This window comes from Streptomyces millisiae (genome assembly GCF_031845425.1).
In the GTDB taxonomy this organism is placed as follows: domain Bacteria; phylum Actinomycetota; class Actinomycetes; order Streptomycetales; family Streptomycetaceae; genus Streptomyces; species Streptomyces millisiae.
This window is the reverse complement of sequence record NZ_JAVREM010000007.1, coordinates 1-54,830: the sequence shown is the minus strand read 5'-3', so window position 1 is coordinate 54,830 and position 54,830 is coordinate 1. Positions and strand designations below refer to the sequence as shown.

Sequence of the window (54,830 nt, the reverse complement as noted above, 5' to 3'; positions counted from 1 at the left end):
GGCCGCGGGAGCGGCGGCGGGCGATGCGCGGTGGTGGTGAGGTCATGGGCACGGCTCCGGTCGGGCGAGCGGTTCTAGTCCTTCGCCTATAGAGACCGGATTGGGGGCCAGTTTTGGACAACAGCCTCTCAAGATCTTTTCATCGCCGTCGTCCGCTACCCCCTCTCAGGGCAGGTGGGCAGCCCGGGCGCCGCCCCCCTTCCGCCCGTAAAGCTCTGGCCGTCACCCCCTCAAGCGAGCCCCAGACCACCCTCCGTCAGGGTTACTCCACAATCGTCCACGGCTCGACTCACCGCTGGCAGGAGCAGGCAGGGTAAAGGGCCCTCAGAGTCCCCCAGCGCGATCACATCGGGCCAAGAAACTCTTACAGATCGCTTAAATGTGCAGGTCAGAGGCCCTCGGGATCAACTCGTGCTCCGGTGTTGATTCCACTGTTAAGAGGGCGTCCGGAAATCTCAGGGCCGGGCTCCTGTAAGAGTTTCTTAATAGGTGACGGGATGGCACTGCTTGAGCTCCATCTCTCTCGTTGTCGTCTTCTTGTCGGTTTCTTGTTGCGGAGGTGGATTGCTTGAGGGCGTCGTTTTTCTTCCTCGTGTGAAGGAGGCGCCCGATGACGAGAACGAGTCAGACAGTCGCCGCCCAGGTGAAGGCTGCTCGGGGTCCGCTGGAGGTCGCCCGGGAGTGCTTCGTCTGGCTGGTGACTGGGCCCAAGCCGCTGTCGGTGAACGGCCGGATGATCTCCGGCCTACCCAACCGGTTGATTCCGCTGGATGAGTTGCGAGACCGGCTGATGCATCGCCGCTGCCCGCAGACGGCTAGGGACGCGGCGTGGGCGGAACTGGTGCGTCGCTCCCGGCGGCAGGGAGCCACCTGGACGCTGGCGTGCGTGGGGATGGCGCTGCCGGCATTGACCTCGGCCGCGGGGTGGCTTGCGGCCCGTTACCCGGATCAAGACGCTTTCGATGTCCAGGCCGAGGTGCTCACCGGCTACCTCAACGCGCTGCCCACGATCGATGTTGAGCGGCCGCAGCTGCCGGTGCGGCTGCGGTGGGCGGCCTTCCGTGCCGGGCTGGCCGCGCTGTCCGGCGCGCTGAATGCGCCGATGCCGGTTCCGCCGGGGTTTCGGTCCGCCGCACCGCGTCCGCCGTGGGGTCACCCGGACCTGGTCCTGGCCCGGGCGGTCCGCGAGCGGGTCCTGACCCGGACCGAGGCTGATCTGATCGGCGCCACGCGTCTGGAGGATGTTCCCGTCGACAGGTGGGCGATGGAGCACCAGTCCTCCGTGCAGTCCGCCTACAAGGCGCGCGGCCGTGCCGAGCGGCGGCTTGCCGACTACCTGGCCAAGGGCTCCGGCAGCGTGGACCCCAGCGACCCGGTCGCCACCCACGTCGCCGACCGACTCACCCAGCGGGAGAGTCCGTCTGGCACCCGGTCACGGCCTGGCGGACTGTCACGGTCAGTAGCTGCGGCCACAGATGCCGCTGAGGTGGCCTGTGCGGACGAAAACAAAAAAGTTCAGGGCCTGTTGTCCAAAAACGGCCCAAAATCCGGGCTCTCTATACGCGGGAGGAGAACGCCCGCGAGCCCGGAAACTCCCCCATCTTCGGAGGTGCCGCGATGCGCCTGATACCCGGACACCGCCCCCACCGTTCCAACCCACGCTCGGCCCGGACGACCGCCCCGTGCCCGCCGGCCATTCACCGCCCCGGCCACGACGTGCAGCACAGGCGCTTGCCTGTGACCGTCACCGTCGCGGCGATCGGCATGTGCGCTTTGATCGCTTCCCCCGCGCATGCTCGAGCGTCGGCTGAGGCACTGGCCGCGGAGGACTCCCTCGACGCCGTGTTGGACAACATCCGTAACTGGATCATGGGCATCGCCGCCGCCCTGGCCACGGTGATGCTGTCGGTCGGCGGCGTGATCCGCATGCTGGCCGGCGGTGACCCAGGCGAGATCGAACGCTCCAACCGTGCCTTCAAGGCCGCGGCATGGGGCTACGGGATCGTCGCTCTCGCGCCGCTGGTGGTGGAGATCCTCCAGGGGATCGTGGGCGGCGAGTAGCCGATGTCCGTCCGGCTGCCGCACCCCGCCTGGCCCCGCCCGGCGCGCCCCCAACGAGGAGGGGCGACCGGGCGGTGCCGGCGCCGCCCACGGCTGCCGCAGCTGCTGGGTGCGGCAGCCGTGACGCTGTTCGCCCTGTCCGGCGCAGCCCACGCCGCACCCGAGCCCGCCCCACCCACGATGCCAGCTACCACAGCGGCGGTGGCCGCGCCGGCGGATGAGCATGATGAGCCGTCCTGCGACCCGGTCGAGGACTGGGACTGCATCCCGCAGCCGGACCCCAACCCGCCCGGCGGCGACACCCTCGAGCCGGACGACGGCGCCGACGAGGAGATGGAGGACCTCGACGACGGCGGGCCCGGCGGGTTCGCCGGGTGGGTCTTCGACGGGATCACCTCGGCGATCAACGCGTTCTTCACCGGGCTGGCCACCGCCGCGCTCAACCCCCTGCTGGAACTGCTGGGCAACACCTTGCTGACCACGCCCACACCCGACCAGCTCCCCCATGTGGACGCGCTGTGGTCGCGGTCCTGGCAGATCGTGCTGGCCTCCTACTCCGTGCTGGTGATGGCCGCCGGGATCATCGTCATGGGCTATCAGACCGTCCAGACCCAGTACTCCGCCCGCGAGATCGCGCCCCGGCTGATCCTCGGCTTCCTAGCCTCGGCCCTGAGTTTGTTCTTCGCGACCCGGATGATCGTCATCGCCAACGCGTTGACCGGTGCGTTCCTGGACCCCGGGATCGCCCCGGAGGCGCCCCGTGTCGCCTTGACCGATCTCATTTTGAGCTCCATGGACAGCAGCAACATGTTCATGGTCTTCCTGGCCCTGGCAGTTGCCGGATTCCTCGTCGCGGTCCTGGTCACCTACGTGGTGCGGGTCGCGCTGACCACCATCCTGCTCGCTGCCGCACCGCTGGCCCTGATGTGCCACGCCCTGCCCCAGACCGACGCCATCGCCCGCTGGTGGTGGCGCGCGTTCTCCGGCCTGCTGGCCATCCAGGTCGCCCAGTCCCTGACCCTGGTCACCGCGCTGAACGTGTTCCTCTCCAGCGACGGGTTCACGTTCCTCGGCACGACCCCCGGCACCGGGACGATCAACATGATCGTCTCCCTGGGGCTGATGTACATCCTGTTCAAGATCCCCTTCTGGATCATGGCCGCTACCCGGCTCACCAGCGGCCGCCCCTCCTTGGCCGGCCGCCTCGTGCGCGCCTACCTCACCTACAAGACCTTCGGCCTGCTGCGCGGCGGCGTGACCGCCACTCGCGCGGCCCACTCCGCCGGGTCGATGGCGCCCACCCGCCGTCCACCTTCGGGAGGTCCCCCGACCATGCCCGCTCGCCGCCCAGGCCCGCGACGCCCGCCCGGCCAGCCGCTGTTCCTGGCACCCAACCAGCGGCCCGCGCCCCGCCCCTTCCACACCCCCACCGCTCCCGGGCTGCCCACCTTCCAAGCACCCGGCGGACCTGCGCATCCAGGATTCCTCCGGGCCAGCGCACCGTCCGGTCAGCCGACCTTCCACGGCCCTCACTCCGGAGCTCCTCGCCCTCACCCCAACCGGACGAGCGCACCGCCCGGTCCGCCGGTCTTCCTCGCGCCCCAGGCCGGCCGCAGCACACCGCCCCCGCGGGGACGGCCCACGGCACCGGTTCCTGGCCGGCCACTGTTCCAACAGTCCGGCACCCCGGCCACCTCCGGGCCGCCGAGCCATGCCCCCCAGGCACCGGCCGCGCCTACCTTCCGCTCCCCCGGCTCTCTGGGCGGAGGGAACGTTCCGCTACCGCCCCGCGGCCGGGCACCAGCCCCGACGACGTTCACCTCCGCGCCCCCGACGCCGCGCACCTCGAAGAAGAGCTAGGAGGACGCAATCGTGAGTACTCCGGTGCGGATACCGGCGGATGTCGAGCGGGAGGACACCGTGCTGGCCGGGCTGACCGCCCGCCAACTGCTGCTCCTCTCCGGCGCCGGCATCCTCTTGTACGCCTTCTACACCGCTACCCGGACCGTCGTTCCGCTCGTCGTGTTCCTGGTCGCCGCAGTGCCTTTGGGCGGGGCGGCGGTGCTGTTGGCGCTCGGCCGGCGCGACGGTGTTCCCCTGGACCAGTTGCTGCGGGCCGCGATCCGGCAGAACATCGCGCCGCGCTACCGCATCGCCGCCCCCGAAGGCATCCAGCCCGCGCCCGGGTGGCTCGCGGCCCGCGCCGTCCCCGCTGACGACCCCGAACAGGCGCCCGGGAAGGTGGCACCGGCGCCGCTGCGGCTGCCCGCCGAGGCCGTGGCTGAGACCGGGGTCATCGATCTGGGCCGGGACGGCATGGCCATCGTGGCGGTCTGCTCGACGGTGAACTTCGCCTTGCGCACCCCGGCCGAACAGGAGTCGCTGACCGCGGCGTTCGGACGCTACCTGCACTCCCTGACCGCTCCCGTCCAGATCCTGGTGCGCGCCGAACGCCTCGATGTCTCCGCCCAGATCACGGAGTTGCAGACCTACGCCCCGCATCTGCCACACCCCGCGTTGGAGCACGCCGCCCTCGAACACGCCGAGTACCTCACGCAACTGCGGGAATCCAGCAACCTGCTGCGGCGCCAAGTCTTACTCATCGCCCGCGAACCCCTACGCACGGCAGGCCCTGCCGACCCTTACACCGCCGGTCCCAAGGCAGCGCTGAGGCGCCGCGCCGGGAAGCGGCAGACCGACCCAGACGACGCGGCACGGCGGTCGGCCGAAGCCCGGCTCATGCGCCGGATCGAGGAAGCAGTCGAGCTGCTCGGGCCGGTGGGGATCACCGTCACGCCACTGGACGCCGGGCAGGCCACCGCTGTGCTGGCCGCCGCGTGCAACCCCGACAGCCTCCTCCCACCCTCCTCTCACCTGGCAGGCACCCACGACGTCATCACCACCACCCCACCGGACGAGGACGACACCGCGATGGACTCCTTCCAGACGACGCACTGGGGTGAGGAGTCATGACCCGACGCCCGTTGTTCCGCCCTCGTCCCGCGCCGGTGGCCCGGCAGCAGGGTGGGGAGAGTGGCGCGTTCGCCCCGGACGCACTGGCGGTCGGTGCCCGGCACCTGGAAGTCGGCGGCGAGCACGTAGCGTCCTTCGCAGTCGTCGGGTACCCGCGGGAGGTCCACCCGGGATGGCTGCAGCCGCTGCTGACCTACCCCGGCCGCATCGACGTTTCCGTGCACATCGACCCCATCGACCCGGTCACCGCCTCGAACCGCCTCAAGCGCCAGTTGGCCCGGTTCGAGTCCGGCCGCAGGTCCAACGACGAGCACGGCCGCCTGCCCGACCCCCACGTCGAAGCCGCCACCGAAGACGCCTACGACCTTTCCGCCCGCGTCGCCCGTGGTGAAGGCCGCCTGTTCCGCCTCGGCCTGTACCTGACCGTCCACGCCGCCAGCCGCGAAGAGCTCGGCTCGGAAGTCGGCGCCGTCCGGGCACTGGCCGCAAGCCTGCTCCTGGACGCCAAGCCCGCCACCTACCGCTCCCTGCAGGGCTGGGTGACCTGCCTGCCGATGGGCCTGGACCTGCTGTCGATGCGCCGCACCTTCGACACCCAGGCCCTCGCCGCGGCCTTCCCCTTCACCTCCCCCGACCTGCCGCCGGCCGACCCTACCTCGGTCGCCGCGCCCACCGGTGTGCTCTACGGCTACAACATCGGCTCCCAAGGACTGGTCCACTGGGACCGCTTCGCCTTGGACAACCACAACAGCGTCATCCTGGGGCGCTCCGGAGCCGGCAAGTCCTATCTCGTCAAGCTCGAACTCCTGCGCAGCCTGTATCGGGGGATCGAGATCTGCGTCATCGACCCCGAAGACGAGTACGCCCGCCTCGCCCACGCGGTCGGCGGCACCTACGTCCACCTCGGCGCCGAAGGAGTGCGGCTCAACCCGCTCGACCTGCCGATCCATGTGCGGCCCGACGGGCGCCGCACCGCGCCCCGTGACGCACTCATCAGGCGGTCGCTGTTCCTGCACACCGTCCTCGGGGTGCTGCTCGACACCGCGCTTACCCCGGGCGAGCGGGCCACCTTGGACCGAGCAATCACCGCCACCTACCAGCATGCCGGCATCACCGCCGACCCGCGCACCTGGACCCGCCAAGCTCCCCTGCTCGCCGACCTCGCCCACGCTCTCCGACAAGCAGATGACGCCGAAGCCTCCGGGCTGGCCGCCCGACTGCACCCATACGTGGATGGCGCGTTCTCCGGCTTGTTCAGCGGACCCACCTCCACTCACCCCGATGGCCACCTCGTTGTCTTCTCCCTGCGCGACCTGCCAGACGAGCTCAAGCCCATCGGCACCCTGCTCACCCTCGACGCGGTATGGCGCCGGGTGTCCAACCCGGCCATCCGCCGACCACGCCTGGTTGTCGTCGATGAAGCCTGGCTTCTCATGAAGGACCCAGCCGGCGCGGACTTCCTCTTCCGCATGGCCAAGGCGTCCCGCAAGCAATGGGCCGGACTGACCATCGCCACCCAGGACACCGCCGATGTCCTGACCACCGACCTGGGCAAAGCCGTTGTCGCCAACGCGGCCACGCAGATCCTGCTGCGCCAGGCATCCCAGGCCATAGACGAGATCACCGCCGCCTTCAACCTGAGCGACGGCGAGCGCCAGTTTCTCCTCTCAGCCGCCCAGGGCCAAGGCCTCCTCTCGGCCGGCACGCAGCGGGTGGCGTTCGAGGCCATCGCCTCACCGGCCGAGCACCAGCTGATCACGACCAACCCCGCCGAACTCGCCGCCTACGACGACGAAACAGGAGCTACCCCTGCGGCTGACGACGGCCGGGACCCGTTCGTCGACCTGGGCCCCGCCGAAGACATCCCAGCGAGCTGACCCCGTCATCTTCAGCATGCCGCGAGCGCTCGGCCGCGGCCTGACCGTATCCCCGTGATGTGAAGGGCGATCCTCTGTGCCTTCCGCCGAACCTCATCCACCCCCGGCCGGCGCTCGTCCGGCGCGGCTGCTGACCCAGAACCGCGAGATGCGGGCGATCGGGGTCTGGAACTGGACCCTGCCCGCCTGGGCCGGCCGCCTGCCCGACGGCCGTACCTACAACACCTGCCCCTCCGCCGGAGTCTGCGCCCGGGTCTGCTACGCCCGTCACGGCACCTACACCTGGCCCCAGGTCAGGGCCAAGCATCACGCGAACCTGCAGTTCGTGCTCGATGACCTGCCGGGCTGGGAGCGCGCGATGACCGCCGAGCTGGGGGCACGCCGATTCCGTGGCACCTGGATCAGGGTTCACGACTCCGGAGACTTCTTCTCCGACGCCTACCTGGGCAGCTGGCTGCGGATCATCCGCGCCCGGTGGGCGGTCAACTTCTATGCGTACACGAAGGAGATCGCGCGTTTCAGGGCCATGGTCGAGCCTGACCCGCCGGACAACTTCCTGTGGGTCTACAGCTACGGCGGCACCCAGGACAGCGACCTCGACCCGGCCGTCGACCGCGTCGCCGACGTCTTCCCCGACGAGGACGCCATCGCCGCGGCAGGCTGGCATTCCCAGGAGGCGAACGATCTCCTCGCGGTCCTCGGGCCGCGTTTGGTCGGCATACCGGCCAACCGTATCCCGCACTTTCTCAAGCGCCTCGCCGGCCGCACCTTCCGCACCTGGCAGCAGGAGGTCGACGCCGAACGCACCACCCGAGCCAAGGCCTCCGGCCACCGCCGCGGGCTGCGGCTGCTACCCGGCGGCAACACCACCGCCCACCCAATGCCCGATGGGCAGGCGGCCGATCGGCAGGACCAGGCTGCGTAGATCGCCAACTGCCGGAAGGGAGGAAGTGATGTCGCGTCGTCTCGCCCGCGCGTTGTCCGGGCTCCCAGGCTCCCGGGCAGAACCCACCACGCCATTGGAGGAATACCTGCGCGACCCGGCCGGCGTCCTCGAGCACCTCGTGGATGGCGTGCGGCAGTGGGCCGCCGCCTGGGGCCTCCTGGCCGGTGTCCTCACCGCCGCCGCCATCGCAGCGCTGACTGGGGGGTGGGTGTGGTGGCGGCGCCGGTGCCGTCAGCGCATCGCCGCTGACGCCCGAGTGGTGCGCGTGTTCCCGCCTCCAGAGGTGGACGCGGACGGGGCCGCGGCGATGTGGGCCAACCTCGTCGGGCTGCTGCGTCCGGCCTGGCACAGGCACTTCACTGGACAGCCCCACGTGGTGTGGGAGTACGTCGCCGATCGAGAAACCGTCCACATCCAGCTGTGGGTCCCCGGTCTGGTTCCCCCTGGCATGGTCGAGCGCGCCGTTGAAACGGCCTGGCCCGGCTCCCACACCCGCACCGCCCCCGCCACCGCCCCAGTCCCCGTCACGGTGCCAGACGGACACAGGCTCCAAGTGGCCGCCGGCCAGCTGCGGCTCGGCCGCACCGAGGCCCTGCCCATCCGCACCGACTTCGCCACCGACCCGATCCGCGCCCTGCTCGGTACGCCCGCCGGACTGGGCCAAGGTGAGCGAGCAGTGGTGCAAATCCTGGCCAGGCCGGTCGCCGGGCGACGCGTCCGCGTCGCCCGCCGCGCGGCGCGGCGCCTGCGCGCGGGGCGCTCACCGCACATAGTCAGCGGTCTGCTGGATCTGCTGCTGCCCGGCCCTTCTCGTTCCTCGCGTTCTCGCCGGACGACGACCGTCCAGGACCGTCAGATGGCGCTGGAGACAGCCGCCGAGGACCGGGCGATCGTCGCTAAGGGGCGCGGCGCGAAGTACGAGACGTTGGTCCGTTACGCCATCACCTGTCCCGTTCCGGCGGCCACTGACAGGCCCGCCGGCCCACAGGTGGCGGAGCGGTTGCGGGGGCGAGCCCATGCGCTGGCGGCAGCATTCGCCGTTTTCAGCGAGCACAACTACTACCGCCGCGCCCGGCTGCGTCGGCGCCGGACACTCCCCTGGCTGGATGAGCGGCGGCTGGACCGCGGCGATCTGCTCTCCGTCGAGGAACTCGCGGTGCTGGCGCACCTGCCGTGGGACGCGGATGTCCCACAGCTGGAGCGGGCCGGGGCCCGCGCTATCGCACCACCGCCCGGCGTTCCTGCGGGCGGGGCGGGGGTCAAGCTGATCGGGAGGGCGGATGCCGGCCGGGACCGGCCGGTGGGCCTGCGCGTGGCCGACGCCCGCCACCACCTGCATGTCCTCGGCGCCACCGGATCCGGCAAGAGCGAGCTACTCGCGCGCATGATCCTGGACGACGCCGATGCGGGGCGGGGTGTCGTGGCCGTCGATCCCAAGGGCGACTTGATCACCGATGTACTGGCACGGCTGCCAGAGGACCTCGGCGAGAAGGTGGTGCTGTTCGACGCCGACAGCAACGCCCGTCCACCCGTTCTCAATCCACTGGAAGGTGCGGATGCCCCGCGCGTCGTCGACAACCTCGTCAGCATCTTCTCCCGCGTCTACGCGTCCTCCTGGGGTCCGCGGACCGATGACATCTTGCGGGCCGGCCTGCTGACCCTGCACGCGCTGCCGGGTGTCCCAAAACTGTCTGACCTACCGAAACTCCTCACCATCCCCGCCTTCCGAGAACGCGCCATGGCCCTGGTCGACGACGACCTCCTCAAAGGGTTCTGGACCTGGTACGAGGAGTTGTCCGCCCCGGCGCGAGCCCAGATCATCGCACCGCTGATGAACAAGCTCCGCGGCTTCCTGCTGCGGCCGTTCGTCCGCGCCGCCCTGGCCGGCGGCACCTCCACCGTCGACATGGACCAGGTGCTCAACGCAGGGGGCATCTGCCTGGTCCGTATCGCACGGGACGCCCTGGGCGCGGAAACCTCCAACCTCGTCGGCTCTCTCATCGTGGCCCGCACCTGGCAGGCCACCGCGGCCCGCGCCCACCTGCCCCAAAGCCAGCGGCCCGACGCCAGCCTGTACCTGGACGAGGCCCACAACTTCCTCAACCTGCCCTACCCACTTCAGGACATGCTCGCCGAGGCCCGCGGCTACCGGCTGTCCATCACCCTGGCCCACCAGTACCTCCGGCAACTCCCCAAAGAACTCGAAGAGGGCATCTCCACCAACGCCCGCACCAAGATCTTCTTCAACTCCAGCCCCGAGGATGCCAGGCTCCTGGCCCGCCACACCGCCCCCCGCCTCGCCGAGCACGACCTCGCGCACCTCGGCGCGTTCACCATCGCCGTCCGACCCGTCCTCCACGGAGCCGACGCACCGGCATTCACCGCGGTCACCGAGCAACTCCCGCCCGCGATCCGCGGCCGCTCCCGCGCTATCCGCGCCGCCGCTCGTCACAACGCCCAGCCCCGATCCGCTACCGCCCCGCTGGCCAAGGCGCCCCGGGCTACGACGGTCGACCCGCGCCGCATCACCTGACCCCAACCAACACGGCCGTTCGCACCGACCCGTACCGCTATCCCGATGTGAGGTTGCCCGTGATCACCAACCCACCCCAGCAGCGTGCCCTGCGCGGCCACCGCCCCGCCCGGCCCACCCCGCGTCTTGCCGCCAGCGGCGCCCACCTGGCCCGCCTGGCCGGCAACCTCACCCCCCGCGACCGGTGGCTGGCCCGCATGCTCTACACCTACCGCGTCTTCACCACCCACCAGATCGTCCAACTCGCCTGGCCCACCGCCCGGGCGGCCAACCTGCGCCTGCTCCAGCTCTTCAAGTGGCGGGTCATCGACCGCTTCCAACCGTTCATCACCACCGGCTCCGCCCCCATGCACTATGTCCTCGATGTCGCCGGAGCGGCAATCCTGGCCCGCGAGGACGGCCTGGAGCCCAACGCGCTGGCCTACCGGCACGACCGCGCCATCGGCATCGCACACTCCCTGCGCCTGACCCACACCGTCGGCACCAACAGCCTGTTCACCAGCCTCGTCCACCGCGCCCGCCAGTCCGCCAGTACCGAACAGCTCACCGCTTGGTGGCCGGAGACGCGCTGCGCGCAGCACTTCGGCGACATCGTCCGCCCCGACGGCTACGGGCGCTGGCATGACCGCAACACCGGATCCATCGAGTGGTTCGTGGAGTACGACGCTGGCACCGAGCCACTGGCGAAACTCGCCGGGAAGCTCCTGGACTACCACCGGCTCGCGCTCACCTCCGGGATCACCACCCCGGTGCTGATCTGGCTTCCGACCGCTCGTCGAGAAGCGAATGCCCGCACCGCGCTCGCCGGCATGCAGGCCAGCCTGGAGGATCCCGCGCTCGTCCCCGTCGCCACCACCAGCGCCGACTACGTCCCCGGGGGCCAGAAGGACTTCGCCTCCGCCCGCTGGCTCCCTCTGGAATCCCGCCGCATCGCCGTCCGCCTGCCCCTGGCCGAACTCGGCCATGTCTGGACCCATCTCCCGCCCCTGCCGCACTCCTCGCACACACCCGCAGCCCAGGGCACGACAGGACTACGCCCGCCAAGCCCGCACCCACCCACCACGGGTAGTTCACGTAATTGCCCGCGTCAGATTGACAGGACCCCCGCTCCAGAGAGATCCAGAGCGGGGGTTCGTTGCTGTAGGCGAGGGGTGCGGCCTGGGGTAGGTGATGACCTATCCGCGTGTCTGCTATGCGTCTTTTTATCCGATTGATGGGGCTGCTCGGAGGCTGCTCGATCGCCGCGTGGGAGGGGTGCTGCCCGGTTTCTGGGCAGGGCGGGGCCATCGCGTGGTGCAGGGGGGATGTGGGGCGCTTACGGGCGCGTCAGCTCGGTGGTGTGCCGGCGAGTGTGGTGAGGGTGGCGGTCCGGCGGCGGGCTCGGGTGCGTTTGGCCGTGGCGGGAGCCGGTTGGGGTTCGTCGAGGTGGGTGGCCCAGGGGTCGGGGCGGCGGCGTTTGGCGTGCCAGTCGCGGAGGAGGACGTGGTTGAGTCCGGCGAGGGCGAAGGCGATCAGGACGCGGTTCTTGGTGGTGCCCATGACGCGGGTGAAGCCGCGGTCGAGGTGGAGGCGGTGGGTCTTGGCTTCGGCGTTGCCGGATTCGATGGCGGCGCGGCGGCCGTAGTCGGCGGCCCAGGCGGTGGTGCCCCACAGGGCACGCTGGCGGGTCCAGGGCATCGTGTTCGGCGGCAGGGTGAGGGTTTTGCCGCAGGCGCAGTCGGTGCCGGGGGCGCAGGTGGTGGTGGGGCGGGTGTGGGGTAGCCGCATGGAGGGCGGGTGGTTCGGGCAGCGGAGTTTCCCGGCGCGGGCAGGCCCCTTCAGCCGCTGGTAGCCGTCACGGTCGGGGCGACTGTGAGGAGTGAAGGCGTAGGCGGCGCGAGCGTCGTACCGAGCCCGTAGGGCCTGCTTCTTGTCGGTCGGCATGCCGATGGGGAAGCCGGGCAGGTCGCGCCAGGTGGTGGGGAGGGCGTCGGTGAACAGGGCGCCGTCGAGGATGATCGTGCCGGGGATCGGGCCGGGGTGGGTGCCGCGCTGGTTGGTGTGGAGGTCGATGACCGGTTCGATGCCGCGGGCCCGTACGGGGTAGGCCCACCGCTCGGGGGTGCAGTAGGAGTAGCCGCGGTCGGCGATCACTTCGGCCAGGTCCGGCTGGTGGGCGCGGACTTGGTCGATGAGGGCGATGCCGGCGTCGCCTTTGTGGGAACCGGCGGGGGGTAGGTGCATGCCGGTGAAGGCGAAGGGCACCTCGGGGCCGCCCAGGGCGCGGGCGTTGACCGTCAGGTGGAGGTCGTAGCCGCAGAAGACGCCTCCACGGGCGCCGTTGCTGCCGGAGCGGTAGCCTTCGCGGGCGTCCGGGTCGAGGGTGTGCTGGGCGCGGCCGTCGTGCCCGGTGCGTGGCCAGCCGAGCTGGTTCGGCGGCGGCTTGGCCTTCTTCGCCTCCCGCCGTTCTTCCGCGTCCGCGGGCAGGTGGTCGGGGTCGACGTCGGGTGTGCGGGCCCAGGAGCGGCGGCGGGCCCAGGTCTCGTAGTCGGTGGAGTCGATGGCCACCGCCCCGGTCAGCTGAAGGCTCTCGGGCAGGGAGGCGCGCAGGAGCCGGCCGGTGAACGTGCTCAGGGTGATGGGCTGGTGAGGGCAGTCGTCGGGGCAGGGCAGCACTTCGCCGGTGGCGGTGTCGGCCTCGGGATGGTTGTGCGGGATGGCCAGTGCCCCGGCCTGAAGTGCGGCGACGAGGCGGGTGAAGGCGTGCCAGAGCATTCGGTAGGTGTCTACGTCGTGGGGCAGGCCGAGTTCACGGCGCGCGGAGGGCGGGAGTTCGCCGAGGGTGTGGAGGACCTTGGTCAGGTGCATCTCGCCTTGCCGCAGCCCGTGGGTGGCCAGGCCCACCAGCAGCGCGCGGGCGGTGAACTCCCTGGGCGCCCCGGTGGCGGCGTGGAGGTGGGCTTCGACGGCGGGCAGGAGTCCGGAGCGTTCCACCAGCAGCTTCGCGCGGCGGTATGCCTGAGCGAGGGTGAAGGGCCGCACCCCGGTGCGGTGCAGCGGCAACAGCGGCTCCCCGCCAGCATCCTGGTTCACCCGGTGGCCTCCGGTGGGTCGGTCAGCGCGCGGGCGATGGTGCGCGCCGCTTCCGGTTCCGGCAGGCGGGGCAGGTGGGGGACGAGGTCGATCAGGGTGCCGGTGCTGACCAGGCCGGCGGCGGCCAGGATCTCCGGCAGGGGTACGCGGGCGGCCAGCAGGGTGACCAGCCAGGTGGTGCGCAGCCGGGGGGAGACCAGCGGCGGCAGCCAGGCGGGGACCTCGATCCGGCTGGTGAGCTGGTTGAGGCGGTTCTTGCTGGTGTCGCTGGCGGTGCCAATCAGCGGCTGGTCGGGGTAGCGGGCGGCCAGGGTGCGCATCAGGGGCGCGTAGGCGTCCAGCACGGGGATCTCGCGTGGGCGCTGTCCGCCGACGGCGAGCACCGTGACTCCGTCGCGTTGGGTGACGGCGGAGCCGGTGATGGTCAGGTGCTCGCCGGGCCACAGACCGGCGCCGAGTCCGCCGGCCAGCAGTCCCCAGGCCGCACGGGTACGGGCTGGGGTGGGCTGTGTGCCAGCGATCTGAAGGAAGCCGGCGACCTCGGCGTCACTGTAGGGAGGGGCGAGCCGGTTGCGGGCCAGCGCCGGTGGGTGCGGTGGCTAGGGGGCGCGGCGGGTGATCGCGCGGCCGACGGCAGTGAGCTGGGAGCGGTGGGTGCGCCGGGAGGAGTCCTTCAGCTCGGGCAGCCCGACCGCCACGAAGTGCTCGACCCGATCCGGGGTGAACAGCGTCTCGACATCCAGCGGCAAGCCCTGTTCGAGGGCCCACACGCACAGCCGCGCGACGGGGCCCAGGTGTTGGACGGCCGCCCAGGGCGAGATGGGGCCGAAGTCGGTAACGGCCTTGCGGGCGAACGGCGCCACCTCCTGCCACGCCTCGATGGGCAGGGCGCGGGGTTCGTACAGGGCGATGGCGGTCGGCACGTCGGTCACGACGACCCCGCCCATGACGAGCGGACGCGGCACGGAATGCTCCCCCACACCAGAAGTGGTCTTATAAGACCTGGTCTTGTAAGACCATTCTGGCATGTTCGAACGCTGTTCGCATCAAAATCCGGTACCGGAAATGCGGTCATCGGCCTGGGGGCGGATACCGTGAAGGAATGCCGCGCAGTCACGGAGACGCTGCCCCCGCCAGCTACCTGGCCCACGGCCGGTGGCCGGACGGGCGGCTGCGCGCCGACGCCCCCATCAGCGCGGTCTACGCCCAGGCGTTCGCCCGCCGGCTGCGCGAGGTGATAGACGAGCGCGGGCTGAACCCGTTCGCGGTCGAGCGGGTCACCGGCGTCAACCGGCGCACCATCGAGCGCACCCTGAAAGGCCAGGTGTTGCCGGACTTTGGTGCGATAGCGCGCCTGGAAGCGGCGTTGGATGTGGATCTGTGGCCTGGCCGGCAGCGTGAAGACGCCGACGAGGGTGCGGAAGAGCGTAGCCAAGCGTTGTGAACCGCCCAACGCCCAAGGGAAAGGGCACACGTTCGGGTGACGGGTCACACTGGGCGGCGAGCGGATGGCGAGTGTGCTGTTACGCTCTCAGACGCGCGGCTGGACCCGTTGAAGATGACCATTGATCGGTGACGTCGTGCACTTCTGGCACCTCCGGGGCCTCATCCCGGAGGTGCCGGCTTTTGTGCGGCTATCCGCTCCCCGGCGCCGCTTCTCGTGCTCCTGGGGCCAGTTGATAATGAACGGACTTTCGGCCGGGATCTTTGTGCTTCACCAACTCCCCGCGGGCCACCATGTTGTTCAGAGCGATACGCAGCCTGCGGTGGCTGGGCACTCCGATGGCGTCACACAGTTCCATCGCTGACCACATCTCCTTCGGCGATTGACGCATCACCGCCAAGACCCTTTGCCGCTGTGTGCCCTGCACAGGCCCGGCTGGGACATCGCTGGAAGCCGCCGGCGTGGACGGTGCGGCTGGTGGCTGAGGTGGTCGGCCGTCCTCCGCTGTGTCGTAGGCCACGAGCGTCTGACCAGCCCGAACGGCCAAGGCCAGGGCCTTCCGCCCGGCAGAGTCGGGCGCCTGGGGGGACGGGAGGACGGGCTGGTCGTCCTGTCGTCCATCCGCTGCGGGGGCCGGGCGGATATCGCTGCCGGGTGAGCGCGGTCCGGGGATAGTGAGCCGCTGCAACAGTGCTTCGCTACTGGCGAGCTGTTCCAGCGTGATAATCACCTCGCCCAGATCTCGGGCGTGTTCCTCGGCTCCAGCCTTCTGCTGGCGCGCCATCGCCAGGAGGTCATCCACGGAATGCCGGGTAAGGAGCTGCATCCACGAGGTCATAGAAGCCACGGGAAGGACCCTAACCGTGATAGGAAGCCACCTTCCAGCCCGCGCCCATACGATCACCTGCGAGAGTGAAGGGAGGGAGCTTCCTAACGGGATAGACGGCCCAAAGGTTTTGAGGAGAAAGTCGTCCCGCATTGCGATTATTGGACGGTCCCCATGGTTGATAGCGAGGGCCGGAAGCTGCTGGCAGTCTGCCGGTCGTGAATCCACGGCCAGGTGACAGGTAGCGCTCTGCGACTGAGGCCGTGGCAGGTGGTCGGTATGAGACAGCGGTAGCAGGGCTGCGACCGGCTGGGTTCTCCGGTCACAGCCCCGTCGCCGCCCTCGCCAGCCCGGTCCCCGGGCTGGCGGCAGGCGACGCCATGCCGTCGCCGTGTGAGCGTGTGGAGAGGGGCGGCCCCCCGCACGTCACGGCGAGCGGGCCGCGCGTTCGTGTCAGGGGCGGGTGGCGATGATGGCTTCGGTGCGGATGATCTCCTCGAAGCGGCCCTCGGGGTTGAAGTCGAGCAGGGCTGCGCGCAGGTTGTGTTCGAAGGCGTCCTTGGCGTCGCCGAGTTGGGCGGGGCTGGAGTAGGAGAGGCTGAAGACGTAGCCGATCACGTCGTCGGTCGTGCGGATCAGGGTGCGGTCCCAGTGCGTGGTCTCGATACGGGAGAACGGTGAGCGGGCCAGGATGTCTTGGTGGCGTTCCCTCGGGTGGGTGTAGGTGCTGGAGCCGGCCCGCCGCTGGGGGCCGAGGTAGCGGGTGCGGACGTCGGCGACGACGTCGAGCCAGGGGGCGGGTTGGATGTCGCCGGGGGCGCCGCCGGAGGCGAGGACGACCCCGCCCTCTGGGGCGATGATCCGGTCGAGGTCGCGCAGGACCTGGTCGCGGTCCATCCAGTGGAAGGCGGCGCCCATCACGGTCAGCAGGACTTCGCCGATGTCCATCCCGGGGAGGGTGGTGGAGTCGCCGTGGCGCCACGCGATGTTGGTGACGCCGCGTTCCGCGGCGAGTTTGCGGCCCTCGTCCAGCATGCCGGGTTCGGGATCGACGGCGATCACCTCAGCGGCGAGTGCGGCGAGGGGGAGGGCGAGGACGCCGGTGCCGGTGCCTAGGTCGAGGATGCGCTGCGTGCCATCGAGGGCGAAGCGTTCGGCGAGCAGGTCGTAGAGGGCGGGGTCGTAGCCGGGCCGGTGGCGGGCGTAGTAGGGGGCGGTGGAGGCGAACAGTTCGGCGGGCGTGTAGGTGGGCATGGGTCCAGTGTTTCGTGTGGCGGTGGTGGCGGGCTGTGCTTCGGCGTCAGGAATGGGCCGGGGTGGCGGTCAGGTGGTTCCACCAGTCGCGCAGCGGCTTGGCGCCGTTGCCTTCCTGGGTGACGGAGCCGTCGGGGTTGCGGTCCGGGGCACCCAAGAGTTGGCGTTCGACGTCGCGGAGTTCTTCGCGTTGGAGGAGGTCGGGTGCGGGGTCGTCGAGGGGAGCCAGCCAGCGGTAGCCGTATTGCATCATGATCGCCAGGCGGGGGTGATCGGAGGTGTTCAGGCCGCCGGCGTGCCAGGTGCGGTTTTCGAACAGCACCGTGTCGCAGGGGCCGATGTCGGGGGTGAGAGCGTCGGGTGGGTCGATGGCGCCTTCGGGGACGGTGACGGGGCCGGTGCGGGTGTGGCTGCCGGGGACGAACATGGTGATGCCGGCGTCGGGGGCGGGGTCGCTGAGGAAGTAGGCGGCTTTGATCGACAGCCGGGGGATCGTCTCGCTGCCCAGGTCGCGGGTGGCTGCGGACATGTCGCGGTGCCAGCCGTGGCGGGTGGGGATGCGGATGGTGCGCTGGCCGCCGGGCGGGATGGAGGGCAGGTGGATCAGGTTGCTGGACATCAGGTGGAGGTCGGTGCTGAGGAGGGCGACGAGGGTCGGCAGCACGGCGGGGTTGGCCACGAGCGGGAGGAAGGTGTCGTCCATGGCGACGATGCCGCGGAATCCGTCCTTCCCGTCGGCGCTGCGGTCCCGCCCGGCGGTGCGGCCGGAGTCCAGCAGGCGCATGGCCGCGCCTGCGGCCTGTTCGCGCCAGCGCGGGGTGATGGCGTCGCGGAGGATGACGTAGCCGTCGCGTTCGAACGCGGCCAGGGTGTCCGGTTCGGGCGGGGACGCCGCGTCGAGTGTGGTGGGTGTCATCGGCCGTGCTCCTTGAGCATGTGGGTGGCCTGGGCTGAGAGGGCCGGTGCCGACAGACGGCAGTGTTCGAGCAGGCCGGCCGGGGTGGTGGGGCGGCCGGGGTCCCGGTAGCCGACGACAGTGAACCGGTCGGCCTGGCCGCGGGCGGCCAGCAACGCGCGGACGGCTGCCGGGTAGGTGGGGACGGCCAGCAGGACGGGGGTAGCGGTGCCGAACAGGCGGGCGAAGGTCTGCTCCCGCAGGCCGTAAGGCCACTGGGGCGCTGGGCCGAGGACGGCCAGGTCGTTGATGTGCACGTAGCGGAATGTCACGTCAGGCCGTGTGGTGCGCAGGGTCTGTGCGGCGGCGGTGAGTTCGCGGGCGGGGATGTCTCCGGCGGAGGCCAGGACCAGGTCGGGACGGCCTCGGTCGGTGAGCTGGGGCCAGATCGCGGCACCGTCGGTGAGCTCGTCACGGAAGGGGCCGGGCGGGAACGCCGGGCCGGGGTGTTTGTCGGTGATCAGGAAGTTGACGCGGTCGCGGCCGGTGAGCATGGCGGCCAGGACGGCGGCGGCCCTGGGGGCGTCGGCGGGGGTATAGACGTGGACGAAGCTGTCTTCGAGTTCCAGCATGGCCGAGGCGAGGCCGGGGTTTTGGTGGGTGTAGGTGTTGCGCCAGCCCAGCGAGGTGATCAGGTAGTTGATGCTGGGCAGGCCGCCGGTGCCGGTGCGATAGGCCAGGCGGCGGTGCTTGAGGTGCTGGGCCAGCAGGCTGGTGTTGATGGGGGCGAACGCCTCGTAGGTGGCCAGCAGCGCGTCCCGGCCGGTCTCGGTGTAGCCCTGGAGCCATGCGTGGCAGATCTCCTCGTTGAGGATCTCGACCGCCCAGGGCGGCAGCGCGCCGTCGTCGGCCAGGTTCAGGCGGTTGGAGGCGATCTCGTCCGGGCTGAACAGCCGGAACTCTCCGGCGGCGGCGCGTTCGCGTATCACCGCGCTGACCCGGTGCCAGGGCTGCCCACCCATGGCCGGCGCCGGCTTCGCGGCGGCGGGAGCCTGCTGTCGCGGGCTGGGCAGAGCCTGGCGGATGAGGTCGCTGGGGCGCCCCTGGGCGGTGAACAGCTCGGCGGGCCGGTAGGAGGCCAGCCACTGGGCCAGCGCTGTGAACTCCGCGTCGCTGCGGCGGGGATCTTTCAGCGGGGTCTTGTGGACGGCTGGGGTGCCGGCAATCCGGCGTCCGGCGACCTCGTTGGGGCCGGTGTGACCCTTGGGCATGGTCAGCACGATCACCGGCTGCCGCCCGGGCTCGCCGAGCGGCCTCAGCCGGGCGAAGGCGGCGGCCAGCAGCCGGCGGAAGCCCGCCAGGTCGGTGCCGTCGTGGATCAGCGGCTCATAGCCCAGGCCGGTGAAGTAGCCGCGCACATCTTCCCCGCTCATGCCGGCCAGCAGGGAAGGGCCGCCCATGCGCAGGCCGTTGGCCAGCACCACCGGCAGCACCGCCCCGTGATCCCCGCGTGCGAGGGCCCGGCGGGCGAGCCAGGCCGCGGCCATCGCGCCGGTCTCCAGTTCCCCGTCACCGATCAGGGGGACGACCAGCCGGTGCGGGGCATCGAGCACCATGCCCTGCGCGACGGCCAGGGCCGGGCCGAGCTGCCCGCCGGTGTGCCGGATACCGGGGATGAGGGGAGTGATCTCTCCGCCGAACCGTTCGGGGTGCGGGAAGCCTGCGGTCAGGGCCCGCAGGGCGGGCATCGACCAGCCCGGAGTGCCGACGGCCTGATCCAGGGCGCCGGTCAGGTAGGCGTGGGCGAGCGCTGACGGGCCGGCGTGCCCGGCGCCGTGGAGGACCACCAGCTCGGCGCCGGGCGGGCGGCATGCGGCCAGCGGGCCGAGGTTGGCCAGCATCCAGTTCACCGGCGGGCAGACTCCCCAGTGCCCGCGCGGTGTCTCCTTCACGTCCTCCCGGCGCAGGGGCCGGGCCAGGCGGGGATTGTCGGCCAGGTAGAGCTGGGCGGCCGACAGGTAGTTCAACGCCCGCCAGCAGGCGCCTACGGCCTCGGTGGGGACGCGGGCGGCGGCCTGGGCGGCCGTCTGTTCCCAGTCGGGGAAGACGGTGGCAGCGCCGGCCCGGTCGGTGGCGGGCAGGGACAGGGTCATCGCTGGCTCCTGGTGCGGGTGGCGATCGCGTCAACAGCGGCGGTGATGCGGGCGGTGCGGATGGCCTCGGTGGCCGATTCGGTGATCAGGTGAAGCATCTGGGCCTGTTCGTGTGCGGGCAGCACCGCCCAGGCCAGGCCCGCCCGCTCAAGGGAGGCGGCCAGGTCACCGGGGACGCCGCGCAGCGTGGGCGGGCGGATGGCCCGCAGCGCCAGCGGGAGCGGCCCGGCCGGGGGTGAGACGGCGGGGACGGCGGCCTGCCCGTTCAGGGAGACCACGACCTCGGTCTTCGCGCCCAGGTCGGGGTAGGTGACGCGGAAGCGCCGCCCGCGCAGGCCCGTAGGGCCCGCGCAGGGCAGCAGCAGCGCTGTCCGCCCGGCCAACGGGGCGGGGCGGGCCAGCACGTGCAGCGTCTCCTCACCGGCCGGCAGGGGCAGCAGCGTCCGAGACACGTCCCCGGCCGCTGGGGCCGGCGGCTCGGTGACGGCGATCGTGCCGCCCCGGCCGCCCTCCTGCCGGCGGGCGGCCTTGTGGGCGAACAGACAGCGGTCCACCGCCGCCAGCAGCCGGTCGGTGAAGGTGTGCTTCCACCCGTTGCCTTCCCGCTCGACGGGCAGGTGCCCGTCGGCAGTGACGGCCAGCGCGAAGGACACACCGGTGGGCAGCGCGGCGGCCAGCCGGTTGCGCAGATCGGCGACGGCGCGATGGAAGGCGGCCGGGTCATCGATCGCGGCGGCGATGATCACCTCGTCCCCGCCGAAGGTGGCCGCGCAGCCGGCCTCGAAGTGCTGCTGGTGGAACCACTCCCGGGTCACCGCCCCGAGCCGGGCCATGACCTTGTTGCCCGCCAGGTGCCCGTAGGAGCCGGGCTCGGTGGCGTTCGCCCGCTCGACGTGCTGCTTGAGCCCGTCGACATCGCCGATCGCCAGCGCGGCCATGCCGCCTGCGGCCAGGGTGGCGGCCAGTTCACGCGGCAGGCTGCTGTGGAAGTCCGGGAAGGCGATCAGGCCGGTCAGCGGGTCTTCGCGGCTGCCCGCGCACCAGGACTTCAGCGGGAGCCGGGTGGGGTCGAACAGCGGCACCGAAGCGGACAAGGACTCCATGGACTGAGCGCTGGGGTCCATCACGGCCGATCTCCTTCTTCCGTGGAAGCCGTCTGCCGGGCGGGGTGTGCGGGCAGCAGGGTGGGCAAGGCGGCCAGCGTGCGAATCAGCACGGCCGCCTCAGGGACCGGCCCGGTGGGACCGGTCGTGGTGGGGCGGCTGAGAAAGGCCGCGTGCCAGCCGGCCGCCAGGGCGCCTGCCGCGTCCGCCCGGAGCGAGTCCCCGACGTGCAGCAGCTCGTGTCCGGGCAGGCCGGAGACCTTCTCGATGGCGGCGAACGCCGCCCGCTCGGGCTTGATCGCCCCGCAGTCCGCCGAATAGACCACCGCGTCCAGCAGCCGCTGGTAGGCCGGGGGCTGGTCGGGGATGGAGGAGCCCAGGGAGTTGGTCAGGGCGAACAGCGCGAACCCGCGCTGCCGCAGCAGCGTCAAGGTGCCTTCGGTCTCCTCGAACAGCTCCGGGTCCACCGCCCGTTCCCGGGCCTCGCGCAGCACCGCGGCCAGCCGGCCGGCCAGAGCCGGGCGGCGGAAGGTGGTGGCCAGGTCGTGGGCGAGCTGGTCGGGAGCGATCCGGCGGCGCTTCGCGCCGTCTTCCATCACCGTCCTGGCGGCCGTCAGGGAGATGCCCAGCAGCGCGGCGACCTGCCCGGTCGTCGGCAGGGTGTCGGGACGCACCAGGGTGCCACCCAGGTCGAAGCAGACCCCTCTCACCCCGGTGAAGCACGTCAGGCAGCGGCTCCGGGCCGCGGTCGCGGTCACGCGCCGGTCACCTCCCACACCGGCCCGGCGTCCACCCGCGCCAGCGGCCCGGCCAGGCCGAGCGTGGTACGAACCGGCAGGTGGCCGGCCGTGACGGCGAGGGGAGTGGTGTAGATCTGCTGCCGCAGCGGCTCAACGGTCAGGTGGTATTCGACCGCCGGGACCATGTCCCGGCAGCAGACGGCGGCCAGCGCCAGCGCGGCCGGCAGATGGGCGCCGTGCGGGAGGGTGGGGATGCCCAGCGAGCGGGCCAGGTCGGTGGTGTGCAGCGACCTGGCCAGCCCGCCGGACCAGCCCGGGTCGGTCTGCCAGACATCGACGGCCTCCCGCGCCAGCAGCCGCACCTGCTCGGCCTCGTCCACCGCGTGCTCGCCCGCGGCCATCGGCACCGGCCAGTGTGCGGCCCGCAGCCGGTGCCAGCCCCACGACCCCGGCGCCACCAGCTCCTCGGCGAAGGCGACCTGAAGCTCGGCGAGCACCGGCAGCAGCCGCATCGCCTCATCCAGCCGGGCCCGGCCCAGCCCGTCCACCATGAACCGGCTCTCGCCAGATGCTTCCCGTAACGCCCCCAGCAGCCGGGCAACCGCCTTGGGCCCGGCGTCGATCAACTCCTTGGTCAGCGGCCACTTCTGGCCCCAGAACCCGGCCTCCGCGATCCAGGAGGCCGCCGCCGGGGCCGCCGGGTGTCCGGGGTCAAGGCCGAGCGCGGAGGCGTAGGCCGGGACGCGGGAGCGCACCCGGCCGCCCAGCAGATCCACCACCGCCCGGCCCGACGCCGTCGAGGCCAGGTCCCAGCAGGCCAGCTCGACGGCCGAGGCCGCCGCCCGCGCGTGCGCCCCGGACCGGTGACGCCCCGTGGCCGGGCGATGCACCAAGCGGCGCGGCGCGCCGGCGTCGTGCCCGATCAGCCCCGCGGCCAAGTCGTCGGCGATCACCTGCCAGACGGGGCCGGAGAGCGGGGCGTGCCAGCCGGAAGCGCCCTCGCCCACCAGCTCCAGCGCGAACCTCTCCCGGTGCTCGGCCCACGCCGGGCCCGCCGGGGCCACCGCCGCGGCGGCGATCTCCTGCGGCAGACCGCCCGGCAGCCCTTCCCGCTGGGCCGGAAGCCGCCAGGCCCGCACCGCCCGGACCATGGAAGCGGAGGTCTGGGCGGCGCGCGTGCCGGCCGTGACCGGGCCGGTCATCACACACGCTCCCCGGTCAGGTCCTCACCAGCGAAGGTGAAGCACCAGGGGCTGCGGTAGTTCTGCCACCACGCCGGCCGCAACCCGGTGTCCTCGAAGAGTCCTTCGAGGCTGCGGCGCATGGTCAGGTGCCACTCGATGGTCTCCGACCCCGGTGTGCGGTAGATGTCCATGAACGCGTTGTGGGCCTGGTAGGTCTGGAACCGCGGGAACGTGGTGGTGACGGGGACGAACCGCTTCAGGTGCTCGATCGCCTCCTCGATCGGGTCCAGGCCGACGATGTAAGTGAAGTCCGTGGTGATCCCCCGCTCCTTCGCCTCACCCAGCACGGCCACCATCGCCTCGGGACTGAGCTTGGCCTTGGATTCCTTGAGGATCTGCGGCCGGCCGGTGAAACACTCCGCCGTCAGTGTCAGGTGGAACGGCCCCAGCCGCGCGGCGGCGTCCAGGCCCTCCTCGGTGGTCAGCACCGAGGACAGGAAGTGCAGCGTGCCGGTACAGCCGTTGGCGCCCATCGCCGAGCGGACTTCGGCCAGGTGTTCCAGCGCCAGGTCCTCGCGCAGGAAGCAGCCGGTGCAGACCGTCACCGTCTCCACCCCGGTCAGATCGGTCATGCCGGAGTTCGCCGCCAATGTGCCCAGATAGCCGGCCAGATCCAGCGCCCTGATCTTCGGGTCGGAGGCGTCTTCGAGAGTGTTGGGGCAGAACACGCAGCCGGTGCACTGCGAGCGGGCGTTGGAGTTCAGCGTGAGCATCCGCCGCCCGCGCCGCCAGTAGCCCAGCACCGCGTCGTCGTCCTCGATCCCCTCGATCTCGCCGACCTTCTCCCCGGCCAGCCGCAGCTCGTTCTCATCCAGCTCGAACGGCGAGTCGGCCCGGCCCAGGGCTAGGATGAGGAACAGCGGCTCATCCGGGCGGGAGTCCAGGCGGAGCCTGAAGCGCATGCGGGGCTTGGCAAGCGGCGAACGCGCCCCGCAGGCGTTCAGCGCGATCAGCAGGACATCCTCGGGGTTGAACCTCCACTGCGCGGCCACCTGCTGAAGGTGGCCGACCGATTCGAGCATCCCTTGTCTCCCTCGTCCTTGTGTCTCAGGTGCGGCGATGCGTGGAGCCAGTCAGCAGGCGGCCCGCTCCGTGGCCGGTGCCAGCGGCAGCCGGACGACGATCCGCTTGCCGCCGCTGTCCTCGTCGGCGACCACCTCATGGCTGCCGCCGGCCTCTGCCGCCAAGGCCGCCACCACAGCCAGGCCCCGCCCGCCCTCGGCGTGAGCGGCCAGCAGGGGAGCGGGCCGGAAAGGGTGAGCATCCGCGACCGCCAGCGACAACGCCTCCGCGTCCGCCGCGAGCGTGACCGTCGCGGTCGGCGAGAGCACCGCGGCATGCCTGACGACATTGCCGACCAGCTCGGTGACGATCAGCGACGCGGCGAACAGCAGGTCCTCACCAATCCCCCAGTCGGCCAGCACCTTGGCCGCCTCCCGGCGGGCCAGCGGAACGTGCTCGGGCACGGACAGCACATGGAAGACGTGGCGTTCGTCGGCGGACATGGACTGCGCCTCCCTCCTCCCAGGGCCACACAGCCCCCGGCATGTCACCGAAGGTAGGAGGGGAATCACACAGCGGTGTTCATCGTGGTGAACCCACCGCCCTCGAACGCCAGCGCGAGACTCCACCGGCCCGGGGGCAGCCGCACGGGCAAGGTGACCAGCCCCGGACCGGCGCCGGGCTCAACACGGTTGGAGGAAGGTCAGATGACCAGGCCCATGCGATGGGCCAGGCCCCGCAGGTCCCGTGCCACGTGGGAGGGCAGTTGCCGGTCGAGGAGGAACCCAACGGTCTCACGCACCAGCGCGCCGGCGTGGACACGCTGCGGCGCGATCTGCTCGGCCTCCAACAGCGCGGCAACCGCCTCGGCCTCGCGGCCCCGCACATGAGCCAGCGATCGGCCCAGATCGGAGTGGAAGGCGGCCTGCCGTCCAGGAGCGTCCAGCAGGCCGGGGTGCACCCGCGCCGCGGCCTCAACGGCCGCGGTGTGCAGGCCGAGGTCGGTGTTCAGGCTCACCTTGTGGATACCGACGTTCGTGGGGCCGAAGTTCAGATGCCAGGCCCTCGTCTCGCCGGTGCGGGCCGCCAGCTTCGCGGCTTCGGCGAGGTGGCCGCCCACCTCCACCTCCCGGGCGCGGCCCGGCCGCCGCTTGTCCAGGGTGATCGAGGTCGCCGAGATCAGATGCAACTCTCCCAGCAGCGCGTGCGCCGCCGGGGTGACCAGGTTCCGCTCCAGCTCATCGACCGCGGAACGCGCCCGTGCCAGGGCCTGGGTGGGGCTGCCGGCGGCCATGAGCACGTGGGTCTGAAAGAAGCCCGACAGCGCGGAGTAGACCGGGTCTTCCAGCTCGGCGATGACCTCCGCCGCGCGGGAGACCGCGATGAACGCCAGGTCGGTGTAGCCGAGGTTCTTCAACAGCAGCGTGCAGGCCGGGTGGTAGGCGTCCGCCAGCAGCCTCAGCATCCGCCGCCACCCCCTTCCCCGTTCCATCTCGGCGGCGGTGTGCAGGTCGGCCAGCAGAGCGGGCAGCGCGGCCGTCAGCGTGCCGTACTCGGCCGCGTGGTAAAGCCGGTTGGCCTGAGCCACCCTCCCCGCCAGGACTTCCGGAGGCTGCGCGGACCGACCCTGCGGCACCACAACCGGGTTCAGGCCCATCAGGGCCAGCCGCAGCGCCGGGATCGCTTCATGGGCGGCGGTGGCGTGCGGGTCGGCCGGCGGGTGGGGCTGGCCGGTCAGCTCGGCCGGGGAGACCTGCAAGACTTCGGCGAACGCGGCGATCAGGCTGGAACGGTCCAGCAGCCGCTTGCCGTTCTCCACCATCGACAAGAACCCGACCGAGCACCCCGCAAGCCCGGCCAGCTGCCGCAGGCTCATCCCCCGCTGACGGCGATGGGAGCGCACGCGCTCGCCGATCCGCCTGGCCCGTTCCGCCTCGTCCATCGCCCCACCTCAACTCCAGGTCACACGCCTGTAGCGTAGAGCGAAATTCCCTGCTGTTGACAGCACTTCGCGCCCCTGGTTCATCGCAGACCCGCCCGGGCGGCCATCTGGTGCAGCAGCGCGGCCTCGGCCGTTCCACCCGTGCGGGCCGGCAGCGCGGTCAACAGTTCCCGGGCGAAGGGGTCAAGCCGCAGCCACAGCGGCGCCGCTTCCTCGGCCGCCCGCAACCAAGCCGCAGCCTGCCCGATGTCCTCCCGGCGGGCCTCGGCCGCCGCAGCGGCCACCAACGGGCCCACCCGCCCGGCCGGTTCCAGCGCCGCCACATCCAGCGACCGCGCGCCTTCGGCCGCCTCCTCGACCTCCCCGCACTCCACCGCGACCGCGACCCTGGCGGCCGCCACCCGGGCCGCCGCGGCGGCATCCCCCGCTTCCCTCCCGGCCACCTGAAGGACGCGGGCAGCCATGCCGGGACGTCCGGCCATCGCGTGGGCGAAGGCGACCAGCAGCGGCAGACCTTCCTCCCGGCCCTCAGACCCGGCGCGCTCAGCACGGGCCAGCGCATACTCCGGCAGCCCCATGTCGATCAGCAGCCTCACCTCCTCCACCAGCACCGCAGGCGGTTCGGCCGCCCCCACCCAAGCCCGGTGCAACAGCAGCCAGGCCAGATCCCGGTAGCCCAGCCGCCGCAACAGCCCGGCCGCCACCACATGCACCCGGCCCCGCAGCTGCGCCACCCGGTCCCGCTGAGCGGCCCGGGCCATGGCCAGCAGCGCGTCACTGTCACTGATCAGCCCCGGCAACCCAGCAGCCAGCGCCTGCTCATCCCCACCGGCCGCGTCCGCGGCCACCGCCTCGGTGCGGGCGGCCAGCTCCTCCACCGTTACCGCCACAGCCCCGGCGGGACGGTCCTTGGCAATCGCGCGCCGCAGGTGGAAGGCCACCGCCCGCGCCTGCCCGTGCTCCTCGCCGGCCGGCGGGTAAGGCTGGCCCGTCAACTCACCCGGGTCCAGCCGCAGCGCTGAGGACAACACCGCCAGGCTCCCCCGACGGTCCACCCACTCCTCGCCCGACTCCAGCCCGTCGATCCGCTCCGGCGCCAGCCCACACCGGGCCGCCAGGTCCGCGACCGACATCCCACGGCGAACGCGCCAAATCGCCAGCCGTACCCCGATCGGACCAGCCAGTGCCGGCCTGCCGTTTCCTTGGTGCATCAACGCCGCTCGCAACTACCCCTTGGCCCAGACAGTTCACCGCCGAGGGGCCCATTCCCCCGTTTCTCCCGGACGTCACAACAGCCGCATCAAACCCTCAGCACGACACACGGTAGTCATCGTCCCCGCCCCACGCGAACCCACGACCACCGCCGCATAGCGCTCTGCCAGGCCAGGCCAGCGCCGCTCGTACAACGCCCCCGATCAGCTACTCCGTACTGCCATTGCTGTCGCGCAGGACCAGAACAACCCGCCGTACGCCGTCTCCCTCCGCAACACGGCATACCCATCGACGACTTCCGCGCCGTCGAACACCGCAGGCTCGGTCGGCGCTGGGCCGGTCAGCGGACCATCGCCGCCGTCGCCCAGCTGAAGGCGGGGGGCCACGAGATCCGGGACGAGGACATCGCCCGGCTCTCCCCGCTCAAGCACCGCAACCTGAACCTGCTCAGCCGTTACAGTTTCACCGCCTCGACCCCGGCCGCCGGCTGCCTGCGCCCACTGCGCGACCCGGACGCGGTCGAGCTGGACGACGATGACGATGGTCACGAGGGCGGGTAGTTCTCCCACCTCTCCAGACCACCGGTGGCGATGGGGCCGGGCGTTCAGGCGGTGGCGCATCCGGCAACGTCAGCGCCTCAGTCAAGCCACGAGGCGGCCCCAGGACCTCAGCCGACGGGGCCCCATGGGTTGTGCCTGGGATGTCGCACGCGCCCTCTCGTCAGGACACTGGGAGGAAGAACCAGCGACGCCCGTCGGACGGGGTGTTGTGGAGGGGTGCGCCGACCTTTCCGTCCTCGGCGAGGAGGGAATGAGGTCCGTGGTGAAGGGAGTAGCTGCTGTCGCCATAGGGGTATGCCTGCCAGTTCGCATCGCTGGCCGCGGTCATGGCTAGGGTGCCGTCCGGTGCTCGTACTAGCGCGGGGGATGTGCCCGCGGCGCCGGTGGGTGTGCGCAGCTGGATGCTTGCCCCATCGGCGGGGGCGAGCTCGAAGACATCGTCTGCGTCAGGGACGGCGGGCTGTGACCAGTCGGGGCTGTACAGTTCCAGGAGGCCGTCGGCGCCACGGCGTAGGACCTTGCCGGTACCTGCAGCGGTGATACGCACGAGCTGCTTCTCGGACGTTCCGGACAGCCCGATCACCTCGATGACCGGTTCCTTCCTCAGCACGAGGGTAAGGGTGTGGCAGCCGAGTCCGGGCTCAATCTCTTTGCCGTCTCCATTGTGATTGAAGTAGTAATCCTTGTACTTGTATTCCAATACGCCGAAGTCGTTGGTACTGAGAGCGAAAGCGCTCTGGCCGAGGAAGTCGTCTCCCGGGTGCTGATTGAGCAGTTTCCACATGGTCAGTGCCGTCTTAGCCTCGATTCACCGATCGGATTCCGAGGTGAGCGTTTCTGCGTTCTCGGTGTGGTGGCCGGTTGGAGGGCATGTCGTACTCGCTGGTCTGCCCAGCTTTTCCACGTCGGTTCCGGTTGGGCCCTGGTGGGCGGGTGGGTGGGTTGGTCAGAGGGCCGGTGGTGCGTGGGCGGTGTGGAACAACTCGGAGAACGCCTCGTGCCAGGGCCATCGCCGGGGCAGGTGCAGTGTGAGGCGTCGGGCGGAGCGGGCGATCCGGGCGGGGACGTGGACCAGGTGAGTGCGGATAGTGGCGGTGGTGGCCTTGGCGTGGAACGCTCCGGCCAGGGCTCCTGCCGCTCTCAGCAGGTTGTAGGACATCGCCCACAAGCTCAGCCAGGCCGCGTTGGCGTTGAACTTCCCCGAGGGCAGGTGGGCGAGAGGTCCGGCTTTGCCGTCGGCGATGACCTGCTCGATCACGGCGTGGTGGCGGTGGTGCCGTTCGGCCTGGAGGGTTTCGAAGGGGCTGTCGGTGAAGAACGGGTGGTGGCGCCAGACGGGGAACAGCTCGCCCTGCTCGCCGACGGTGGCGGGTTTGGCCAAGTCACGGACCCGGCGCACGATCAGCCGGGCGGTGACCTGTTCGGTCTTCTTCCGGCCGGTGAAGGCGGTGTAGGAGGGGATCTGGGCGACTTCGGCGTCTGAGATCAGCTCGCCGGTGTCGGGATCGATGACCGCCCTCGGATAGCGGATCGGCGTCCACGCGTCCTCGGGCATGGCGGCGATGGCCCGCTTGATCGACGGGTTCATTCCCGTCGTGATCGAGAAGTGGGTGCCGTTGCGGCGGCAGGCGGCCACCACGTCGGCGTTGTAGAACTGGCTGTCCGCGCGCAGAATGCGGATCCCGGTGCAGCCGGCCTCGATCGCGCCCGCCAGTGCTTCGGTGACGAACCGCTCCGCGCCGCGGGAGTCGGCCGCCTTGCCCTGACGTAGTCGCACCGCGGCGATCACCGGCCGGGAGATCGGCGTGCAGATGGTGGCCAGCAGCGGATGCAGGGTGCGGATGCCCTTGAACCGGCCGACCTGGGCGCCCTGCTTGGCGGGTCCGAACACCCGCTTGTGCGTGGAGTCGACATCGACGAACGCCACCGCGTCCGCGCCGGGCAGCAGCGGAGTCCGGGCGGCCAGCTCCGCGAGGAACCGGCGGTGAACGGCGTGCAGTTGCAGACCATGGCCGTGGGTGAAGGAACGCAGGAACGTCCCCAGCGTCGACGGGGCCCGTATCCCACCGAACAGCGCCGGCATCGCCCCGTGCCGCAGCCGGTCGGCGTCCTCGATACTGTCCGCCCCCGCGCACATCGCCGCGATCAGCGACGTCACCTTCGCCGCCGGGTTCGCCCCGCCACCATTGACCGCCCCGTCGATGCGCACGGTCTCGCGGACCAGCTCCGACAGCCGCCCCCGCGCGGCAAGACGCATCACCGGGACCAGACCGGCGTCCGCGACCAGGTTCGGGTCATCGAACACCGCGGACACCGCACATGACGGCATGGAAGAATGCATCCCGGAGATGCACCTCCGAACTGGTCGAGTAGAAGCCTAGAGAACTCCTATTCTCCCAGGTCAGAGCGCATCTCCACTTTCATGTCCAGACACTGGACCAGCCGTCACCCGGTGAATCGAGGCTTAGCGACATCGATCGCGGTTGACGCGATCTCGCCCATTGCTTGCTTGAGAGCCTCGGCACCGAGTGCGTACAGGTCGAACTTGGACATTTCTGGGAACATGCGCTCCACGAACTCATTGGCAATATTCATGGCCTTGTCGAAGTTCGCGTCGTCCTCCTCCCAGCATGTGATGTCGACAGCAAGTCCACCATGGGCCAGTGGGTCGGCCCAGATGATTTTCTTGATGTCGAACGAATCTCCCGAGTCGACGGATTCGAATGTTTTGGTCCTACCGGTCTCCTTCCTCGTGCCGTCGGTCGCGGCGAAAGGAAAGTAGACCTCGTCGGCGTCGCTCCACTCGTCCGACTCCTGGATGCACTTGAAGCTGTCCATTTCCAGGATGTGGATGTTAGTGCCAGTCATGCTGCTGTTCCTTCCCGTGACGGGGATGAGAAATCACTGATTGATACGCAAGCGCGGCGCGTTCTTGCCACGGCGAGGGAAGCCAAGAACGCGAGAGAAGAGACGACGCAGAATCCAGGGGCGCGTTGCCATTCGTCAGCGGCGTGGTGGCCGGCGAGGGACCTCCCGACCGCAGGGCGACGCTCGGGTCAATATCCGAGAGTCCTCTTGATCATGACCAATGGCCCGCGACCCGCCGGACTACCACGCCACCCCTTGCACGCCTTCACCCGGAAGGATGCCGCATACCGGTGCCGGTCGCCCAGTACTGTCCCTGTCGGCAAATGAACGATGCCAGGCGGCCGACGCGTCCAATGAACCCGCGGCCCCAGGGGGTTCACGGCGGCTCGAATCCCATCAGATCCGATGGTGAGTGCTGACAGGGTTTGACGACAGGTAGGGTCCGATCCTCCGTACGGAAGGGGCTATGGTGGCGAACCTGGTCTACAAGCGGGTCTCGACCGACCAGCAGTCCACCGCCCGGCAGAACCTCGTCCTGGACCAGGCCGGCATCAAGGACCCCGTCGTCTTCGAGGAGGACCCGGGCACCTCCAGCCGCCTCCCCCCTCCAGCCCTCGAAGTCCGCAAACTGCTCACCCACCCGCAGCCGGGCAACACCGTGCACATCTCCGAGATATTCCGCCTCGTACGCGGCACCGGGCACATCCTCGACGTGCTCGACATCCTCCACCGCGACCAGGTGGCGCTGCGCATCCCCGACGGCGCGATCTCCGCGATGGACCTCACCGCCCGCCACCCGCGTACCGGAGAACCGCTGTCCACCGTGAAGTTCATGGTGTAGACCCTCGCCGCCGCCGGCGAACTCCAGCGCGACCTCCAGCGCGACCTGACCTACGACGGACTGCGCGCGGCAGAGGCCAAGGGCAGCAAGGGCGGACGCCGCCCGCCGTCCCGGCCGACCAGACCGACGCCGTGCGCACCGCGTACCTGGAGGGCCGCTCCATCACCGCCCTCGCCCACGACCACGACGTCAGCCGAGGCGCCATCCGTACCGCCGTTGCCGACCTCCTGCCCGAGTACACGGCCGCCGACCCGGGTGTGCCACCGCCCCCGAACTGCCGGTCGTCCTCGACATGCCAGGCAAAGTCGCTGACTTCCTGCGCGCCGTGGATAGAGCCACCAGGGGCAACCACCGGCCTCACCCCCGCGGCGGGCACAGAGCAAAACGCGACAAGAAGATGTGCTGGGTCGAGAGCTTAGGTTGTGCTGGGGGCACGCTACAGGGCCTGAAAGAGCTGGTCAGCGAGTTATGCGAACAACCCACCACCTGAACCCCCGTCACCGAATCTACGAAAGGCGGCGACCACCCCGATGTTCAAGATCACAACCGCGGTGCTGGGCGGCCTGCTGCTCATCATCGCACTAGGCACCGCCGGCGCCAGCGGCATGCTCTCCACCCTCGCAGGACAAGGAACCAGCCCGCCCAGCCGCACCGCCATGGAAGACATCCCCGCCGAAAACTTCACCCTCTACACCGCCGCCGCCCAGACCTGCCCCGGCCTGGACTGGTCCGTTCTGGCTGCCATCGGCAAGATCGAGACCAACCACGGCCGCTCTACCCTGCCCGGCGTGAGCAGCGGCGAGAACTTCGCCGGCGCCCGCGGCCCCATGCAGTTCCTCCAGCTCACCTTCGACTCCGTCGTCGCCGAACACCCACCACCACCAGGCGGGGCACACCCGCCCTCGCCATACAACCTCCACGACGCCGTCTACGCAGCAGCCGCCTACCTATGCGACTCCGGCGCCCGCGACGGCCGCGACCTCAACGCCGCGATCTTCGCCTACAACCGCGCCGACTGGTACGTCGCCGACGTCCTCGCCCAAGCCGCGCAGTACCAAAGCCCCGCCACCATCGGGGGCGACACCGACGCCGCTCCGGCCGCCCTCACGGCGATCAACTACGCCGAAGGCCAACTGGGCCTGCCCTACCTGTGGGGTGGCGACGGCCCTGCCGAGAACGAAGACGGCTTCGACTGCTCCGGCCTCACCCGCGCCGCCTACGCCGCCGCCGGCATCCAGATTCCCCGCGTCGCCCAAGACCAGTACGACGCCGGACCGCGCGTACCCGCAGGGCAACCTCTCGAGCCCGGAGACCTCGTCTTCTACGGCACGCCCGACAGGATCCATCACGTCGGTATCTACATCGGAGCCGAACAAATGATCCACGCCCCACGAACGGGAGAACTGATCCAGATCGCTCCCTATCGCTACACCGGCGACGACTACGTCGGCGCGACGCGCCCCGCCTTCTCACATCAGCGCGTTGTCCGGGTAGCTATCGGAGATTCCCAGCACCCCGATGGCACCTCGCCAGGATAGAGGCACACTATAGGCTGTTCCCACTCTCCTCTTGCTCACGGATTCCGCCCGGCCGTCGCTGGCCCTCCCGGCCGAATGTCTCCGAGACGGCTCCTCCAGCAACCGGTCAAGAAGCCGTTGCCATGCGCTGATCCTCGCCATCACCTCGCGGATTGAGTGACGACGCGCAGCGCGATGGTGGCCAGGGCAACAACCGCCGACACCGCCCGCAGGGAGTCCTCGGCAGGCCGGAGTGCCGCTGCCATGACCTCGAGGTCGGGAGCGGCGTCTAGAGCGGCTTGGACGAGCTGCTGCACACGCTCTACCTCCTCAGCCTGGCGCTCGGTGTTGGCAATGTCGGCCGCAGTGAGCTGCCGGCCCATGTACCGGGTGACGGCGGCCGTTGCATCCAGGATCCTGAGCGCGTCAACAGGGCCATGCGATGTCAGTGCGATCGCATCCGGATGCCCATCAGGCGTGCGGAACCGGTCGACGGGGCACTTGTTCGCGGTAACCAGCAACAGCACCGCAGATAGGTCGAGCAGTCCCGCCGACCCGTAACGGGCACGCAGCGCCTTGACCGTGGTCATGGCGGCGGGCATGTCGTCGAGGTGGACGCAGCTGTGGACGTAAGCATCACCAGCGCGGGCGATGTCGATCCAGTAGTCGGAACTGCGGGGCACAACGGGTTCTCCTATTCAAAATCGATGGCCCGGGTACGTCCCGGGCCAGGAACTGCAGGCGTGTTCACCTGCTGCGTGTGTTCGTGGTGCGGCTCTGCGGCAGAGCACCGGGGGCAGCATGGAGCCCATGCCGACGACGTCGAGGGAGGGTCGGAGCGCAAGGAGGCCGGCCGCGTCAACGGTGGTCGTCGGGGCCGTTCGGACGGCGGTAGTAGGCGGCCAGGACCCGGTTGGCCAGGATGAGCGGCGGCTCCTCGAAGGCCAGCAGATCCCCGCCTGATGATTCGGCAAGTGCCAGGCCCTGCCCAGCCGGATCTCGGGCGACGTTGGCGATTGCCGTCCGCAGTGCACGCTCGTCAGCAAGCATCAGCCGGCCCGGTCCGCGATCGTCGGTGTGCAGCCGGGACAGCGCCACGGTGCCTGGGCCTTGGGCGCCGCGGTCGTGGGCGTACGTCAGGCAGGCGTAGGCCAGGATGGCGCCGGGCGCGTTGTTGCCCCGCCTGCGGTCCACAAGCAGTTCTCCACGACGGCAGCCAGATTCCCAGTTCGGTGGGGTGAAACGGGCTTCGGGGTCCAAGTCGAGCAGGCCGAGTTGGCGGAACGGGTTGATCACGAACTCCTCCACCGCCCAGGGGTCGTTCTCGCGATGGCGGGTGGTGCCGTACATGGCGGTCAGCGCGGTGATGTCATGCGCGACGACGCTGTCGGCCGGGCGTCGCCAGCCGGTACCCACTGCGGCGTCCTGGACGGCCGCCCGCAGTTCGGCACGGGTAAAGCGCGTCTTCCACCACGAACCAAAGAAGTAGCGGAAGGTGGGGAGGAGGCAAGGCTCGGCGCTCAGCAGCCACCAGTGGAGCAGCCACAGCGTACCGAGGTCCTCCAGGTAGGGATCCGCGCCGTCCTCGTCGAGCAGCCAGTGTCCGCGTGATGTCGGATGGGCCGGGCGCGGCCTTGTGGCGTGGTCGTCGTCTTCGATGAGCCCGAAGGCGCTGGACCAAAACCGCATCGGCCTCACCATCGAGGAGCCGACGCCAAGGGTCACGGTGGCGCCTGGGCGGGCGAAGGCCAGGGGGTCATCATTCAGTGCTGCGTGGACTTTGGCCGGCCATCCCAGGCGCGGAGCGAAGGAATTGTGCCGGCCGAAGGCCGGCGCGCATCCAGCTAGCCGGGCAGGGGCACGAGGCATGCTCTCTTTCCTCTCATGCTGGAGTTGGAGCGCTAACGAAAACTTCTGGATGGGAGAGGATGTGTGCCCGCACCGTGGGAAGGCATCGGAGAACTGCCGCATATGACGAATAGCGCTCACCAAACCGCGTCTCTCATCGTTGCGGAGGATGGCCTCATCGACCACATTCGGCAGCACGCCGGGCTGTCGGAGGCCGCCTACCGCATACCCGAGGATTGGAGGTACCGGAGTCCGTTCCATCTCCTGCTGGCCTTCGGCCGCCGCTTCACCCACACGCCCAGCCCTGAAGGGCTGATCGGCATGCCTGCCCGGCTCTGCTACAGCAACGCAGCCCGCTACGCCTTGGCCCACCGCAGCGAAGGCCTGGTGTACGCCGAGGGGTTCGCCCTCACCCACGCCGAGCTCAACTTCTACCTGCCTCACGCCTGGGTCGTGCGTCCTGACGGGACCGTGCTGGACCCGACCTGGGATGACGCGCCAGGCCGAGCCTACGTCGGCATTCCGATCGCCGACTCCCGACTGTGGCCCGTTGCCGGTGGAGGGCTGCTCCAGGACTTCGACCGGACTTTGCCGTTGCTGCGCAACGGTTTCCCGCCAAATGCGCTTGCTGATCTAGGCCGCCCGCTGATCACGAAAGGTCACTCGTGATCAACCACCACGGGAAAGGATCTCTGGCGTCACAGCAAGTGCCGATGCTAGAGGGGTGGGACACCGCAAACAGCGCGTTTCGTCAGTGCCCAAGTTCGGGGTGTTCATGAGTTCGCTTCGGCTCGGAATGATCCCGGATCACGTCTTGGATCCAAGCGTTGATCCTCAAGCTGAGAGCCCCCACCGGCGCTGCCCTCCTCGCCGGCGCCCACGTCTGTGGTCCGCTCCGGCTGGTGACGATGGCGGCACGTTGTCGACGTGGCGGCTGGCGGGTCAGTCAGCAGTCGGGTCGGTTCCGTCGTTCAGGCCGCGCAGCAGAGTGATGCCGGGCATCTGGGCGTGGGGGCGGACCGGCTCGGTGAAGATCTTTGGCTCATCGAAGACGGGGGAGCCGTTGGGCCGACGGGTGTAGGGGACGAATCCGTAGTCCACTCCGTCGTCGGCGTCGAACGCCGTCCAGCTGATGACCTCGTTCTCTCCGTCGCGCAGTGGGAGGTTGGAGACCGCGCGGGCGGAGATGCCGGTGTCCGTGGCGAGCCACACCTGAGGGACGACGATTACCCAGCGTGTGGCTTTGATCTCGCGGGCCTTTTCAGCGGCGCGGTGTTCGAATGCGTGGGCGGTGGCCGCGTCGCGCAGATAGTCGTAGTCCGACAGCAGCAGCCTGCGCTGACCGTGGAGAGCCACCACGGCCGGGCAGTCGCGTGACCGGATCGCCGCCTGGAGCCGCTCGACGGCCTCGTGCAGGAGGGTCTCGGTGGCTTCATTCACCGTGATCGCTCCTCGCGAGAGGCGTCTCTGCGCTTGAACTGGTAATAGACGTCCATGATCTCCACCGAGCTGCGGTTACCCAGGTGGGCGAGTTCCTGCAGTGTGCGGCTCAGGTGTGTGCGCTGGCGTTGGCCGGCACGGGTCGGTGCCTCGTCGACCGCTGTACCGTCCACTGCTTTCAGCTCGGTGAGCAGTTCCTCGACGGTCGCGATCGCCTTGCTCAGGTCGATGTCCACAGCGTTCTACCTCCGGGGCGTCGCCGGTAGTCTGCCGCAACACCCGGGGGATTGTCCGATCAGGGGCGCCGGGAATCGCCCTCCCTGTCCGGCGTGGATCCGGCGGCGACGAAGCCGGCAAGCTGGTCGTGGAGGACCTGGGCGGCACGGGCGGCCGAGCGCAGCACCATGACAGCGGCCTCGATGCCAGTGGCTTCGAGGTCGGCCAGTTGGCACGCCTCATGGGGTGACGAGGCCACGGTCAGTGGGGCGGGGACGAGGGCGTGGAGAAAGAAGCGGTAGTAGCCCTGGTCACCGTCGTCGACGAATTCCGCGGTCAGGCTCATGCCGGGCGGGCCCGTGATCACGCCCGCTGTTTGTGCGGCACGGACGAGTAGCACAACGGTGTCCTCCTCACCGACGGTGCCACAGCGCCAGTCCATCGCGATCGGCGCAGTGGTGACGGCCAGCATGCTGTCTCTGCCGTCGAAGGTCCTCAGTTCGTAGGCGACGATCAGGTCGGCCAGCCAGCCGCGTGCGCGGCCTTCGTGCAGGGCGAACACAGGTGTTACCTCCTCGTGGTCAGTGGATCTTGCCGGTGCAGGGGCCGCACGGGCGGGTGGGGGTCATCCGGCGGGCATACGGTGCTCGGGCGGCGACCTTCTCCCAGGTCGTCCACCGCGTGGGCGGTGCGCGGTCTTCCTCTCACACGAGGACGGGCCGACGTTGCGCGTCATCGAGGCGGAGTAGATGCAGTGGTGGGCTCCGCGGGAGCCGACGAGATGAGGTAGCGCCGGCCGGAGGTCACCGCCGCAGCCTCTGACACGGTGCAGTCCCGGCTCGGTGAGCACGCTACGGGTACCGACGTTCGAGCCTTGATCGTCGATCAGGGCGCCGGCCAAGGTCGTCGGATTGGGCTTGCGAGGAGTGCATGGTGCCCGCCGTGTTCGTGGATTTGCCATGCACCGCTCGGAAAGGATCTTCCGACGGCTGGTCGTTCGCTTCCTCCCGCGTGTTCTCGCGGGATGGTGCTGGCTGAGAGATGATCAGGGTGGGGGTATCGGCAGGCCAGCTCGGTAGTCGACGTTTGGCTCCGGTGGCAACGGTTCCCCGGTGGTCGGGGTGGTGGTATAGGCGCTCCGCACCTCTTCTGCCGTGAGTGGTTCGAGCCATGCGTCAGTGATCTTCCAACCACGCAGGGCCTCTCGTCCGCCGCAGCCGGGTACACGGGACCGGGCGACGAGAGCAGCCTGTGCAGCGGGCTCCATGCCCTTCGCCAGCAACTCGTGCGTGTGTGTCAATTCCGCAGGGTCGTATGCGATGTGTCTGGCGGTGACGACCGCGGTAAGTGCCGAAGTGGCTGCCGAGCGGGCGATCACACTGACGACGATGTGATGTACGCCGAGGCCAAGCTCTCCGATGAGTTCCACCAAGCAGATCCTGGCGCGCAACCAAAGCAAAGGCGGGATGGGGTCAGGGCTGGTCATGAGCGCTACGGCTTTCCTTCCTGATTGAGCCGGAGGGCGTTCGGCAGGGTCGACGGGTGGGCGCCGAAACCTCGGAAATGGCTGGGATGGGACAGCGTGAACTCGTGATCCCGGCCAGATGGCCACGCAGATCGGCGGCCGGCTCCTGCACGGAGGTCAGGGACCGGTGCGCGGGCGGCGAGTCCCTGTACCGGCGAGGCGTTCGGTGTGAACGACCCAGGTGACGGCCTGCACAGTGCTCGGCAATTCCTCCAGCCGCATTGCCGCCTCGCGGTAACAGTGGGCCAGCGCCGTGTACCGGCGTGGGTTGGACAGGCCACGATCGCGATTGCCGTAGGTCTCCCCTACCGCGATGTCGTGGGCGTGCCGGTCGATGACCACGGCATCGGGATCGGATGGATTCGCGATGCATCGGTAAAAGTGGCCCGTCTTGCGGGTCATCGGTAGGACTTCGGTGGGGTCCGCGCCCGCGAGGATTTTCGCTGCCTTGGTCAGTGCATCGGTGAAGTGCCCGCCCGACAGGCCGCTTTCGCATGCCTGGCGGGCTAGGCGGATGTTCTCCGACCAGGACTTGTTGGCAGACAATGCGGCGATCACGCCCGCACCCGCCTGCGGATTGCCGCCGGTCATCATGTCCGCCAGTTCGTGCGCGGTGCGGTACCAGGCTCGGCCGCGCTGCTCCTGATCTGCCGTGGCGGACCGCCACACGGCGATGATGTTGCGGACGTACCGCTCACGCGCCGCATTCGGCGGGTTAGCGGGGATCACTGTCTTCCTCCTTTCAACACAGTCGAGCGACAACGGAAGGGGCGGCGGCCACGGATTGCCGCCGGCGGAAACGGACTTCGGGCTCCGGCCTCCGGGCAACCAACTTAGGAGCGATTAGGCGTTTGAAGGGCCCTGCTTGAAGCCCATGCCGAAAGACATAAGTGGCGGAGCTGGGCTCAACACCCGGCAGTGGTGCGACATCGACCGAGGCAGGCCCCGAAGTCGAGCACAGACGTGACAGAGCCGGCTCGGGCCGCGGCCCATGGCTCAGGGCTGGCCGTGGGCACGGCGGCGTGCCGAGACGTTGCTGCAACGGGAGCAGCATTACGTCCACTTCGAGGCAAGAGGTGCGGCGGACCGCCCGGTTCTTCAGAACACCGACTCCGAGATCAGACTCAAGGATCTAGCCATTGATGCTGTACTTGAGTCGGCGTTGTCCGGATACTCGCCTGGCGTCCCATTCGTCAGCCGGTTTTCTGGACTGGCGGCCTTGTCCTTGAGCAGGGTGGTGTCCGGGCAGGGACAGTCGAAATCGTCGCAGGGGCGACAGGGCGGGGCATGACACGTCCCGAGAGCGACCGCCGTGGGAGGCAGTGCCGTTCGGTAGGACTCCCGCCAATTCCACTCGGACGACTCCTGCTGATCGTCGCCCACGCCGGGCCGGCGCATGTTCGCGCGCCTCAACCTGAGGGCCGATCCCCTGAACGTGCGCAGATGCGCCGCTGACACGTCGCATTCCGGCAGCCTCAACTCGTCGTCGTCCTCTAGCAGCCGAAGGCGGACCTGCAACCAGGCGGGTGCGACTCCTCAACGGTGCCGAGCGGCGCATGGCCGAGGTGGTCGCGACGACTGTGACGGAGGCGAGCCGGCGTCGCCGTCTCCTCCTCGCTCCACGCCTAATCCGCGGCGTCACGGGGCTCAGAGGGTGCTGGCATCGGTAGAGGATGGGTGAGGCGAACGCGCGATTCATCGGTGACGGCAGGGTCACTGTTCCAGATCTCGATGCACTCCGAGCACGTTGCCTGGCGAGGGTCCATTACGACGGTGCTGGTGAAGCCGCACTTCGTCTCCCGCGCCGTTAGATACGCGTCGGAGTCGGCCGCCTCCGTACGTGGGGACTGCGGGTCGAGAGCACGGTCGATGCACGCCTCCCGCTCCCCAGCCGGCGGGGCACAGCGAACAGCGTGGGCGAGTTGCCCTAACCGGTCGGCCAGTTGCTTCTGTGGTCCGTACAAGGCGATGCCGTTGCTGCCGGTCCACACCGCGACGGCCATCTCGCCAGGCGAGACGGTGGCACCGTCGATATCGGTGCCCGGATAGAGCAGTTCCGCCGGGCTGTCGGCTTCCGCCCATTCAAGTCGGTCGGACATGTTGGTCTTCTCCCTTCGATGGTGCAGGGCTCGGGTTGGTGATGGGCGGATGGCTCAGCTCCGGACTCGCGATCGCCCTTGGCTATGGAGTGAGGGACCGCGTGATCGTCGGCCGCTCTCGGAATGAGCTGGGCGAAGGGGCCTCGGTGCGCCCTGCGCTTGGCACCCAACTGGCAGTCGAACCGAATTAGGCACTACTTCCCTTGCGGGGACAGTGGACTTCAGAATGCACTTTTGAGGAGCAGCTGTGGGGCTCGTAAACCCACTCTTCTAAGCCAGCTGTTGCACGCTAGGGACCATGGCTTCAGTCCGATCAGCGCCTTCGGGGAATCGCGAACTGACGGGGTGGTAGATCGGCAGAGCCGAGGGGCGGGCGTTGAGGCGGCGCGGGATCAGAAGGACGGTGGTGTGGGACGAGACGCTTTGATGTCCCGTGCCGAAAGACCATCCGGGCGACGGGGCGCTGGTGAATTGGACGGCCATGGTACGAACCGGCCCGGCGCGGGGTCCGGCTCGCTGAGAGACCGGTCAGTAGTACCTCAGCATCTCGTCGACTTCCGCCAGTGCCTCGGTGACCGTGTGGTCCATCACCTCACGTCCTGCGGCGCGATAGATATAGATGAGGATCTCGGAGATGACCTGGGCTGCGAGGGCCGGGGCAAGGTCGGCGTCGAATCGCTGCCATCCGTCGTCGTCGCGGTAGCTCTCGTCCTCGCCGATTCCGTGCGCGACTTCCGCGAGGTGGTGGAAGCCGTGTTCTTCCAGCAGATGATGGAACCCTCGTTCCTCGCTATCCGTCTGGTGGGTGTCGGTCATGTCGAGATACGGGGAGCTCGGGAGCGGGCCATAGTGCGCAAGCACGAGGTCCTCCTTCTCATGTGGGCCGTTGGTCCCGGCTTCGGTATTTGCGGTTCTTCAGGCACAACCCTGCTGAGGGGATGCAGTGTCCACAGATGACCAGCGGTGCGCTCCCCCATCCCCGGGCTCGGAGCCTGAGCCGCGCTGCGCTGAGTGGGACGTCGGGCGGAGCCGATTGCTACCGCGAGGTGCGTCCGGACGGGCGGCCGGGTGCGATCCGCCCGGCCGGATGTACCGCGGCCCCTCGAAGCGGGGCTGGTGCTATGCGGCCCGCACCAGGTCAGTGCGATCCAGCAGGCCGGTCAGCGTGCTCAGGATGCTGCGGTCCATCTGGTGGACCCCTCCGGTGATCGCGCGCAGCATGTTGCGCTCCGGCCGGTGGACGTTGCGGACCGTTGCCTCGTGGTGGGCGTAGGTGTTGACCGCCTGCACGACGCCGTAGGCAGTACCGCGCCAAGGCGCGACCCGCGCGTCCTCGTTCCACAGCCGAGTCAGGGAGTCACGCTTCTTCTCCGCCAGAGTGCGGCCGCGCCCTTTCTCCGCCGGCACGCGAACCTCAGCGTCGAGGAAGGCGTCCCACTGCCGGTCAGTGACCGTGGTCTGGCACAGCCTCGTGATCTCGGCGGCGAAGTCGTCGGCGGTCTGATAGACGAGGTTGAGCGCCTCGCGGGCTTCGGCGACCTTCAGCCGTGAGTGCCGTGAGTGCTTGATCGCGATCTCCTGCCCGGCCTCCGACAGCGCCAACGCCATCGTGTTGTCGCAGACGATGTTGGTCGCGGCCCGCTTGAACCGGGTCTTCAGCGAGCCGTCAAAGCTCGTCGTGCCGAACAGGTTCGGGCGGAACTCGACCCCTTCCGGCGTGGTGATCGTCTCGGGGACCTCGATCGAGACCCATGCGACAGCACCGCCGCGCAGCAGTCCGGCCGAGCCGATCGACAACTCGTCGTCCAGAAGCGAGCCGATCTTGTTAATCAGCCACTCCTCGTAGGGGTGAGGCTGGTAGCCGGGGGTGAAGTACCCCATGACGTAGCCGTTGTCGCTACGCAGGAACGCCTGCCGCGTACTGTCCTGCTGGAGTCGGCCGGTGACGGGGTTCTTCACGAACACCTCGCCAGAGACGGCCTCCCAGCCGAACAATCGCCTCCTGACGTCCTCCACCGGCACCGGCCCTGGATAGTGATTGGGCTCGTCACCCTCCAGGCTGCGCCGGTGATGCCAGGCCGTTCCGCGCTTGTCGGTGAATCCAATCAGCACGTTGGCGTTCAGCCATTCCAGCGTCTCTTGAGACATACGGACGTGCTCCTTTCCTTCCTCTCGGGGTTGCATCACACGAAAGGCATGTGGAATATCGGTATTGATCAACTGCGCCCGGGCAAGACCGTGTTCGATCCTGCAGTTTCTCAGGCCGTGACTCTGTTGTTGCCCCTCACAGGAATACGGCGCAACGAAACGCTCAAACGTCCGCTCCGCAGCCGCTTGACGCCTCGGCTACCGTTCCCTCCGGAAGGAAGAACCCACTCTCCACTCCACACAGCCTGTTCTGGTGAGAACTGCGCCACGGGGTGCCCGCCGGTGGCCACGCCTCCGACGGGCGCGGTTTGATCAGGACCAGGACGTGCTTGACCTCCACGAAAGTCACGCAGGCGCTGGTAGGTATTTCACCGGCCATCGTCGCCATCCGGGTTGCGGATGGCGCGATCGGAGTCGAGGCCATGCAGCAGACGCAGATGAATGTCTACGCCGGGCTGACGCGGCACAGAAAGCTAACCCAGGTCCATTTCATGGCGCTCGCAGATCCGCGTCAGACGAGCGATCATCTTACGGACATCACTATAGGTGATATGCATTTCCACTCTGCCGCTCCATTCGGGAGCATCCAGGTCGATGGCCTCCGACCACAGGTCGAGGCTGACTGCCTCACCCGTGTCGCGAATTTCGAGGGTGTGGCATATCGAGCCTGCCGTCTGGGCCCAGAATTCACGGTCCTCGCCGTCGGGTGACTCCTCGAAGACGTAGGAGTCCGTAGTCATCGTTTTCCCCTTCGTCTTCCCCGCCTTGTCGGAGGTGCCGCGCGACGAGGGCCTTGCGCCCCGGTCACGCGGGGCCGCCTCGCCGCAGACGATCGCTGCCCGCTGCGAGACCGCGGCTTCTTCGATCCGCCGAAGATCCGGACCTCCCGCTCCTGCTCTTCGTTCAGAACAGTCACCGGCAGGTGGGAGACGCTGTCACGCTGTGCGCGGGCGATCCGGTGCCATCCGTCAATGATCAGCAAGGCGCCGTCGGCTTCCTTGATCTTCACCATAATGAGCGGGCGGCCCAGGTCGACACGGTCTATGTAGTCCTCATCGATCCTGACTGCGGGAAGCCATCCGAACCACGGTTCAACGGCCATGCGATAGACGGGCAGGTCAGCGGCGATCTCCTGAGCCCGCGTGACATCCCATCGGTAGGCCAGGAACTGGAAGTACTCGCGGTTACTCATGCGCACTCATCCGTCCGGGCGTAGCGGCGGACGAACCGTTCGAGATCAGCGAGGGTGTTCAGCGCGTCGAACAGTTCGGCTGCCTCCTGCACCCTCAGCCGCAGGGCCTTCCGAGCGAATGCCGGGATGCTTATGGTGTCCCCCTCAGCAAAGCCCAGAGCGCGGGCGGCCTCGTTGAACACCAGCTCGGTGGAGTGGTTTGAGCCGATGACGCTGCCGTCGGTCCCTGCGATGACGGGATTGGGTCTGGCCAGTTGGGCGCCGGCCAGCAGAGCAGCGTGGTAGGCAAAGCAGCCCTGGTCCCGGCGTCGATAAGTCATCTGGTTCCAGCGCTCCGGGCAGACCTGTATTCGCCGAAGTGTGGCGTGCAGCAGGTGGGCGTTGGCCATGATCGGTGGTTCTCCTTTCGCGAATCGGTGGTGTGCGGAGATGGGTGTGCAATGCCGCAGACCCGCACGCCAAGGCCCCAGGGGAGGGAGGGGAACCCCGGGCACTGGCGTGCAGGCGTGCCGCACTGAACACGGGCGCGGGCAGCGTCTTGACGACCTCTCGCCGCAAGGCAACTCGTGACGGGGCGCCGGACCTATCTGTCCCGGCATCTGAGGTAGTCCGGCAGTGGGAAGCTGCTGTGGTCTTCATCGCGCTGGCGGCGGAGGCTCTCGACGAGGTCCGCTGGATCGAACGATCCGGCATCGACGAGGAAGACGTGCAGCGGTCGGCACTCCGTGGTGACCAACAAGGTGATCGCGTCTGGGTTGATACGCGCGGCTGCCACCCGAAGTGGTGAATCAGGGGGAATCGCCGCGTTATCCCCGCCCATCCGCTAGAAGGGGGAGATGACAACTGACGACCGGTGGCTGGTGGACGCTATGTGGCGGGCGACCGATCTGACCCGTGCGTACCTCGCCCAGAACCGCTCTCTGATAGCAACCTGCCTCACAGGGCTGGACGCCGGCAGGTTGGAGCGCGTTCTCGCCTGGCTCGTCCTCGACCACGACGAGCTCTTCGACACCCTGGGGGGACCATCCATGGCGGTGCGCCAGATCAACGGGCTGGCGGCCTTGGCGCCGTTGGAGCATGAGTTCGCGACGACGACGGCGATACGCCGGGTCGCCGCGAAGGAGTCGACGCTCACCCAAGCCCTGGAGGACTTAGCGCCGCTGGACCGTATCCACACCATCGCGATCTGTACCGCGGTCATGCTGCTGGAAGCGTATGGCAGTGCTCACGCCTTGAAGCAGCTCGACGACGACGCCGCGCACTACGAGCACCTGGGCTAACCGCGGCCCTACACGATCGCCTGACCCCAGCCTCGCTACCGGCCACGACCGGTGAGGCCGCCCTGACACCAGAGGCCATGCACTCAGCGATACGGTCAGCCGGGCTTTCCCAGCCGAGCGTATTGCGTGGGCAGCCGTTGAGTCTCGGACAAGCCGCGCCTTGTCGACCGGTCCCAGGGAACCTGCGTATGTCAGGCGCACCGAGCCGGACGAAGGCTGTGCCGCTGGACGCCACAGAGGTCTTTGTCCCCGGCCTGGTCACCTTCCTTTGCCCAGCGCCGCGAGAGCGTTCCTTCGGCTTTCCAGTTCAGATATCTTGGAATCTGGCGTGCCGACGTGCCGGAGCATGGCGATGTAGTCGTCAAGAGCATCCGGGGCGTCGGGGGTCGAGTTCCGCAGCTTTTGCCTGTAGGCGCAGTTCAGACCCCGCATGGTGTCGCAGACATTGGGCTCATCGACCACGTGCACGTAGCAGCCCGGATACTTCACGAAGATCCGGCATCCGCACCGGAGGTAATACCAGCCCGTCACCTCGCCGATGCCGTCCACGAGAACCCGTTCGGGACGCTCCGTGAGCGGCATGTCGGCGTAGCGGGATTCGAAAGCGGCCGTGATCTTTTCCGGAACCCCGTAATGCTCGTTGATCGCCCGTCGCTGAGGCAGCGTATCGTGAACGGTTCCGTCCACGGCAACTTCCGCAAACGCGGCGTGCAGCCGCTGAGACTCCGGACACTCTTTCGTGCCGGGTCCCAGGGTATGCAAACGCCAGTACTTGGCCACGAAGACGACGCAGCCGCATTCAAGGAAGAACCAACCGGATTCTCCCACCTTCTTATCAGGCACCGCTTCCTCCCTTTCGTTGCGTCATGCAGCCCTTGGTCAAACACGCAGAATTCCGGCTCTCCGCCACCTCTGCGCCGTTTATATCAGCAAGTCCTGCGATGGGAGTCGACTCTTCTCTTTCACCGTGCGCGTGGCGCGGTGTTCATCTCCCACGTCTCGTAGACACCGGCGATGATGCCGAGTTCTTGAAGGCGTATGGTCACTGCGTCAGCAGCGGCGCGCATGTGCACTGCCATGTCGTTCTCGTCGCAGTCGTGCTCGGACCCCTCAAAGGCGGCCGCTGCCTCCTGGTAGGAGCGGGCCAGGTCCGTGAGCTCTTTTCGTTCCTGGGGCAGTACCGCCACCGCCCCGTCCGGCGCCACGATCAGGTCGAGGGATTTGGCCACTCGCCGCGCAAACTCCACGCGGGCCGCCTTCTCCGAATGGAAGTAGTCTCCCTGCCTCACGCCACCGCCCACGGCCCAGGGCTGTACCTCTTCCGACCCGTGGGCCAGCACGAACTCCACACTCTCACCCGGCACCTGATAGCGCTCCACAATGGCGTAGTGACCGTACATCGCCGGCTTGTCCCGCTTGGCCATATTCAGTAGCTCCTGATTTCGTGGGGCGGGCGATCTTCTTGACAGCACTGGGCGGGAAATCAACGACCATTGATGCCACCTCTCTCGGTGTCTTTCCCCGTGGAGGCGTTCTTCGGTACTGCTGCAGGGATGCATCACCGTCCGGACGCCAGACGTTCCCAGGTCGGCTCTCAAATTCGCTGAGTTTCCGACGGCAACTTCTGCCCGTGCTGACTAAGTCGGTGCGCACAGGACAGTTCTGCTCGTCACCGTGCACCATCGGGAAGTCGACGCACGTTGGCCCCAATCCGTTTCTTGACTGCCAGCACGAGGGTAGGGCATCAGAGCCGCTGTAAGGGCTGGCGAAGTCTTTCCCGCCCCGGTCCTCCACTTCGGAGGAGGATTCATAGCGCCCGTGCTTGCCTCTTACTGTCGGAGCTATTGCTCCTCATTACAATACGGCTGTGGAATTTCCCGGAACGTCCGCAGGGGGCGATCAGATTCGGGAGTTTCCCGGCCAGCATGGCGAGTCATTTCGCACTGATTTGATTAGTGGTCTGCTTCGTCAAGATGAGCTGACGCGTGGTGCTGTGCAGGCCTGGGACGGCCGGTCTCCCGCTAAGCCTCGATTCACCGATCGGATTCCGAGGTGAGCGTTTCTGCGTTCTCGGTGTGGTGGCCGGTTGGAGGGCATGTCGTACTCGCTGGTCTGCCCAGCTTTTCCACGTCGGTTCCGGTTGGGCCCTGGTGGGCGGGTGGGTGGGTTGGTCAGAGGGCCGGTGGTGCGTGGGCGGTGTGGAACAACTCGGAGAACGCCTCGTGCCAGGGCCATCGGCGGGGCAGGTGCAGTGTGAGGCGTCGGGCGGAGCGGGCGATCCGGGCGGGGACGTGGACCAGGTGAGTGCGGATAGTGGCGGTGGTGGCCTTGGCGTGGAACGCTCCGGCCAGGGCTCCTGCCGCTCTCAGCAGGTTGTAGGACATCGCCCACAAGCTCAGCCAGGCCGCGTTGGCGTTGAACTTCCCCGAGGGCAGGTGGGCGAGAGGTCCGGCTTTGCCGTCGGCGATGACCTGCTCGATCACGGCGTGGTGGCGGTGGTGCCGTTCGGCCTGGAGGGTTTCGAAGGGGCTGTCGGTGAAGAACGGGTGGTGGCGCCAGACGGGGAACAGCTCGCCCTGCTCGCCGACGGTGGCGGGTTTGGCCAAGTCACGGACCCGGCGCACGATCAGCCGGGCGGTGACCTGTTCGGTCTTCTTCCGGCCGGTGAAGGCGGTGTAGGAGGGGATCTGGGCGACTTCGGCGTCTGAGATCAGCTCGCCGGTGTCGGGATCGATGACCGCCCTCGGATAGCGGATCGGCGTCCACGCGTCCTCGGGCATGGCGGCGATGGCCCGCTTGATCGACGGGTTCATTCCCGTCGTGATCGAGAAGTGGGTGCCGTTGCGGCGGCAGGCGGCCACCACGTCGGCGTTGTAGAACTGGCTGTCCGCGCGCAGAATGCGGATCCCGGTGCAGCCGGCCTCGATCGCGCCCGCCAGTGCTTCGGTGACGAACCGCTCCGCGCCGCGGGAGTCGGCCGCCTTGCCCTGACGTAGTCGCACCGCGGCGATCACCGGCCGGGAGATCGGCGTGCAGATGGTGGCCAGCAGCGGATGCAGGGTGCGGATGCCCTTGAACCGGCCGACCTGGGCGCCCTGCTTGGCGGGTCCGAACACCCGCTTGTGCGTGGAGTCGACATCGACGAACGCCACCGCGTCCGCGCCGGGCAGCAGCGGAGTCCGGGCGGCCAGCTCCGCGAGGAACCGGCGGTGAACGGCGTGCAGTTGCAGACCATGGCCGTGGGTGAAGGAACGCAGGAACGTCCCCAGCGTCGACGGGGCCCGTATCCCACCGAACAGCGCCGGCATCGCCCCGTGCCGCAGCCGGTCGGCGTCCTCGATACTGTCCGCCCCCGCGCACATCGCCGCGATCAGCGACGTCACCTTCGCCGCCGGGTTCGCCCCGCCACCATTGACCGCCCCGTCGATGCGCACGGTCTCGCGGACCAGCTCCGACAGCCGCCCCCGCGCGGCAAGACGCATCACCGGGACCAGACCGGCGTCCGCGACCAGGTTCGGGTCATCGAACACCGCGGACACCGCACATGACGGCATGGAAGAATGCATCCCGGAGATGCACCTCCGAACTGGTCGAGTAGAAGCCTAGAGAACTCCTATTCTCCCAGGTCAGAGCGCATCTCCACTTTCATGTCCAGACACTGGACCAGCCGTCACCCGGTGAATCGAGGCTAAGAGGCAGGCCAACCAACCGTCCCAGGCACTCGACGCTTCCGCGCTATGCGGTGTGCTGGGCGACGAGAGTTGTCAGGTCGTCGAGGTCGTTATCTGAGTGGAACAGGTCGTCCGCTTCGTCCTCGGTCAGCGCCAGGGCGCGGCGGGCGAACTCGCGGATCTCGATCGTGTCGTTCTCCTCGAAGCCGAGGCTGCGCGCGGCGTCGTTGTATGCCAGCCCAGCGTTCCTGTTGAGCTCTGTGTCGCTGCCGGGGAGACTGATGACGTGCTGAGGGCTGATCAGCTGCCCGCCGGCGATCCGGGCGGCGTGATAGGCGAAGCAGCCCTTGTCGCCCTGGCGGTAGTACGGCTGGAGCCAGGTTTCCGGGTGTTCCTGGATGTGATGCAGGGTGGCGTTCAACAGTTCGGCATTGGCCATGGCGAGGTGTGTCCCTTCTCATTCCGGAGTCCCCACCCGAGAGCAGTCCGCCTCACCCGGCAGCCCCGTTTCCGCGACCGCGGAGACAGGTCATGGGCTGTTGGCGGTACAGGGCGGCCCCACTCCTGCGGGTGGGGCGCGGGGCTGGGAGGGAGCCGCCCGTTCCGCCCGGCGTGCGGGCGGGTCCGGCAGCGTGGAATGCAGACGAAAGGCGCTGCCGGAGTCCTTGCGAGGGCGGGCCCGGTCACCGTTGAACAGGCCGAGTCAGCGGCCTATGGGCAGCGGGCCCTTCACGGCGGGCCATGGTGCTCAGCGGCTGCGGCCATGGGGCAGACAGTCGCGTGCGGGCACGGGCTGGTGATGTAGGTCCCGCCGTACAAGCTGGTCCGGTCCGGACGCGAACGATTCCAGGGCTGGCAGGTCGATGTAGCCCCATTCGCCCTGGGTGGTGTCATCTCCCAGGGCCGCCCATCCGAAGGCTTCTCCGGTGTCCGGGTCAAGCTCGGTGATGTACCACTCGCCCCAGGGGGCGACGTACCGCAGGTGGACGATCGCATTTTCGGCGGGCTGGTGGTCCGTGCCGTACAGCGGCGGGATCGCGGCCAGGTCCTGCTCGGGCGGGTAGAACGCGTGCCCGCGTAGTTCTCGGTGGATTTCCGGGGGGCGCGTTCTCATGGCGACGCCCCCGGGTCCGTGTTCCGCCTGGCTTGGTGACGCAGGGAGGTGATCAGTTCCCTGAGGAGGACCACGATGTCCTGGTGGATGGCCAGCAGCTCGAAGACCCGCCTCACCGCCTCGGGGTCGTCGTCCTCGGGCTGGGGATCGTGCAGGGCGTGCCAATGCGCCAGCAGGTGTTCGACGTAGGCGCGTTCATCGGCGGTCCACGACTGAGGGGGGTAGCCGTCGATTCTGCGGGGGTCCCGCATGGCATGGCCGCCGCCGGGGGTGTGCCAGTGGTCCGGCTCTCGCTCGGTCAACCGGGTCATGCGTCATCACGGGCCGCTGCGACAAGCTCCTCGGTGAGTGCCAGCGCGTCCCCGCGATCCCCGGAGCGGAGTTCGTCGTGCCTGGCGCAGTCCTTCTCGTCGGCCTCCCCATCCTCGTCCCCGTACGGGGCAGTCGCTGTCGTGAAGCTCTCGGACGGCTCAGGGAGGAGTTTGGCTTCGTCGACGGAGCGCTCAGTGATCGTCAGATATCCCACGCTTCCGTCGATTGGTAGTTCATCGAGCCACTGGTCCTCGTGATCTTCCAGATATCCCGCCAAGTCTTCCGGGCTCTCGGCTATGGCGCCTGGTATCTCGACAGTGACGGGAAAGGTGTAGTTCACCGTCTCGGTAACGGTCAGTTCGACCGCGACGGCCTTCAGGTCGTCCTCGTCCATCGGCTCCTTCCTTCCATTCGTGCACCAACGAGGGCGACACGACGGCGCCGCCCGGTAGCGCGGCACCGTCGTGTCGGGGCTGCGGAATCATCCGCCGTGTCAGAGCTTTCGGCTGTTCAGCCTGATTTCCAGACCGTCGTCCTGGTAGAGCATGCGCAGGCGCTCCAGGGCCGATCGCGCCTGGCTCTCGGTCAAGCCGTGGACGATCAGCACATCCGGCACGCCCGCGTTATGGCCGGTCCACGCGGGATCGGCCGTCGTGCTCCACAGGCTGTAGTTGCGCGCTTCCACGATCACTCCGCCCTTCCTTCTTTCGGGCCGCTCGTTGGCCCCGAGCGTGTCGCGATCAGCTGCCGTCCACGGGCCGTCGATCACGCGTTCCGGGCCGGCCGGGCGCCAGGCCGCTCGACGTCTGGCGCCCGGCCCGCTGCGAGAAACACAGCTACCGCCCGCAGGCCCGCCTCCGCTCCTCGGTGTAAGGGAGGGCCACGGCCGCGGTCACTCCCCCTCGGCCTCCTGCGCGGTGTACTCCTGGACGAGCCGTTCGAGGTCCGCCAGGCCGTTGCACCCGCAGAACAGTTGCGCCGCCTGCTCATCGCTCAGCTTCAGGGCTCGACGGGCGAACAGGTTGATGCTGATGAAGTCGCCGTCCTCGTACCCCAGGGCCCGTGCGGCGTCATTCACCACCACCCGGACGTCGTCGTTCGGGTCGATCGAGCCGTCCCCCCAGGTGATGGTCGGCTCGGGGTCCTCCAGGACCGCGCCAGCGAGTCGAGCCGCGTGGAACGCAAAGCATCCCCGGTTTCCCGCACGCCACACCTTTTGGTCCCAGGACTCGCGGTCGTCCTGGATGTGGCGCAGCGTCGTGTGCAGCAGGTCCCCATTGGCCATGAAGAAGGTCCTCCTGTTCCAGTCATCGCCCCGGCATGTCCCCGCACACCGACCGGCCGCAGCAGCACGGTGCTCCGTCAGCTGGTCTGCGGTGGCAGCGGGAAGATCCCCTCCCAGCCGGGGCGAGGAGCTGGGAGGGGACCGCTGAACCCTTCTGGGTGCGAGTGGGCCTCAGCAGCGCCGAATGGGCGACGGGACGTGCTCCCGACGTCGTGGCGCGGTTGAACCGCCCGTGCACAGGGGTCCGTGTGCGGGCCTCGTCGTCTTGGCGACAACCCCGCGCCGCTGGGCGCGTGTCAGTCCCGAGCCGCAGTCAACCTGGAAACCCGCCTCCTGCAGCGCCACGACGGCCCGGAGGGAGGACGCTGCCGAGCGCAGCGCCACCGGTTCAGCATGGTTGCGTCAGCGCATCGGGTACAGGAGCACGGCAGCGACAGCGTCAGCGGGGATCGCGTCGGGGGAGAGCAGGTCCCGGGCTCCGGTGTCCCGCCGCAGTTCCTCGCTCGTCGGATAGACCCGGCCTCTGCCGCCGGCTTCGTCGAGGTACATCGCCTGCGCGAGGTCCAGCAGCGGCGAATATCGGTTGCCTTCCCCGTCGCTGGATAGGACGACGAGCATGTCATCCGGCAAGGCACACAGCACTGTCTTCAACTGTCCGACAGTCAGCGGCTTCCGACGCCGCGTGGTCGGGAAATCGGGCATGACCAACCTCCTTGGCGATAGCGCCCGAGACGACCGGAACGAGCCCCTAGTGAAGGCGCGTCACGCCACCGTGACCGCAGCACCGCCGGCCCGGGAGACCAGTCCTCGGCAGCTGGGGCACGGGCGACTCCGGACAACGCCCTCAAGGAGGCGGACGTACGGGATCCCTCGCCCGGCACCCTTCGATGTGCGGCGAGACGTCCTCTAAGAGGACCAGCGGCCCTGAGGAAATGGGCCGCTGGATACTCCGGCAGGTCGGCCCCAACCGAACATCGGCACCTCGCACGCATCGGACGGCCCGAGGCGCACCTTAGCCACCGTCGAGCCGTCCGCACTGCGTATGACGGCAGCCGAGCCTCAGGCGAACTGCCGATCGGCGAGCTCACATGTCGCGGCTGCCGAGTCGATGTGCTCGCACCAGATGCCGATGTCGGGGCCCTCCGGTGGGCGGAAATTCCACCCGACGTCTCCCCGGCGCAGGTAGGACCGGACATCGCCGTCGGCGATGTCCGATAGCGCGGTTTCAACGTCGTCGGCGACCTCACACCAAGGGCAAGGGTCACCCTGCCCGTCCGGGCGGCACCCCTGACACTGCTGGGAGAAGTCGTCCCGCTGGGAGCACAGTTCCGCTCGCAGATGCTCCAGCGCGCGGTCGATATCGTCGAAGCACGCTGGGGCGACGGTCGGCAGATATCCGGGAGTGTTGCTGCTCACGTGCAGGTGCGTGATCACTCGCCTGCCTCCACGATCGCTCCATCATCGAGCGGGCAGTCAGGATGATCGCTCAGGAAGTCTTGTGTGACGTCCTGCCCTCCCTCGATGACGTCGATGCTGTAGCCGTAAGTGGACAACACGCCACACGCCGCGTCCTCGCGGACGAGGCGCTCGACGTCGCCTTGCACGGCAGCCCGCAGTTCCTCAGCGGCCTCCTCATAGGTATCGCTCACAGCGACCAGGTCGCCGTTCTCACACCACACGCGGAACTCACGCTGGTGAGCGCTGGGGTCCGCGTTCTGCGACGAGAGAGTCACCTTCGTCTGGAGATGGGTCAGCTTCTCCTCCAGCACCACAGCCCTATCCGGGCACATCTCCCGAGGGTCGGGCAGGGGGTCGGTGCTGTAGCCGTAGGCGTAATCGGTCTCCGAGCCGACCACCTCACCGTCACCATCGACGACGTCGCGACCGAAGATGATCGCTCCGAACCACAGCGCCTCCTGAGGTGCGGCCCTCCAGGTGTTGCTGGTCTCGCTCATGTCCGCAATCCCTCCCAAGGTCGTCGGACATGGCCAGGGGCCCGGGATCCCAACCCGAGCCCCTGGCGGTTGCTCATTCCGAGTGGCCGTGGGAGCTACGGCCGCCGCGCCATGCCTGCACTCGCGGCAGAGCCGACAAGATCACTGATGGCCGCCGGCGGTGACGATCGTGATCTGCCGGCCGCGCCCGGCGTAGAAATGCCGCACATCGTTCTCAGTGGCCTCGGGCGCAAGCGGCAGCGGCAGCCACTCCTCCAACTGTTCGCTCCAGGTGACCCATTGCCCGTCAATGCGGGCAACCTCCAACGGCTGCATCGGTCCTCCCTTCCACAACCCGGACCGCGGGCGGCCGGCCCTCCGGGGACAGCCCGGAGGCCGGCCGCAGCGATCTCACACCGGGAACGAACCCGGCCCGCCCATCGCCCCCATCACCGTGGCGGCGATCGCGAGCTGGATGCGGATCGCCTCGAACTCCTCCGGGCTCACCGTCACGGTGAGGGTGCCGTCGGGGTTCTCAGTCGCCTCGACGATGGCCATCCCCGGGGGAACGGCGGCGCCCGGCTCCTCGGGCGACGACGACCCCCCGCTGCTGCCGTCCAGCAAGTCCCCCGCCATCGAGCACATGTCACACATGGGATTCCTCCCTCACGGAATCCGACTGTCCACTCTGAACAGCCGTGGGTACGCCCCGCCGACGCTCAGGCGCACGACATGGCAGTTCACAGTGCAGCGAGAACTTCCCTGGTCAGCCGATGGAGGGGCACCAGCCGACCAGGGACAGGAGCCCTGCCCGACCCGAGGAGGGGCGCGGAAGCCGGGCAGGGAGCAGGCGGCGGCCGCTCAGCGACCGCTGTAGGCGAGGTCCGGCGCGTCTAGCAGGGACACCGGGCCCTCGAACACCATCGGTTCTGGGGGCGCGATCTCCGCCTGCCGCAGCTCGCGCTCGATGCGCGCCAGCACGTCATCGGAGCCCTCTGCTGCCAAGGGCCGAGGGTCACACTCGTCCGGCACCCGTAGGAATGGCGGACCCTCCGCACCGCACCCCTCAGCCACGCACAGCGCGGCCATGGAAACCGGATACGCGACCGAACCAACGACGCGGTAGCGGGTGGCGGGGTAGTCCCGCTCGAATCCCGACTGACCCCGGTAGGTCGCCAGCGCGGTCCGCGCGGTCGCGTCGGGGTTCGCGACGAACATCTGCCACAGCACATCCCGGTACGCGTGCCAGCACGCGTACGGCCCGTGTCGACCCGACGCCGCCGTGCGCGCACCGGGCCCACGACTGTTCACCACGCGCAACCGCGCATTGAACGAGCTGCGCCGCGACCAACGTGCTTCCGGCGCAACGATCACATTTCCCTCGTACGCTCGACGCGACACATCATTCGTGACCGCGTAGAAGTCATCCAGGGAAACGCCACGTATATTCACGTTCCTCCCTCGTATGGATCGGGAACAACTGACACGCGACGCTGCGTCGATGAAAGCGGCTATACTTCAATACGGCGCCAGCAACCGCCCAACCGTCCGGGCGAGAGCCAGAAAACCAAGTTCCCTCCGCACACGGACAGCGGCACACTCCACCGCTAACGACCAACGGCCGCAAAGCGAAACACGCCAACAGGTCTCAACCCGCCAGCGCATCAACGCCTTCACCTAAATACGGCGCCAGCAACCGCCCA

General features: G+C 69.0%; 59 protein-coding genes and 1 pseudogene (1 of these 60 running past the window's edge). 15 read left to right on the top strand and 45 right to left on the bottom strand.

The window, feature by feature from the left end; genetic code table 11:
• A protein-coding gene (locus RNC47_RS09520) for a hypothetical protein (protein WP_311597333.1) crosses the window boundary here: on the bottom strand, window positions 1-46 show its 5' end (the start). 701 nt of this gene lie to the left of the window's left edge; 46 of the gene's 747 nt are visible here — the first part of the coding sequence; the start codon lies at window positions 44-46; its stop codon lies off the left edge, out of view.
• A gap of 564 nt (window positions 47-610) precedes the next feature.
• On the opposite strand from RNC47_RS09520, the gene RNC47_RS09515 reads away from it, so the two are divergent.
• The 8 genes from RNC47_RS09515 (at window position 611) to RNC47_RS09480 (ending at window position 11,604) form a co-directional block, all read left to right on the top strand.
• Window positions 611-1,627, top strand: a complete 1,017-nt coding sequence (locus RNC47_RS09515; protein WP_311597332.1) for a hypothetical protein — start codon at window positions 611-613, stop codon at window positions 1,625-1,627.
• A gap of 110 nt (window positions 1,628-1,737) precedes the next feature.
• The gene (locus RNC47_RS09510) at window positions 1,738-2,061 is read left to right on the top strand and encodes a pilin (RefSeq protein WP_311597331.1); all 324 of its coding nucleotides are present in this window, start codon (window positions 1,738-1,740) and stop codon (window positions 2,059-2,061) included.
• A gap of 180 nt (window positions 2,062-2,241) precedes the next feature.
• Window positions 2,242-3,921, top strand: a complete 1,680-nt coding sequence (locus RNC47_RS09505) for a hypothetical protein (RefSeq protein WP_311597329.1) — start codon at window positions 2,242-2,244, stop codon at window positions 3,919-3,921.
• A 12-nt stretch (window positions 3,922-3,933) separates the two neighbouring features.
• Entirely contained in the window at window positions 3,934-5,034 is a 1,101-nt protein-coding gene (locus RNC47_RS09500; RefSeq protein ID WP_311597328.1) for a PrgI family protein, read from the top strand.
• Window positions 5,031-6,911, top strand: coding sequence for a VirB4 family type IV secretion system protein (locus RNC47_RS09495; RefSeq protein ID WP_311597327.1), 1,881 nt, complete (start codon window positions 5,031-5,033; stop codon window positions 6,909-6,911). The genes RNC47_RS09500 and RNC47_RS09495 overlap by 4 nt, the downstream gene beginning before the upstream one ends.
• Window positions 6,912-6,987: 76 nt before the next feature.
• Window positions 6,988-7,836: a GP88 family protein gene (locus RNC47_RS09490; protein ID WP_311597325.1), complete on the top strand. Its 849-nt coding sequence runs from the start codon at window positions 6,988-6,990 to the stop codon at window positions 7,834-7,836.
• Between the two features lie 28 nt (window positions 7,837-7,864).
• A complete protein-coding gene (locus RNC47_RS09485; RefSeq protein ID WP_311597324.1) occupies window positions 7,865-10,390 on the top strand; it encodes a helicase HerA domain-containing protein in 2,526 nt (841 codons plus the stop codon).
• Window positions 10,391-10,449: 59 nt separating this feature from the next.
• Entirely contained in the window at window positions 10,450-11,604 is a 1,155-nt protein-coding gene (locus RNC47_RS09480) for a replication-relaxation family protein (RefSeq protein WP_311597323.1), read from the top strand.
• 112 nt (window positions 11,605-11,716) lie between these two features.
• Here the strand turns inward: RNC47_RS09480 and RNC47_RS09475 are convergent, their stop codons facing one another.
• The 3 genes from RNC47_RS09475 to RNC47_RS09465 all read right to left on the bottom strand — a co-directional run bounded on the left by RNC47_RS09475 (window position 11,717) and on the right by RNC47_RS09465 (window position 14,427).
• Window positions 11,717-13,462 carry a transposase gene (locus RNC47_RS09475; RefSeq protein ID WP_311597322.1) on the bottom strand — a complete coding sequence of 582 codons (1,746 nt, stop codon included), beginning with the start codon at window positions 13,460-13,462 and terminating at the stop codon, window positions 11,717-11,719.
• Window positions 13,459-13,845, bottom strand: coding sequence for a hypothetical protein (locus RNC47_RS09470; protein ID WP_311597321.1), 387 nt, complete (start codon window positions 13,843-13,845; stop codon window positions 13,459-13,461). Before RNC47_RS09470 ends, RNC47_RS09475 begins: the two co-directional genes overlap by 4 nt.
• A gap of 216 nt (window positions 13,846-14,061) precedes the next feature.
• Window positions 14,062-14,427 carry a hypothetical protein gene (locus RNC47_RS09465; protein WP_311597320.1) on the bottom strand — a complete coding sequence of 122 codons (366 nt, stop codon included), beginning with the start codon at window positions 14,425-14,427 and terminating at the stop codon, window positions 14,062-14,064.
• A 137-nt stretch (window positions 14,428-14,564) separates the two neighbouring features.
• On the opposite strand from RNC47_RS09465, the gene RNC47_RS09460 reads away from it, so the two are divergent.
• Entirely contained in the window at window positions 14,565-14,906 is a 342-nt protein-coding gene (locus RNC47_RS09460) for a helix-turn-helix domain-containing protein (protein WP_311597319.1), read from the top strand.
• A 1,279-nt stretch (window positions 14,907-16,185) separates the two neighbouring features.
• Here RNC47_RS09460 and RNC47_RS09455 read toward each other — a convergent pair.
• The 10 genes from RNC47_RS09455 to RNC47_RS09410 all read right to left on the bottom strand — a co-directional run bounded on the left by RNC47_RS09455 (window position 16,186) and on the right by RNC47_RS09410 (window position 27,198).
• Complete coding sequence (locus RNC47_RS09455; protein WP_311597317.1) at window positions 16,186-16,986, bottom strand: class I SAM-dependent methyltransferase; 801 nt, start codon at window positions 16,984-16,986, stop codon at window positions 16,186-16,188.
• 46 nt (window positions 16,987-17,032) lie between these two features.
• Entirely contained in the window at window positions 17,033-17,902 is an 870-nt protein-coding gene (locus tag RNC47_RS09450; protein WP_311597315.1) for a phytanoyl-CoA dioxygenase family protein, read from the bottom strand.
• On the bottom strand, window positions 17,899-20,034 hold the full coding sequence (locus RNC47_RS09445; RefSeq protein ID WP_311597313.1) for a phosphoketolase family protein: 2,136 nt from the start codon (window positions 20,032-20,034) through the stop codon (window positions 17,899-17,901). The genes RNC47_RS09450 and RNC47_RS09445 overlap by 4 nt, the downstream gene beginning before the upstream one ends.
• On the bottom strand, window positions 20,031-21,158 hold the full coding sequence (locus RNC47_RS09440) for a GGDEF domain-containing protein (protein ID WP_311597311.1): 1,128 nt from the start codon (window positions 21,156-21,158) through the stop codon (window positions 20,031-20,033). The genes RNC47_RS09445 and RNC47_RS09440 overlap by 4 nt, the downstream gene beginning before the upstream one ends.
• Window positions 21,158-21,895: an HAD family hydrolase gene (locus tag RNC47_RS09435; RefSeq protein ID WP_311597310.1), complete on the bottom strand. Its 738-nt coding sequence runs from the start codon at window positions 21,893-21,895 to the stop codon at window positions 21,158-21,160. The genes RNC47_RS09440 and RNC47_RS09435 overlap by 1 nt, the downstream gene beginning before the upstream one ends.
• Window positions 21,892-23,079, bottom strand: coding sequence for an enolase C-terminal domain-like protein (locus RNC47_RS09430; protein WP_311597308.1), 1,188 nt, complete (start codon window positions 23,077-23,079; stop codon window positions 21,892-21,894). The genes RNC47_RS09435 and RNC47_RS09430 overlap by 4 nt, the downstream gene beginning before the upstream one ends.
• Window positions 23,079-24,143, bottom strand: coding sequence for a radical SAM protein (locus RNC47_RS09425; RefSeq protein ID WP_311597306.1), 1,065 nt, complete (start codon window positions 24,141-24,143; stop codon window positions 23,079-23,081). The genes RNC47_RS09430 and RNC47_RS09425 overlap by 1 nt, the downstream gene beginning before the upstream one ends.
• Before the next feature lie 51 nt (window positions 24,144-24,194).
• Window positions 24,195-24,626, bottom strand: a complete 432-nt coding sequence (locus RNC47_RS09420) for an ATP-binding protein (protein ID WP_311597305.1) — start codon at window positions 24,624-24,626, stop codon at window positions 24,195-24,197.
• Window positions 24,627-24,826: 200 nt separating this feature from the next.
• Window positions 24,827-26,065 (bottom strand): helix-turn-helix domain-containing protein, encoded by a 1,239-nt coding sequence (locus RNC47_RS09415; RefSeq protein ID WP_311597303.1) that lies wholly within the window; start codon window positions 26,063-26,065, stop codon window positions 24,827-24,829.
• Between the two features lie 80 nt (window positions 26,066-26,145).
• Window positions 26,146-27,198: a helix-turn-helix domain-containing protein gene (locus RNC47_RS09410; protein WP_394814738.1), complete on the bottom strand. Its 1,053-nt coding sequence runs from the start codon at window positions 27,196-27,198 to the stop codon at window positions 26,146-26,148.
• A gap of 429 nt (window positions 27,199-27,627) precedes the next feature.
• Between RNC47_RS09410 and RNC47_RS37585 the strand changes: the two are divergent.
• Window positions 27,628-27,837 (top strand): annotated as a pseudogene (locus RNC47_RS37585) (hypothetical protein); the annotation flags it as partial.
• A 160-nt stretch (window positions 27,838-27,997) separates the two neighbouring features.
• On the opposite strand, the gene RNC47_RS09400 reads toward RNC47_RS37585, so the two are convergent.
• The 3 genes from RNC47_RS09400 to RNC47_RS09390 form a co-directional block, all read right to left on the bottom strand.
• The gene (locus RNC47_RS09400) at window positions 27,998-28,621 is read right to left on the bottom strand and encodes a hypothetical protein (RefSeq protein ID WP_311597299.1); all 624 of its coding nucleotides are present in this window, start codon (window positions 28,619-28,621) and stop codon (window positions 27,998-28,000) included.
• 162 nt (window positions 28,622-28,783) lie between these two features.
• Complete coding sequence (locus tag RNC47_RS09395) at window positions 28,784-30,178, bottom strand: IS1380 family transposase (RefSeq protein WP_311597266.1); 1,395 nt, start codon at window positions 30,176-30,178, stop codon at window positions 28,784-28,786.
• Window positions 30,179-30,282: 104 nt separating this feature from the next.
• A complete protein-coding gene (locus RNC47_RS09390; protein WP_311597298.1) occupies window positions 30,283-30,705 on the bottom strand; it encodes a hypothetical protein in 423 nt (140 codons plus the stop codon).
• 466 nt (window positions 30,706-31,171) lie between these two features.
• Here RNC47_RS09390 and RNC47_RS09385 point away from each other — a divergent pair, with 466 nt between their 5' ends.
• Window positions 31,172-31,546, top strand: coding sequence for a recombinase family protein (locus RNC47_RS09385; RefSeq protein ID WP_311597297.1), 375 nt, complete (start codon window positions 31,172-31,174; stop codon window positions 31,544-31,546).
• Window positions 31,547-32,076: 530 nt separating this feature from the next.
• Window positions 32,077-33,084, top strand: coding sequence for a C40 family peptidase (locus RNC47_RS09380; protein WP_311597295.1), 1,008 nt, complete (start codon window positions 32,077-32,079; stop codon window positions 33,082-33,084).
• A gap of 140 nt (window positions 33,085-33,224) precedes the next feature.
• Here RNC47_RS09380 and RNC47_RS09375 read toward each other — a convergent pair whose 3' ends face one another.
• Window positions 33,225-33,746: a hypothetical protein gene (locus RNC47_RS09375; RefSeq protein ID WP_311597293.1), complete on the bottom strand. Its 522-nt coding sequence runs from the start codon at window positions 33,744-33,746 to the stop codon at window positions 33,225-33,227.
• 175 nt (window positions 33,747-33,921) lie between these two features.
• Window positions 33,922-34,932, bottom strand: a complete 1,011-nt coding sequence (locus RNC47_RS09370) for a DUF4007 family protein (protein WP_311597291.1) — start codon at window positions 34,930-34,932, stop codon at window positions 33,922-33,924.
• A 63-nt stretch (window positions 34,933-34,995) separates the two neighbouring features.
• Between RNC47_RS09370 and RNC47_RS09365 the strand changes: the two genes are divergently transcribed.
• The gene (locus tag RNC47_RS09365) at window positions 34,996-35,580 is read left to right on the top strand and encodes a hypothetical protein (RefSeq protein ID WP_311597290.1); all 585 of its coding nucleotides are present in this window, start codon (window positions 34,996-34,998) and stop codon (window positions 35,578-35,580) included.
• Window positions 35,581-35,853: 273 nt separating this feature from the next.
• On the opposite strand, the gene RNC47_RS09360 is transcribed toward RNC47_RS09365, so the two are convergent.
• The 11 genes from RNC47_RS09360 to RNC47_RS09310 form a co-directional block, all read right to left on the bottom strand.
• A complete protein-coding gene (locus tag RNC47_RS09360; protein WP_311597288.1) occupies window positions 35,854-36,351 on the bottom strand; it encodes a hypothetical protein in 498 nt (165 codons plus the stop codon).
• Window positions 36,348-36,587, bottom strand: coding sequence for a hypothetical protein (locus RNC47_RS09355; protein WP_311597287.1), 240 nt, complete (start codon window positions 36,585-36,587; stop codon window positions 36,348-36,350). The genes RNC47_RS09360 and RNC47_RS09355 overlap by 4 nt, the downstream gene beginning before the upstream one ends.
• A 59-nt stretch (window positions 36,588-36,646) precedes the next feature.
• Window positions 36,647-37,129, bottom strand: a complete 483-nt coding sequence (locus RNC47_RS09350; RefSeq protein ID WP_311597286.1) for a hypothetical protein — start codon at window positions 37,127-37,129, stop codon at window positions 36,647-36,649.
• 483 nt (window positions 37,130-37,612) lie between these two features.
• Window positions 37,613-38,053, bottom strand: coding sequence for a hypothetical protein (locus RNC47_RS09345; protein ID WP_311597284.1), 441 nt, complete (start codon window positions 38,051-38,053; stop codon window positions 37,613-37,615).
• Window positions 38,054-38,209: 156 nt separating this feature from the next.
• Window positions 38,210-38,821 (bottom strand): DUF7178 family protein, encoded by a 612-nt coding sequence (locus RNC47_RS09340; protein ID WP_311597283.1) that lies wholly within the window; start codon window positions 38,819-38,821, stop codon window positions 38,210-38,212.
• Between the two features lie 896 nt (window positions 38,822-39,717).
• Entirely contained in the window at window positions 39,718-40,191 is a 474-nt protein-coding gene (locus RNC47_RS09335) for a hypothetical protein (RefSeq protein ID WP_311597281.1), read from the bottom strand.
• Window positions 40,192-40,719: 528 nt separating this feature from the next.
• Window positions 40,720-41,007, bottom strand: coding sequence for a hypothetical protein (locus RNC47_RS09330; RefSeq protein ID WP_311597279.1), 288 nt, complete (start codon window positions 41,005-41,007; stop codon window positions 40,720-40,722).
• A gap of 303 nt (window positions 41,008-41,310) precedes the next feature.
• Entirely contained in the window at window positions 41,311-42,339 is a 1,029-nt protein-coding gene (locus RNC47_RS09325; protein ID WP_311597277.1) for a DUF932 domain-containing protein, read from the bottom strand.
• A 473-nt stretch (window positions 42,340-42,812) separates the two neighbouring features.
• The gene (locus tag RNC47_RS09320) at window positions 42,813-43,079 is read right to left on the bottom strand and encodes a hypothetical protein (RefSeq protein WP_311597276.1); all 267 of its coding nucleotides are present in this window, start codon (window positions 43,077-43,079) and stop codon (window positions 42,813-42,815) included.
• Window positions 43,076-43,531 (bottom strand): hypothetical protein, encoded by a 456-nt coding sequence (locus RNC47_RS09315; RefSeq protein WP_311597274.1) that lies wholly within the window; start codon window positions 43,529-43,531, stop codon window positions 43,076-43,078. Before RNC47_RS09315 ends, RNC47_RS09320 begins: the two co-directional genes overlap by 4 nt.
• Window positions 43,528-43,920, bottom strand: a complete 393-nt coding sequence (locus RNC47_RS09310) for a hypothetical protein (RefSeq protein WP_311597273.1) — start codon at window positions 43,918-43,920, stop codon at window positions 43,528-43,530. The genes RNC47_RS09315 and RNC47_RS09310 overlap by 4 nt, the downstream gene beginning before the upstream one ends.
• A 239-nt stretch (window positions 43,921-44,159) precedes the next feature.
• On the opposite strand from RNC47_RS09310, the gene RNC47_RS09305 reads away from it, so the two are divergent.
• Together RNC47_RS09305 and RNC47_RS09300 are read left to right on the top strand one after the other, a co-directional pair.
• Window positions 44,160-44,318: a hypothetical protein gene (locus RNC47_RS09305; RefSeq protein ID WP_311597272.1), complete on the top strand. Its 159-nt coding sequence runs from the start codon at window positions 44,160-44,162 to the stop codon at window positions 44,316-44,318.
• 49 nt (window positions 44,319-44,367) lie between these two features.
• Window positions 44,368-44,811, top strand: a complete 444-nt coding sequence (locus tag RNC47_RS09300; protein WP_311597271.1) for a hypothetical protein — start codon at window positions 44,368-44,370, stop codon at window positions 44,809-44,811.
• 258 nt (window positions 44,812-45,069) lie between these two features.
• On the opposite strand, the gene RNC47_RS09295 is transcribed toward RNC47_RS09300, so the two are convergent.
• The 15 genes from RNC47_RS09295 to RNC47_RS09225 all read right to left on the bottom strand — a co-directional run bounded on the left by RNC47_RS09295 (window position 45,070) and on the right by RNC47_RS09225 (window position 54,579).
• Window positions 45,070-45,654: a hypothetical protein gene (locus RNC47_RS09295; RefSeq protein WP_311597269.1), complete on the bottom strand. Its 585-nt coding sequence runs from the start codon at window positions 45,652-45,654 to the stop codon at window positions 45,070-45,072.
• Between the two features lie 119 nt (window positions 45,655-45,773).
• Entirely contained in the window at window positions 45,774-46,235 is a 462-nt protein-coding gene (locus RNC47_RS09290; protein WP_311597268.1) for a hypothetical protein, read from the bottom strand.
• Between the two features lie 747 nt (window positions 46,236-46,982).
• A complete protein-coding gene (locus tag RNC47_RS09285) occupies window positions 46,983-48,377 on the bottom strand; it encodes an IS1380 family transposase (protein WP_311597266.1) in 1,395 nt (464 codons plus the stop codon).
• A 169-nt stretch (window positions 48,378-48,546) separates the two neighbouring features.
• A complete protein-coding gene (locus RNC47_RS09280) occupies window positions 48,547-48,921 on the bottom strand; it encodes a hypothetical protein (RefSeq protein WP_311597264.1) in 375 nt (124 codons plus the stop codon).
• A 309-nt stretch (window positions 48,922-49,230) separates the two neighbouring features.
• Window positions 49,231-49,596, bottom strand: a complete 366-nt coding sequence (locus RNC47_RS09275) for a DUF2958 domain-containing protein (protein ID WP_311597263.1) — start codon at window positions 49,594-49,596, stop codon at window positions 49,231-49,233.
• On the bottom strand, window positions 49,593-49,907 hold the full coding sequence (locus RNC47_RS09270; protein WP_311597261.1) for a hypothetical protein: 315 nt from the start codon (window positions 49,905-49,907) through the stop codon (window positions 49,593-49,595). Before RNC47_RS09270 ends, RNC47_RS09275 begins: the two co-directional genes overlap by 4 nt.
• Complete coding sequence (locus RNC47_RS09265) at window positions 49,904-50,302, bottom strand: hypothetical protein (RefSeq protein WP_311597259.1); 399 nt, start codon at window positions 50,300-50,302, stop codon at window positions 49,904-49,906. The genes RNC47_RS09270 and RNC47_RS09265 overlap by 4 nt, the downstream gene beginning before the upstream one ends.
• 99 nt (window positions 50,303-50,401) lie before the next feature.
• Complete coding sequence (locus RNC47_RS09260) at window positions 50,402-50,599, bottom strand: hypothetical protein (protein ID WP_311597257.1); 198 nt, start codon at window positions 50,597-50,599, stop codon at window positions 50,402-50,404.
• A 201-nt stretch (window positions 50,600-50,800) separates the two neighbouring features.
• On the bottom strand, window positions 50,801-51,193 hold the full coding sequence (locus RNC47_RS09255) for a hypothetical protein (protein WP_311597255.1): 393 nt from the start codon (window positions 51,191-51,193) through the stop codon (window positions 50,801-50,803).
• Window positions 51,194-51,595: 402 nt separating this feature from the next.
• Window positions 51,596-51,895 (bottom strand): hypothetical protein, encoded by a 300-nt coding sequence (locus RNC47_RS09250; protein ID WP_311597253.1) that lies wholly within the window; start codon window positions 51,893-51,895, stop codon window positions 51,596-51,598.
• A gap of 357 nt (window positions 51,896-52,252) precedes the next feature.
• On the bottom strand, window positions 52,253-52,627 hold the full coding sequence (locus RNC47_RS09245) for a hypothetical protein (protein ID WP_311597252.1): 375 nt from the start codon (window positions 52,625-52,627) through the stop codon (window positions 52,253-52,255).
• Window positions 52,624-53,148: a hypothetical protein gene (locus RNC47_RS09240; protein ID WP_311597250.1), complete on the bottom strand. Its 525-nt coding sequence runs from the start codon at window positions 53,146-53,148 to the stop codon at window positions 52,624-52,626. Before RNC47_RS09240 ends, RNC47_RS09245 begins: the two co-directional genes overlap by 4 nt.
• 141 nt (window positions 53,149-53,289) lie before the next feature.
• A complete protein-coding gene (locus tag RNC47_RS09235) occupies window positions 53,290-53,463 on the bottom strand; it encodes a hypothetical protein (protein WP_311597248.1) in 174 nt (57 codons plus the stop codon).
• A gap of 75 nt (window positions 53,464-53,538) precedes the next feature.
• The gene (locus tag RNC47_RS09230; RefSeq protein WP_311597247.1) at window positions 53,539-53,763 is read right to left on the bottom strand and encodes a hypothetical protein; all 225 of its coding nucleotides are present in this window, start codon (window positions 53,761-53,763) and stop codon (window positions 53,539-53,541) included.
• A 225-nt stretch (window positions 53,764-53,988) separates the two neighbouring features.
• Window positions 53,989-54,579 (bottom strand): hypothetical protein, encoded by a 591-nt coding sequence (locus RNC47_RS09225; RefSeq protein WP_311597246.1) that lies wholly within the window; start codon window positions 54,577-54,579, stop codon window positions 53,989-53,991.
• Window positions 54,580-54,830: the final 251 nt, after the last annotated feature.

What these genes read in the sequence shown, in the direction of transcription:
- RNC47_RS09370 (WP_311597291.1), bottom strand. Translation starts at nt 34,932, where the DNA reads ATGCCTCGTGCCCCTGCCCGGCTAGCTGGATGCGCGCCGGCCTTCGGC.
- RNC47_RS09315 (WP_311597274.1), bottom strand. Translation starts at nt 43,531, where the DNA reads ATGAGTAACCGCGAGTACTTCCAGTTCCTGGCCTACCGATGGGATGTC.
- RNC47_RS09310 (WP_311597273.1), bottom strand. Translation starts at nt 43,920, where the DNA reads ATGGCCAACGCCCACCTGCTGCACGCCACACTTCGGCGAATACAGGTC.
- RNC47_RS09320 (WP_311597276.1), bottom strand. Translation starts at nt 43,079, where the DNA reads ATGACTACGGACTCCTACGTCTTCGAGGAGTCACCCGACGGCGAGGAC.
- RNC47_RS09430 (WP_311597308.1), bottom strand. Translation starts at nt 23,079, where the DNA reads ATGACCGGCCCGGTCACGGCCGGCACGCGCGCCGCCCAGACCTCCGCT.
- RNC47_RS09415 (WP_311597303.1), bottom strand. Translation starts at nt 26,065, where the DNA reads ATGGACGAGGCGGAACGGGCCAGGCGGATCGGCGAGCGCGTGCGCTCC.
- RNC47_RS09280 (WP_311597264.1), bottom strand. Translation starts at nt 48,921, where the DNA reads ATGGCCAATGCCGAACTGTTGAACGCCACCCTGCATCACATCCAGGAA.
- RNC47_RS09240 (WP_311597250.1), bottom strand. Translation starts at nt 53,148, where the DNA reads ATGAGCGAGACCAGCAACACCTGGAGGGCCGCACCTCAGGAGGCGCTG.
- RNC47_RS09455 (WP_311597317.1), bottom strand. Translation starts at nt 16,986, where the DNA reads ATGCCCACCTACACGCCCGCCGAACTGTTCGCCTCCACCGCCCCCTAC.
- RNC47_RS09270 (WP_311597261.1), bottom strand. Translation starts at nt 49,907, where the DNA reads ATGACCCGGTTGACCGAGCGAGAGCCGGACCACTGGCACACCCCCGGC.
- RNC47_RS09395 (WP_311597266.1), bottom strand. Translation starts at nt 30,178, where the DNA reads ATGCATTCTTCCATGCCGTCATGTGCGGTGTCCGCGGTGTTCGATGAC.
- RNC47_RS09345 (WP_311597284.1), bottom strand. Translation starts at nt 38,053, where the DNA reads ATGACCAGCCCTGACCCCATCCCGCCTTTGCTTTGGTTGCGCGCCAGG.
- RNC47_RS09385 (WP_311597297.1), top strand. Translation starts at nt 31,172, where the DNA reads ATGGTGGCGAACCTGGTCTACAAGCGGGTCTCGACCGACCAGCAGTCC.
- RNC47_RS09410 (WP_394814738.1), bottom strand. Translation starts at nt 27,198, where the DNA reads ATGTCGGTCGCGGACCTGGCGGCCCGGTGTGGGCTGGCGCCGGAGCGG.
- RNC47_RS09330 (WP_311597279.1), bottom strand. Translation starts at nt 41,007, where the DNA reads ATGACCGACACCCACCAGACGGATAGCGAGGAACGAGGGTTCCATCAT.
- RNC47_RS09440 (WP_311597311.1), bottom strand. Translation starts at nt 21,158, where the DNA reads ATGGACCCCAGCGCTCAGTCCATGGAGTCCTTGTCCGCTTCGGTGCCG.
- RNC47_RS09290 (WP_311597268.1), bottom strand. Translation starts at nt 46,235, where the DNA reads ATGGCCAAGCGGGACAAGCCGGCGATGTACGGTCACTACGCCATTGTG.
- RNC47_RS09335 (WP_311597281.1), bottom strand. Translation starts at nt 40,191, where the DNA reads ATGTCCGACCGACTTGAATGGGCGGAAGCCGACAGCCCGGCGGAACTG.
- RNC47_RS09450 (WP_311597315.1), bottom strand. Translation starts at nt 17,902, where the DNA reads ATGACACCCACCACACTCGACGCGGCGTCCCCGCCCGAACCGGACACC.
- RNC47_RS09505 (WP_311597329.1), top strand. Translation starts at nt 2,242, where the DNA reads ATGCCAGCTACCACAGCGGCGGTGGCCGCGCCGGCGGATGAGCATGAT.
- RNC47_RS09425 (WP_311597306.1), bottom strand. Translation starts at nt 24,143, where the DNA reads ATGCTCGAATCGGTCGGCCACCTTCAGCAGGTGGCCGCGCAGTGGAGG.
- RNC47_RS09235 (WP_311597248.1), bottom strand. Translation starts at nt 53,463, where the DNA reads ATGCAGCCGTTGGAGGTTGCCCGCATTGACGGGCAATGGGTCACCTGG.
- RNC47_RS09485 (WP_311597324.1), top strand. Translation starts at nt 7,865, where the DNA reads ATGTCGCGTCGTCTCGCCCGCGCGTTGTCCGGGCTCCCAGGCTCCCGG.
- RNC47_RS09380 (WP_311597295.1), top strand. Translation starts at nt 32,077, where the DNA reads ATGTTCAAGATCACAACCGCGGTGCTGGGCGGCCTGCTGCTCATCATC.
- RNC47_RS09400 (WP_311597299.1), bottom strand. Translation starts at nt 28,621, where the DNA reads ATGTGGAAACTGCTCAATCAGCACCCGGGAGACGACTTCCTCGGCCAG.
- RNC47_RS09265 (WP_311597259.1), bottom strand. Translation starts at nt 50,302, where the DNA reads ATGGACGAGGACGACCTGAAGGCCGTCGCGGTCGAACTGACCGTTACC.
- RNC47_RS09230 (WP_311597247.1), bottom strand. Translation starts at nt 53,763, where the DNA reads ATGGCGGGGGACTTGCTGGACGGCAGCAGCGGGGGGTCGTCGTCGCCC.
- RNC47_RS09420 (WP_311597305.1), bottom strand. Translation starts at nt 24,626, where the DNA reads ATGTCCGCCGACGAACGCCACGTCTTCCATGTGCTGTCCGTGCCCGAG.
- RNC47_RS09325 (WP_311597277.1), bottom strand. Translation starts at nt 42,339, where the DNA reads ATGTCTCAAGAGACGCTGGAATGGCTGAACGCCAACGTGCTGATTGGA.
- RNC47_RS09300 (WP_311597271.1), top strand. Translation starts at nt 44,368, where the DNA reads ATGACAACTGACGACCGGTGGCTGGTGGACGCTATGTGGCGGGCGACC.
- RNC47_RS09390 (WP_311597298.1), bottom strand. Translation starts at nt 30,705, where the DNA reads ATGACTGGCACTAACATCCACATCCTGGAAATGGACAGCTTCAAGTGC.
- RNC47_RS09285 (WP_311597266.1), bottom strand. Translation starts at nt 48,377, where the DNA reads ATGCATTCTTCCATGCCGTCATGTGCGGTGTCCGCGGTGTTCGATGAC.
- RNC47_RS09255 (WP_311597255.1), bottom strand. Translation starts at nt 51,193, where the DNA reads ATGGCCAATGGGGACCTGCTGCACACGACGCTGCGCCACATCCAGGAC.
- RNC47_RS09515 (WP_311597332.1), top strand. Translation starts at nt 611, where the DNA reads ATGACGAGAACGAGTCAGACAGTCGCCGCCCAGGTGAAGGCTGCTCGG.
- RNC47_RS09445 (WP_311597313.1), bottom strand. Translation starts at nt 20,034, where the DNA reads ATGACCCTGTCCCTGCCCGCCACCGACCGGGCCGGCGCTGCCACCGTC.
- RNC47_RS09460 (WP_311597319.1), top strand. Translation starts at nt 14,565, where the DNA reads ATGCCGCGCAGTCACGGAGACGCTGCCCCCGCCAGCTACCTGGCCCAC.
- RNC47_RS09495 (WP_311597327.1), top strand. Translation starts at nt 5,031, where the DNA reads ATGACCCGACGCCCGTTGTTCCGCCCTCGTCCCGCGCCGGTGGCCCGG.
- RNC47_RS09250 (WP_311597253.1), bottom strand. Translation starts at nt 51,895, where the DNA reads ATGCCCGATTTCCCGACCACGCGGCGTCGGAAGCCGCTGACTGTCGGA.
- RNC47_RS09275 (WP_311597263.1), bottom strand. Translation starts at nt 49,596, where the DNA reads ATGAGAACGCGCCCCCCGGAAATCCACCGAGAACTACGCGGGCACGCG.